Annotated in this window: 39 protein-coding genes and 3 pseudogenes; 24 read left to right on the plus strand and 18 right to left on the minus strand. The window is 50.1% G+C overall.

The genetic code is table 11. The features are described from left to right. Positions 1 to 219: pseudogene (locus tag NR177_RS22035) on the plus strand (hypothetical protein); the annotation flags it as partial. A 369-nt stretch (positions 220 to 588) separates the two neighbouring features. Here NR177_RS22035 and NR177_RS22040 read toward each other — a convergent pair. From NR177_RS22040 to NR177_RS22070, 6 genes are all read right to left on the minus strand, one after another. Beyond that, on the minus strand, positions 589 to 2,700 hold the full coding sequence (locus tag NR177_RS22040) for a hypothetical protein (protein WP_256853628.1): 2,112 nt from the start codon (positions 2,698 to 2,700) through the stop codon (positions 589 to 591). Positions 2,701 to 3,227: 527 nt separating this feature from the next. After that, positions 3,228 to 3,812, minus strand: a complete 585-nt coding sequence (locus NR177_RS22045; protein ID WP_256853629.1) for a hypothetical protein — start codon at positions 3,810 to 3,812, stop codon at positions 3,228 to 3,230. A 309-nt stretch (positions 3,813 to 4,121) separates the two neighbouring features. After that, positions 4,122 to 4,841 (minus strand): hypothetical protein, encoded by a 720-nt coding sequence (locus NR177_RS22050; protein WP_256853630.1) that lies wholly within the window; start codon positions 4,839 to 4,841, stop codon positions 4,122 to 4,124. Positions 4,842 to 5,375: 534 nt separating this feature from the next. Beyond that, the gene (locus NR177_RS22060) at positions 5,376 to 5,813 is read right to left on the minus strand and encodes a hypothetical protein (RefSeq protein WP_372340346.1); all 438 of its coding nucleotides are present in this window, start codon (positions 5,811 to 5,813) and stop codon (positions 5,376 to 5,378) included. A gap of 49 nt (positions 5,814 to 5,862) precedes the next feature. Continuing rightward, positions 5,863 to 7,251, minus strand: coding sequence for a HAMP domain-containing sensor histidine kinase (locus tag NR177_RS22065; protein ID WP_256853645.1), 1,389 nt, complete (start codon positions 7,249 to 7,251; stop codon positions 5,863 to 5,865). Then, positions 7,251 to 7,928 carry a response regulator transcription factor gene (locus tag NR177_RS22070; protein ID WP_063879438.1) on the minus strand — a complete coding sequence of 226 codons (678 nt, stop codon included), beginning with the start codon at positions 7,926 to 7,928 and terminating at the stop codon, positions 7,251 to 7,253. The genes NR177_RS22065 and NR177_RS22070 overlap by 1 nt, the downstream gene beginning before the upstream one ends. A 206-nt stretch (positions 7,929 to 8,134) precedes the next feature. Between NR177_RS22070 and NR177_RS22075 the strand changes: the two genes are divergently transcribed. Beyond that, the gene (locus tag NR177_RS22075; RefSeq protein ID WP_256853633.1) at positions 8,135 to 8,971 is read left to right on the plus strand and encodes a MipA/OmpV family protein; all 837 of its coding nucleotides are present in this window, start codon (positions 8,135 to 8,137) and stop codon (positions 8,969 to 8,971) included. Between the two features lie 144 nt (positions 8,972 to 9,115). On the opposite strand, the gene uraH is transcribed toward NR177_RS22075, so the two are convergent. Then, positions 9,116 to 9,535 carry a hydroxyisourate hydrolase gene (uraH, locus tag NR177_RS22080; RefSeq protein ID WP_096012633.1) on the minus strand — a complete coding sequence of 140 codons (420 nt, stop codon included), beginning with the start codon at positions 9,533 to 9,535 and terminating at the stop codon, positions 9,116 to 9,118. 229 nt (positions 9,536 to 9,764) lie between these two features. Between uraH and NR177_RS22085 the strand changes: the two genes are divergently transcribed. From NR177_RS22085 to ycgZ, 4 genes are all read left to right on the plus strand, one after another. Continuing rightward, positions 9,765 to 9,998, plus strand: coding sequence for a YgdI/YgdR family lipoprotein (locus NR177_RS22085; protein ID WP_063879435.1), 234 nt, complete (start codon positions 9,765 to 9,767; stop codon positions 9,996 to 9,998). A 31-nt stretch (positions 9,999 to 10,029) separates the two neighbouring features. After that, on the plus strand, positions 10,030 to 10,257 hold the full coding sequence (locus NR177_RS22090; RefSeq protein ID WP_063879434.1) for a YgdI/YgdR family lipoprotein: 228 nt from the start codon (positions 10,030 to 10,032) through the stop codon (positions 10,255 to 10,257). Between the two features lie 585 nt (positions 10,258 to 10,842). Then, a complete protein-coding gene (locus NR177_RS22095) occupies positions 10,843 to 11,112 on the plus strand; it encodes a hypothetical protein (RefSeq protein ID WP_063879433.1) in 270 nt (89 codons plus the stop codon). Between the two features lie 227 nt (positions 11,113 to 11,339). Beyond that, a complete protein-coding gene (ycgZ, locus tag NR177_RS22100; RefSeq protein ID WP_256853634.1) occupies positions 11,340 to 11,579 on the plus strand; it encodes a regulatory protein YcgZ in 240 nt (79 codons plus the stop codon). Positions 11,580 to 11,724: 145 nt separating this feature from the next. Here the strand turns inward: ycgZ and NR177_RS22105 are convergent, their stop codons facing one another. The 3 genes from NR177_RS22105 to hchA all read right to left on the minus strand — a co-directional run bounded on the left by NR177_RS22105 (position 11,725) and on the right by hchA (position 13,709). Beyond that, a complete protein-coding gene (locus NR177_RS22105) occupies positions 11,725 to 11,928 on the minus strand; it encodes a hypothetical protein (RefSeq protein WP_096012634.1) in 204 nt (67 codons plus the stop codon). 152 nt (positions 11,929 to 12,080) lie between these two features. Then, positions 12,081 to 12,722: a TetR/AcrR family transcriptional regulator gene (locus NR177_RS22110; protein ID WP_256853635.1), complete on the minus strand. Its 642-nt coding sequence runs from the start codon at positions 12,720 to 12,722 to the stop codon at positions 12,081 to 12,083. Positions 12,723 to 12,863: 141 nt separating this feature from the next. Then, positions 12,864 to 13,709 (minus strand): glyoxalase III HchA, encoded by an 846-nt coding sequence (gene hchA, locus NR177_RS22115; RefSeq protein WP_096012636.1) that lies wholly within the window; start codon positions 13,707 to 13,709, stop codon positions 12,864 to 12,866. Positions 13,710 to 14,123: 414 nt separating this feature from the next. Here hchA and NR177_RS22120 point away from each other — a divergent pair. From NR177_RS22120 to NR177_RS22130, 3 genes and pseudogenes are all read left to right on the plus strand, one after another. Beyond that, positions 14,124 to 14,357 (plus strand): annotated as a pseudogene (locus NR177_RS22120) (tyrosine-type recombinase/integrase); the annotation flags it as partial. 307 nt (positions 14,358 to 14,664) lie between these two features. Then, the gene (locus NR177_RS22125; RefSeq protein WP_256853636.1) at positions 14,665 to 15,594 is read left to right on the plus strand and encodes a cytochrome P450; all 930 of its coding nucleotides are present in this window, start codon (positions 14,665 to 14,667) and stop codon (positions 15,592 to 15,594) included. Continuing rightward, on the plus strand, positions 15,575 to 16,834 hold the full coding sequence (locus tag NR177_RS22130) for an MFS transporter (RefSeq protein ID WP_145393301.1): 1,260 nt from the start codon (positions 15,575 to 15,577) through the stop codon (positions 16,832 to 16,834). The genes NR177_RS22125 and NR177_RS22130 overlap by 20 nt, the downstream gene beginning before the upstream one ends. A gap of 176 nt (positions 16,835 to 17,010) precedes the next feature. Here NR177_RS22130 and umuC read toward each other — a convergent pair whose 3' ends face one another. Together umuC and umuD are read right to left on the minus strand one after the other, a co-directional pair. Then, on the minus strand, positions 17,011 to 18,276 hold the full coding sequence (umuC, locus tag NR177_RS22135; protein WP_256853637.1) for a translesion error-prone DNA polymerase V subunit UmuC: 1,266 nt from the start codon (positions 18,274 to 18,276) through the stop codon (positions 17,011 to 17,013). A gap of 2 nt (positions 18,277 to 18,278) precedes the next feature. After that, complete coding sequence (gene umuD, locus NR177_RS22140) at positions 18,279 to 18,698, minus strand: translesion error-prone DNA polymerase V autoproteolytic subunit (protein WP_063879427.1); 420 nt, start codon at positions 18,696 to 18,698, stop codon at positions 18,279 to 18,281. A 912-nt stretch (positions 18,699 to 19,610) separates the two neighbouring features. Here umuD and NR177_RS22145 point away from each other — a divergent pair. After that, a complete protein-coding gene (locus tag NR177_RS22145; RefSeq protein WP_256853638.1) occupies positions 19,611 to 19,889 on the plus strand; it encodes a hypothetical protein in 279 nt (92 codons plus the stop codon). Positions 19,890 to 20,021: 132 nt separating this feature from the next. Here the strand turns inward: NR177_RS22145 and NR177_RS22150 are convergent, their stop codons facing one another. Further along, a complete protein-coding gene (locus NR177_RS22150) occupies positions 20,022 to 20,930 on the minus strand; it encodes a LysR family transcriptional regulator (protein WP_256853646.1) in 909 nt (302 codons plus the stop codon). Between the two features lie 283 nt (positions 20,931 to 21,213). On the opposite strand from NR177_RS22150, the gene bla reads away from it, so the two are divergent. Together bla and NR177_RS22160 are read left to right on the plus strand one after the other, a co-directional pair. After that, on the plus strand, positions 21,214 to 22,095 hold the full coding sequence (gene bla, locus NR177_RS22155) for a class A beta-lactamase (protein ID WP_256853639.1): 882 nt from the start codon (positions 21,214 to 21,216) through the stop codon (positions 22,093 to 22,095). 244 nt (positions 22,096 to 22,339) lie between these two features. Further along, positions 22,340 to 23,125, plus strand: a complete 786-nt coding sequence (locus tag NR177_RS22160) for a BPL-N domain-containing protein (protein ID WP_256853640.1) — start codon at positions 22,340 to 22,342, stop codon at positions 23,123 to 23,125. Positions 23,126 to 23,339: 214 nt separating this feature from the next. Here the strand turns inward: NR177_RS22160 and NR177_RS22165 are convergent, their stop codons facing one another. Further along, positions 23,340 to 23,564, minus strand: a complete 225-nt coding sequence (locus NR177_RS22165) for a hypothetical protein (protein ID WP_063879422.1) — start codon at positions 23,562 to 23,564, stop codon at positions 23,340 to 23,342. A 680-nt stretch (positions 23,565 to 24,244) separates the two neighbouring features. On the opposite strand from NR177_RS22165, the gene NR177_RS22170 reads away from it, so the two are divergent. After that, entirely contained in the window at positions 24,245 to 24,502 is a 258-nt protein-coding gene (locus NR177_RS22170) for a biofilm development regulator YmgB/AriR family protein (RefSeq protein ID WP_063879421.1), read from the plus strand. Positions 24,503 to 24,597: 95 nt separating this feature from the next. Here the strand turns inward: NR177_RS22170 and NR177_RS22175 are convergent, their stop codons facing one another. Continuing rightward, a complete protein-coding gene (locus NR177_RS22175) occupies positions 24,598 to 25,566 on the minus strand; it encodes a UV damage endonuclease UvsE (protein ID WP_063879420.1) in 969 nt (322 codons plus the stop codon). A 329-nt stretch (positions 25,567 to 25,895) separates the two neighbouring features. On the opposite strand from NR177_RS22175, the gene NR177_RS22180 reads away from it, so the two are divergent. From NR177_RS22180 to NR177_RS22205, 6 genes are all read left to right on the plus strand, one after another. Further along, the gene (locus tag NR177_RS22180; RefSeq protein WP_074181015.1) at positions 25,896 to 26,072 is read left to right on the plus strand and encodes a general stress protein; all 177 of its coding nucleotides are present in this window, start codon (positions 25,896 to 25,898) and stop codon (positions 26,070 to 26,072) included. 526 nt (positions 26,073 to 26,598) lie between these two features. Continuing rightward, complete coding sequence (gene katE / locus NR177_RS22185) at positions 26,599 to 28,863, plus strand: catalase HPII (protein WP_145393307.1); 2,265 nt, start codon at positions 26,599 to 26,601, stop codon at positions 28,861 to 28,863. Positions 28,864 to 29,332: 469 nt separating this feature from the next. Further along, entirely contained in the window at positions 29,333 to 31,120 is a 1,788-nt protein-coding gene (gene treZ / locus NR177_RS22190) for a malto-oligosyltrehalose trehalohydrolase (protein WP_256853641.1), read from the plus strand. After that, positions 31,117 to 33,648, plus strand: coding sequence for a malto-oligosyltrehalose synthase (treY, locus tag NR177_RS22195; RefSeq protein ID WP_256853642.1), 2,532 nt, complete (start codon positions 31,117 to 31,119; stop codon positions 33,646 to 33,648). Before treZ ends, treY begins: the two co-directional genes overlap by 4 nt. A 59-nt stretch (positions 33,649 to 33,707) precedes the next feature. Further along, positions 33,708 to 35,780 carry a glycogen debranching protein GlgX gene (glgX, locus tag NR177_RS22200; RefSeq protein ID WP_256853643.1) on the plus strand — a complete coding sequence of 691 codons (2,073 nt, stop codon included), beginning with the start codon at positions 33,708 to 33,710 and terminating at the stop codon, positions 35,778 to 35,780. A 136-nt stretch (positions 35,781 to 35,916) separates the two neighbouring features. Further along, positions 35,917 to 36,681 carry an SDR family NAD(P)-dependent oxidoreductase gene (locus NR177_RS22205; protein ID WP_063879415.1) on the plus strand — a complete coding sequence of 255 codons (765 nt, stop codon included), beginning with the start codon at positions 35,917 to 35,919 and terminating at the stop codon, positions 36,679 to 36,681. A gap of 197 nt (positions 36,682 to 36,878) precedes the next feature. Here NR177_RS22205 and NR177_RS22210 read toward each other — a convergent pair whose 3' ends face one another. Continuing rightward, on the minus strand, positions 36,879 to 37,154 hold the full coding sequence (locus NR177_RS22210) for a hypothetical protein (RefSeq protein ID WP_063879414.1): 276 nt from the start codon (positions 37,152 to 37,154) through the stop codon (positions 36,879 to 36,881). Positions 37,155 to 37,874: 720 nt separating this feature from the next. On the opposite strand from NR177_RS22210, the gene NR177_RS22215 reads away from it, so the two are divergent. Together NR177_RS22215 and NR177_RS22220 are read left to right on the plus strand one after the other, a co-directional pair. After that, on the plus strand, positions 37,875 to 39,086 hold the full coding sequence (locus NR177_RS22215; protein WP_218994608.1) for a diguanylate phosphodiesterase: 1,212 nt from the start codon (positions 37,875 to 37,877) through the stop codon (positions 39,084 to 39,086). Between the two features lie 228 nt (positions 39,087 to 39,314). Continuing rightward, positions 39,315 to 39,548: a DUF4060 family protein gene (locus NR177_RS22220; RefSeq protein ID WP_063879412.1), complete on the plus strand. Its 234-nt coding sequence runs from the start codon at positions 39,315 to 39,317 to the stop codon at positions 39,546 to 39,548. A 48-nt stretch (positions 39,549 to 39,596) separates the two neighbouring features. Here the strand turns inward: NR177_RS22220 and anmK are convergent, their stop codons facing one another. Then, entirely contained in the window at positions 39,597 to 40,718 is a 1,122-nt protein-coding gene (gene anmK / locus NR177_RS22225; protein WP_256853644.1) for an anhydro-N-acetylmuramic acid kinase, read from the minus strand. A gap of 285 nt (positions 40,719 to 41,003) precedes the next feature. Here anmK and NR177_RS22230 point away from each other — a divergent pair, with 285 nt between their 5' ends. Then, positions 41,004 to 41,471, plus strand: a complete 468-nt coding sequence (locus NR177_RS22230; RefSeq protein ID WP_063879410.1) for a glycine zipper 2TM domain-containing protein — start codon at positions 41,004 to 41,006, stop codon at positions 41,469 to 41,471. Positions 41,472 to 41,516: 45 nt separating this feature from the next. Here the strand turns inward: NR177_RS22230 and slyA are convergent, their stop codons facing one another. After that, on the minus strand, positions 41,517 to 41,954 hold the full coding sequence (gene slyA / locus NR177_RS22235) for a transcriptional regulator SlyA (protein WP_063879409.1): 438 nt from the start codon (positions 41,952 to 41,954) through the stop codon (positions 41,517 to 41,519). Between the two features lie 142 nt (positions 41,955 to 42,096). Here slyA and NR177_RS22240 point away from each other — a divergent pair, with 142 nt between their 5' ends. Beyond that, the gene (locus NR177_RS22240) at positions 42,097 to 42,339 is read left to right on the plus strand and encodes a DUF1656 domain-containing protein (RefSeq protein ID WP_096012650.1); all 243 of its coding nucleotides are present in this window, start codon (positions 42,097 to 42,099) and stop codon (positions 42,337 to 42,339) included. 5 nt (positions 42,340 to 42,344) lie between these two features. After that, positions 42,345 to 42,626, plus strand: a pseudogene (locus NR177_RS22245) (HlyD family secretion protein); the annotation flags it as partial. Positions 42,627 to 42,705: the final 79 nt, after the last annotated feature.

A 42,705-nucleotide genomic window follows, 5' to 3' on the forward strand; every position in this document is an offset into this window, starting at 1 on the left:
CTTCATGGGAATGTCCTCATGTGGCTTATGAAGACATTACTAACATCGCGGTGTATTAATCAACGGGGAGCAGGTCATATGAATCACCCGCAGAGCGGTTTAGCCAGTGTGTTGCATCCATCGGTTGAACTCACAGCGAGAAGCGGACGTTTGCCATTTTATCGTATTAATTTGCCACTTAATCAGGATATTGCAATGCATCTCGCCTTCAGACTCTGATAGGAACAAAACATAACCAAACAGTCTATGGAATTATATGTAATTTACCATATTATGTTTTGATAGATACCACCCCAAAGCCCCCGTAAGATTTTCTACTCTACCACCAGATCACAAAAAAGCTTTGGCGTGGTAATCTCACGCTCACGAAGTACCTATTTGGTCGAAATTTTAAGTTACAGAAAACACTAAATATAAGAATGTATTTTAAATGCTCACTATCTCGTCATCGAAGGAAGTTATATAAACTTTCTTATTGAAAGTGATAAAGGCTTACACTTAAATCATAGGGATGTCTCTATAGGCATCCCTATGATTACTTAACCATCATTTACAACAGTGAATGGATTCATCTCACGTTCAACACTTTCATTCAGTTATGTTTCCTATTCTATCAATTTCATTAATAAATTGTTTTTTTGAATGAAACGACCTTGCATTTCCAAGAGCCAGGTACAGAACATTGTATGTGTAATTAGTAAATAAGGAAATAAGTTCGTTTTCACGATGACTTAGCTCTGTCTGCTGCGGTTGCTCAAGTAACCAGTGAATTTGCTGGGCTATTCTCTTAACTTCATTTGCATCATCAATTCCGTTCATTGAAATAATTACACTCATTCTTTTTGCTATACAATGAGCTCTTGGTTCCATATCGTGTCTTAATAAAATCATCTCCAGAGCAGATAAACAACTTCTCAGGCGCTCCTTTGATGCTAGTAAATTAGTACCTTTTGTGTAAGTTAAGATACTTCCTCGCACTGCAGCGGCGAACTCACTCAGTTCATCATCGATAATAAGAGAACCAGCAGTTTCAAATATATCTGTATTTAGAGCTTTAATCTGCTGAGCCGAAAGGCGCCAATATGCTATTTTTTTTGGCAAAATGCCTTCATAATGACCATATCCCCCTTCAAACAAAGTGATTAACTTAGATGACGGAATATATTCAGCGCCTGATAATGCAACTGGATTGAAAAGATAAGATGTAGGGGCCGATGGCGAAAAGAATGTTAGTAAGCCTACAGCGTCCCGGGCAATCTGAAAAGCTCGTTCACTAGCAAACTCAGGCTCAGCATTTATGGATACTATTACCGCAGCATAACCTTGGAAGTCATTCCTTAATTTTTCAAAATATTGGCTAACCTCTAGTTCTTGGTCAGTCGGTGCTTTTGGTGCTCTATTACATATATTATCGATAGCAGATGGGGTAATTGGTTCGATGCGAATCGTTCCAAAATCGAATCCCTGTTCAACCTCCAGATTAGCAACAGGTGCCCAAATCTCAACATTTTTGACCTTATCTCGAGCTATTTCGCAGAGTGTTAATGAAAATGGATTTTGTACTATAGGAAATTCTTGTCTTACCCAATCAAAGAAAACTGTTTCAACAAATTTGCGACTTAAACTCATAGGAGCCCAGACAGCTTTCATTACAGAATCAATCAAAACGTCAAGATGTTCATAATCATCCTCTGTAAAGCCATGAGGTTTTCCATCATATGTGAAGAAAGTTAGGGCTTGTTTACCATTCAAATCTTGCTGCCAAAAGGTAACGGGTCCAATCAGCTCTTTGTCAGTAATAGGTATTATTGGTCTATCAGTTGGGAAATCACTGATTGTTGTTTTGAAATGGATCGGCCTAACCTTCCCCATAATCTCAAGTGATATTCTATCAAGTTCAGCTACATGCTCAGAATTAAAGCTAAATGGTTCGGTATTTTTGGAGTCAAATATTTTTTCTAGAGTGACTTCTGCATTATTCTGGTTAATCATTTGAAATTGTGATTGAAGTAACTTTAGCTCATTGAGATCTGAAAGATGGTGAGTATAAAGAGTATTATCCAGCCATTCATGGAATTGATTTACTAGTGTAAGGTACTCAATTGCGAAATCATGAATATCAAGATATTCTCCCACATGCTCAAGATATGTTCGAGCTGGTGCTTTCCAATCTCTCCAATCCAAAAGCGAAGCAGTGTCATAGTGTACGCCTGTTTCCATAGTACCAGAACCATCTATTTCACCTGGATTCGATACAAATTTCATAAACATGCTTGAGGCCGGCAGACCTCTGTGCAGCATGTAATTACGAAGCCCCTGTACGAATTGTGCTACTGGTGATTTTGCAAAAGTCGCAACTACTTGCGTTTCATATGTTTGTAAAAGTTGAGTATCTGAGTAATTTTTTCTCATGAATACCCGCGTATGCTCTACTAAGGTAGACGAGGATGAAACAAAGTTATGAACATGTCGATTGAGTTCACGATGAGCCTGCAGACCTGCCTCGCGGTTATTTTCCATCATTAAGAGCAGACCTTGATCAGGATCCTTTACTTTTTGAACTGCCTCAATTAACTCCAATGCATTCATTTGGAAAACATTTAAGGAAAAACTGCGTTGATGAGCTAAATCGAGGTAAATAGAGCCTTTAGACTCTCTTATCTTCCTTAAAATTTCAGATCCATTTACATCTTTTTTCATCTTCAATCCTTGCTTCTAAAGGTTTTCGCTAAGCACTAAGTTTATGTGATATTTCTCACATTCCAGAAACAATCACTAGACTTTTATTACAAATAAGATTACCAATAATCATTAGCAGCTACTATCTAGCTCTCAAAATATTGAATATATGAAGTCTTATGCGTCCAATCAAGTATGTTGCAAAGGAAAATTTCTCATATCTATAGACTTTTCAAGTTGTCAATTAATACAAACAGTAACCAAAAAGAAGTCATAAATATTAAGTAAGTAGAATGAATCAACTGTAACTTAGAGAGGTACACTCAAGAATCTCCGATGGCACTGGTAGGGGCTACAACTTTTGACAACTCACTCCCGTCACCAACTAGCTGGCTGGCTTACGTCACATTGATTAGTACATGATGATGTCAGCTTTGTCCGCTTTTGGCTCAGAGCTACCCGTCAGATTAGATTTAGCTCAATGCCGTAACCGAGCCAAATCAAGTCTGAGCTAATACAACTAATAATAGCATTGACATTTATTTAATTCAGTTGTCAGCTTGTTTTTTATACCGCTCGTAAATCTCAGTATAGAAATGAGCTATCCATTCTTCGTAATCATTGATATGATCAACTAACCCACGAATATCAGCCACATCAAAAATAGTATAAGCAACAGTTTGTGGATCGATTTTTTTATTGAGAACCTTTTTATAATCTAGGGCATCCCCTGTAAAAAAAATAATTCCATCTTCATTAGGGATTTTTTTTGCAGCCCAATGTGCAAAAATATTTCTATAATCTCTACGATATTTTATTTCTTTCAGTTTAGCGATAATATCATCAACTCTAGAAGATTCAACAAAATTTGCTTTCACTAAATCTATTAATTTATCTAAAATATATGGAAGGCTCACTTTTTTATTTATTTTTATTGTAATAACCCCCTCTGATACAAGTTTATTAAACAATCTATGTATATTCAGCTCTATAAAACAATACATTTGTATATATTTACCCAGGAGCATAAAATCATCGTTTGTTAGATTCAAAAACTCATGTGCTTGATGTTTATTTGCTTCTTCCTCTAAATATTCTGATCTTTCATTCCTGAATTCAATCGGCAATGCCATTATAACCTCCCTGTTTTACCCTAGAATACTTAGGTATGAGTATCATTCATCAAAGAACCCACGCATTTATTTTTACTAAAATCCCTTGACAAAACTATATATGTCAATAAAAACTACAGATATTTATGATCAGCTTCGCAATAATTTCTTTCTAGGTCCGCTCCTGGCACAGAGCGGACTGATATCATGTAAATATCATCTATGAGCGAGAAGGGGACATTAGAACTTATCCCGTCGCAATGAAAATGACTACGGAAGTCTTGGAGATTCATATTTCAGGTATCTGAAGATGCATATTACTTACATTTCTCAATGGACACTCTCATCCTTAAATAATCCATTGATTATTATGAATTTCTTTTCATACTCTCTGATTGTTGATGTTGTGCAGTTTTGTTCCTTTACATGAAAATATATTGCAACATCAGCATTATTCTGATTAATAATCCTGGGTTTCGATACATCATATTCAAAAGGTATTTTTTTATTACTGACTTCATCACTGACAGATTTATCATCAGACACTGGCTCAGTCTTACCACACAGTCCGGAACTCGGATCTTCATACCAGTCAAATAACGCATAACGGGTGTAGGGTTTTTCACTGTTCCCCGCGACCAGAGTTAAAATCTCGTACTTCTGATACCAGTCACTGTATCTGAAATTGGTATTCGATGAATATATCAGCGCGTAGTGCTTGTGGTTTCCACCGGTAAACTCCTGTTTGATTTCCGTAAACATGCGCAGTCCTGGAATATCTTTATGATAGGCGCTTCTTTTAGCATCATAAAAATAAATCCCCTCAGTGTTCTCATTAACTAAAAACTGATAATTGTTTAGTCTGAAACAGGTATCGTTATTCTCTGGAAGAGGGGCTGTCGATCCGCTTCTGGATTCAACATATTTTTTCAGTAAGCTGAATTCTGGCTTATCCAACGCTTCAGCGCATGGCAGAAACCAGTTTTCCGCACATGAATATGAGCTGTAAAGACTACAAAGAGGAAATAAAAGACGTCCTGCAATATTCATAACAGCGTTCCTGTAAATGTTCACTCACTAGTGAGTTACCTGTATCTGATTTGCTAGTAGTAACCGGCAATATTGTTGCCACCGGGAGTAGCCAAGCCGGTTAAAAAACGTCTGACACGGACTGAACCGCTGAACCAGAATGAGTACAGCAGTGTCGCTAACCCGACGGAAATTCTTTGATGAAATCATAACTGATTCTTTCAGGATAAACACCAGTGTAAGGTGGCCTGTCACAGGCATCATTCAGCTCATCCTTGTGTGTTCTGTTGATGTTCACACTCAATGGTATTGATGCCAAAAATCTGGTTCTGGTAGGTGATTCAGCGGGTGGTGTGATTGTCGTTACAATGATGGGTAAGGCGTGTGACGCAGGTAATCCGCTTGATTAAGGATAGCGTTGCATCGACATTGAACTCACAGCAAGAAGCGGACGTTCGCAGTGGCTCTCACCTCTGATGAAGGTATTAGTTAACATTGCGGTGTGTTAATCAATATGGCGCAAGTCATATCACAGGGATGCTTCGCAGCGTCGCGCTAGCACGTTTTATCGCCGTCAGCCCAGCGCTTGATATCACTTATCTTTGGCGACCGGATACCCGTGCTCAAGAGGTTCTTGGTTGTATACAGGCTGACCTGCGCGTGGTCACCACCAGGGCTTTCGATCTCAATTAGCGTGTTGTTAATCAACAGTCCCTGTGAAAGGAACTTCTGATTAATCTCCCCTTTTTTGCGCTCACCATCAAACTCGCTTAATACGATTACCGGATTTCCTGAATATGCCTCATATTCGAGGCACTGCCTTGCCATGAGCCTTATGGTTCGATAAGTATCAGATGACCCTGCCTTGCTCACGAAACTGCCGTCAAAAGAGGATTGGCTGCTTTTTAGTTCGCTGACGGTAATAGCACACCCGCTGAGTGAGAGCGAAAATAACAGACTTGTCAGAGCAACGTATTTCACTTTTAACTCCATCATTCAGGTAAATGCCTTGTGCCGGCGCGGATCAAGATGCTGTTTGCTTTCAGGCGGATTTGTGATTTGGGAAATTAACCGAAACCATCAGCCCACCTTCTTCCGACGTACTGAGGCGTACGCTGCTGTTGTGTTGCTGCGCAACGGCTTTGACGATGGCAAGCCCCAGCCCACTTCCGCTTTGCATCTGATTGGGATCACGAAAAAATCTGTCGAATACGCGCTCCCTCAATTCAACGGGAATGCCAGGCCCTGCATCTGAAACACGTAACTGCGTGGATTGGTCTAAGGATCGTAACTCCACCTCAACCCTCCCGCCCCCAGGGCTGTACTTCACTGCATTTTCAACTATGTTATCGATAAGCGACATCAACCGCTCCCTGACGCCAGTCACCCAGATTTCCTCTTCGGCGTAGAATTCAAGTTCAATCCTGCGTTCCGCCGCGAGCGGTGCCAGCCCGGCCATGCGTTCTTGTATGAGCGTTGTCATCTGCAAAGGCTCCATAACCGTGTCAATGCGCGCTTCGCTGTGCATCATCAGCAGCAACTGATTGACCAGACGAGCCGCACGGCTGTTGCTGCGAATAATGCCTGCAAGCAACTCTTTTTGGCTGTCACTGCTCACATAAGACTGCAACGCCTCAACATTGATTCGCATCGCCGCCAGGGGGGTACGCAGCTCGTGAGCGGCATCGGCAATGAAAACGCGTTCCCGTTCAGTGCTTTCCCGCACTCTGTCAAGAAATCCATTAACAGCGTCAACCATCTGGCGAAGCTCCCTGTGCTTTGGCACTGCTTTTAAGGGCGAGAGATCGTCCGGCGTGCGTAAGGACACTTCATTTACCACCTTATTCCATGGGCGCATGGCAATGCGGATTGACAGCCACGCAGGAAACAAAAGAAACGGAATGCATACCAGCAGCGGCATCACGTAGTAGCCGCGCGAGTTCAGGTAGATAAAGAAATTCCAGCCTCCAGCAGGGGTGATAAGCGTGACCTCTGTGTCGGCGTTCCCGGACTTTAAGGTACGGCTGGTCCAGGCGCGACCAGCACTCTCAACACGCTCAATTTTTCCATAACGGCTGTTTATCACGCCGGCTGGCGCACCATCAGAGGCATAAACTATCTCTTTATTCTTGCGTACGATAAGGCTGATTGAGAGTTTTGGATCTTCACCGCCGCCATAATTTTCCCGCACTGCCTTACTTAATGCAGCCAGCACATTCGTTCGCGCCTGCGGGCGATCGTCCATATTCTTAACCACAGTAAAAATGGTTTCGTACGTCTTGCTGCCCGTTAATATTGGCGGGCTACGTAAGTCTTCCCACAAAACGTAAGTCAGAAAAAGACACCAGAGCAGGGTGAGCAATAGCATTTGCGCTACCATAATTCGCCGTACGAACGTTGGGGTTCTCAGAAGGCGCCAGACATTTCGCATCAACCTGCCCCCTTCTGAATGGGTACGGTATCAATGACATACCCAACGCCCCTCACTGTTCGCACATAGCCGTCGCCGATTTTGCGACGCAAATTCCCCATATGCACATCGAGCGCATTACTCATATTTTCTTTTGCGCCGAAGATCCTTTCTTCCAGAAAACTGCGAGTAAGCACGCGGTCAGTGCGCAACATCAACGTTTCAAGCAGCGCGTATTCACTTGCCGTCAACTCAATATGCTGTGCATTCACGGTCACGCGTCGTGTGGGCACATAAAGCGATAATCCGCGCAGTTCTATCGCCTCGTTCTGAAAACCATAACTGCGGCGCGCAAGCGCTCTCACCCTCGCCAACAACTCGGCGAGAACAAACGGTTTGACGAGATAGTCGTCTGCACCCGCGTCCAGCCCGCAGAGGCGATCGTGCAGTGTGCCTCGCGCCGTCAGGATGATGACGGGAATACCCTTGAGCTGCTGACGCAAGTACGCCATCAGGCTCATGCCATCGCCGTCGGGTAATCCGAGGTCGAGCAACACAAGTTCAGGCACGCAGACATCAAGCTGATGCAGTGCATCCTCTTTGCGGCGAACCCATATAACATCAAATCCTTGATCTGCAAGGGCAATACGTACGCCGTTGCCGAGATCCAGGTCGTCTTCGATTAGGAGTATTTTCACAATGGTTACGGTATCAACAGTGAATGAAGAACGTCTGAAGAAAAAAACGGTATCAGGAAATCTATCAGCTTTGCCGCCTCTGTGGTTGCTTCACCCTTTCTTCATTTTGGGCTCATGAGAACTTTAGCGGGCGCCTGCAAAATGCGCGTTCTGGCGTTTACAACCCGCTTGTATCGTAATCATTTGAATCCACGAGGACTTCTTTAATGAGAAATAACATACTGCGTCATAAGTTCCCCCTTTCACTCCCGGGGCGCAGCCTGAAAAAAATGTTGCCGGGCACAGTCCTGGCGTTACTGGCAACCCCGATACTGGCGGCAGCACAGAATCAGGACAACGCGTTGACTCTGGGAGGCGGCGCGAACGTGACGCCACGCTATTCTGGTTCGGATAAAAGCCGCGTCACGACCGCCATGGTGCTGGATTACACAATGGCAAATGGTTTCTTCGCCAGCTCCACGCGGGGCATCGGTTACGGCAATAACATCGGCAAATTCGATTACAACGCTGCGCTGAGCTATCGCGCAGGCCGGAAGGATCACGACGTGGACAGCGACTCGCTGAGCGACGGCAGCGACTACTTGCGTGGTATGGGCGACGTCAAAGGCTCGGCTCTCGGTATGTTTGGCCTGGGATACGGGGTGGCCGACTGGCTTAATTTGCAATTGCAGGCTGAAGTGCCATTTTCTGAACGAAACAATGGCGCGGCACTGCATTTTGGCATTAATAGCCCGCTTTATACCTCACCGAATAATACCGTAACGCTGGCGCTGACCGGCAGTTGGGGGACGGACAAATACATGCAGACTTACTACGGAGTCAGTGCATCCCAATCAGCCGCATCAAGGTTTACCCGATATGATGCCGGAGCGGGAGTTTATGCCTGGTCGATGAATCTTGACTGGACACATAAGTTCAATGAGGACTGGAGCGTGGTTGCCGCAGCAGGCGTTACGCAGTTGACGGGGGATGCGCGCAATAGCCCGATTGTGCAACGAAAAACATCGCCCACCGGAAGCCTGCTGGTGACATATCGCTTCTGATCGTTATTCAATGAGTCCGTCTAAACAGGCTTTATGACCATACACGCAGGGCTGCGGTTAAGCGGTCAGCCAGCGCGTGTTGCTGACGCGAGATGAGGTAAAACGTGCCGGCAGCGGAGGTTATCAGGGCGCTGCCGGGCGCTGTTAATTACCGCGATAGGTGGAATAGCCGTAAGGACTCAGCAGTAACGGAATATGGTAATGCGGCTCGCTACTGTCCATATGGAATATCACCGGAATTTCCGGAAAAAATGATTTGTGCTGCACTTTCTGATAATAATCGCCTGTTTTAAAGACGACTTTGTAATCTCCTGTTTCAAATTTCTTGTCATCTGGAAACAGTGCGCTAATTCTGCCGTTTTTATCGGTGACACCCGAGGCGAGTTTTACCCATTTGCCCTGCTCTTTATGTTCGAGGTCAACGGAAATACCCGGGGTTGGCGTGCCAGATTCCAGGTTTAATACATGAACACTCAGTGGATTTTTCATACTGGTTGATTCTGCTGCATACGCACTGACTGAGCCCATTAATAACGCTGCAACTGCACCCATTTGCCATTTCATTATCGATTCCTTTTTTTGAGTTAACCTGCAAACGAGGTTATAGGGCGTCAGGTAAAATACCTAACGACAGGGGATAAATGTGAATTTTCTGAGAAACATGGTTCGTTATTGAACTGATTTAGCGATTCGCGCTTTCCATCCGGTAATTTGCGCTGTTTCGCTTTTACGCCTGCAAAAATCTCAAAAGCGACTATGCTGTTTAATTCAAGGTCCACTTCAAGGAGATGAAATGCATACTAAATCCTTCTCAGCTGCCGTTTTGCTTGCCCTTTCACTGGCAACATTAGTGGGTTGCTCTTCAAATCAATCCATTAAGACTTCAGACGGCCGCACCATAGTGACCGATGGTAAGCCTCAAATTGACAGCGATACCGGACTGGTTTCCTATCGCGACGCACAGACAGGCAAAACCGAACAAATCAATCGCGATCAGATCAGCAATATGAGTGAACTTAATAACTAATTAATTCCATCATGGATATAAGGTGAATAATATGAAGAAGACTCTGATTTTACCGCTGGCAGTTTTGATCGGCATGGCCGCATTAACCGGTTGCACACGTACCAGTTATGCTATTCATACTAACGATGGTCGTACCATTATTAGTGATGGCAAACCGTCTGAATCGGATGCCGGTTTACTGGGTTACACCGATGCTAACGGTGTGAAACAGCAGATCAATAAAACAGACGTGAAAGCTGTCTCTGAAGTACCCCACTAATATGATTGCCGCCCACCCAGGGCGGCATTTTTATTTCCCATCTGCCCTGCCCCTTTCTTAAAGACCTTCTGTTTTAACCGTTAATCCACAGGCGACAATCGCAAATCCATTTATTGTTTGCAGGATTTTGCGCGGCACAGCAAAGGTAAGCTGTTGCACAGGCCTCCCTGCCGCTGTGTGAAGCCCGTTGCCCTGGCTCCCGTATCAGGCAGATCGCTTTTTTAATCACCCGCGTGATATTTCTTGATGTTATTGGCCCTTTTCTCGCCGCGGTATCGCTGTTATTCCGCTGAAAAAGTCATAATAATGGCGCGATATCAGTCCATTTTCGTCAAGTACCTATCTTAATTTCAGGCCAATAAATACATATCTAGTGGTTTAATCACTTCAATCTTTTACCGTAAAACCGCTTTATATGTGTTTTTCCCTTCCTTTTGAGGAGGTTAGCCTGCTTATCGCAAAGTTCACTTTTTATGCAGGTTTATTTGATAGGTAACGCCTAATGAAATAACACTTTCGTTATGCATTTCTTTTACTAAACTAATTACTGGGTCGACGACATTCTCACTCACTCAGGAGTTGCATATGTATTTTCACGATGAAGCTACCGGTCATAAGATTATTGGTGAAGCTGCGGTGAACCTGGCACTACAGGATGAGGAGATAACTGTGGTTTCGTTGATCCGTCAGCTAAGCATCATGGCGGACAATGAAATCGACGACGAGCGGGTGATTCAGATTGCAGATGCCCGTAAATGGCTGAAAAGCTTTATTAACGTCGCGACACGGGAACGGGCAGAACTCAGCTGGATGGTTGTTACCGGCCAGGTGCCCGCCAATTTGACCGAGCATTAACTCAACAGGTCAGTCGGTTATCCCTCTGCGCGGGCGCGCTCTGCGTCCGCGCAATCATCATCCGCTTCTGGCGCGTTTTGTTGCCGATCACCTGCTTTGACGTACTTCACTTGCATCCTGTTACCTCCCGCACAATTTTCCATCGAAATAGCTGTACAAGTTTTATTTTATTGTATAACTTTACGCAACTTTCAACTGACTATTTTTGGACCACTGCGAGAGCACCTATGCAACACAACCATCGCCTACCTCAGAGCGCCGACGATATCTCCCGTTATTTTGCTGCGGCCAGCCTGCCTTCACAGCAAGAAATGCTGGGGCAGATCGTGGTTGATATTTTACGTGCAGGCCAGAACGTGCATCGTAAAGCTATCTGCACTAAGCTGCTGCGCCGCCTTGAGCTGTCGGCAAGTGAGGAAGAAGAGCGTCTGTGTCGTGAACTGATTGGATTGCTCTTTGGGCGGTGATGCGGCAACGGTCTGCCGTTATTCAGGCGGGTTGGTCTTTGTCAGAGCAGTCGCGGCATAGCTGCTGTTAATGCTGTTACTGCTGTTACTGCTGTTACTGCTATTACTGCTATGCAGGAAACGTCCTGCCCGTCATTGCTATCCGCTAGTGAAGTTTATGCGCCAGGATGCGGATAGCCTGTTCACAGGTCAGCCTGGTTTTTTCGCACTCCGTTAGAACACTTTGCTGATGCAGGGCGCTAATAATTTCCTGTACTGTCACCGTTTCTCCGGGCTGGAGAATACCTGACACAATCCTGCCTAACAGCGCGTGTATCTCTTCACCGATCTCTGTCCTGTCTTGTTTCACGCCTTTTCCTCGAACATTACTTTTCATTTAATATCATCAATTTATCGCGACGGCGAGTGTTCGGCCGCCCAGTCAACGCGCCGCATGTTGTGCAGTCACGGTCAGCGTTGTGTCAAAATTTAGGAAACATTCGCTTCCTAAATAGACAAATGTTAATCCAGTATTTTCAGGGCCAGCGCAATAGTCGCTGTCTCATCGGTTACATCGGCGACCTTGCCCGTGACGCGCATACCAAATGCGATGCGCAAAATCAGCCCTGCCGCCGTCTCAACATCCAGACTGGCTGAGATCGAGCCATCGTGCTGCCCTTCCTGCAATAACGCCATCAAAAATTGCTTGTTACGGTTGATGACCTGCGCAACCAGCTGCGACAGCTCTGCGTCCAGCACCTGTAACTCAATGGCGCTGCCTACCACCAGACAACCTGTTCGCCCTTCTGTCGCCCGGGAGGAATCCAGATAAAACTGTAACAGCTCGGTTAACTTCGAGCGGCCGGTAGAAAATCGGGCCAGTCGCCCGCGCAAATCCTCATTGCGAACGGCGATATAGCGCTGAAAGACCAGTAGAAACAAGGAGCGCTTATCCTGGAAAGCTTTATAGATACTTCCCACAGAGAGGTTCATTGCTTTACCCAAATCGGCTAGCGATGCGGCATGATATCCCTTTTGCCGAAACACAATCATCGCCTGGTCCAGAGCCTGTTCCATATTGAACTCTCTGGGCCGACCTCGTTCTTTGTGTTGATACGCTGTAGAGATTTGGCTGTTCATGACGACCAATTTGAAAGGCGGCATCTTCGGCTCGGCCGAAAACGATATGCGCGGGTGATTGTATCTCAGTCGTGGATCACAAGTATACCCCGAATCCCGGCCCGAATGCAGAAGCCTGGCCTGGACCACGCCGGGCGCGGGACAGGGGTACGAACCTTTTAGCTTTTAGCGGTTAGCGTTTAACAATTCTTCTGCGGCCAGTTTACCTAAGGCATTCGCGGCAAACGGGCTGTCACCGGTCAGTACGCGGCGATCTTTATGCACGGTACCTTTGATATCACTGTTAACCAGCGTTAACCCCATCGCCTGGAGCTTCTCGCCAAAATACCAGGTCAGGTGCCCTGGCATATAACCCATATCGGGGGTTTGCTTATCGGCTGAGTCCGGGAACGCGCAGATTGCATAGCCGTTAAGGGGATTTTCACCTTTGTCCAGCGCCAGAAACGCCGCCGGGCCATGGCACAGCGAAATCAGATGGCGATCGTTTGCCAGCGTCCAGCGGATAACCTCTGCCACCGCTTCACTTTCAGGCAGTCCAATCAATGCACCGTGCCCGCCCGGAATAAACACACCGGCATAGTCGGAATGGGGCGTGAGTGAGGTTACAACGTCACTTAACGTCAAAGGCGAACGGAACAGCGACAGACAGTGGTTATAAAATCCCACAACCACTTCATCCTGTTGTGGCATTGCCCAGTGTTCAAACTTCACCATTTGTCCAGACAGCGTGGCAACGTCAAACTGAAAGCCGGCCTGATACAGGTGGTACATAGGCAGCAACGTTTCAATCGGGTGATTCCCGGTTGAAAACAGCGTGTCGTTATCCAACGGCAGATAGCGTTCGTCGGCACAGATGACCAGAATTTTTTTATTCCCGGTGTGCGGTTGCGCGTACCCGGCATCGCTCAGATCGGATTTAGGGCTGGTGAACTGGTCAAGAGAGTAGGCTGATGGGAAAAAGGCATTATGTTCAGCCTGATCTGCCACCGGAGATTTACTAAGTTCTGACATGACAATGTTCTCCTTAAGGGCGAATGAATACCTGTTTCATCCTAGACCAGAAAGTCAGGTTTAAGCAGCGCGCCAGCACAAAACGAACCCTTTATGAGAGCATTCCGTTGTCTGCCCTGCCCTCAACCTCGATCTCAACCTGGCAGGTTCCATCATTTCACCACGGGCAAATCGCTGATGCAGGTGGAGCGCAGACCTCCCCCGATTTGTCTGCAGTACTGATTTTCTTTATGCAGTTTTTCGGCGGCACGTTCGGCACAGGTACAGACCGGCTCACGTACCTGGGCATAGTTTGAGAGAAGCGGCTGACCACGATGTGGAACACCGGGCACGTATTAATGAAGCATTTGCCCTGATCCGTGCAGATTTCACCCTGACGCTATCCCATCCCTTTGTGCAGTAGCGGTCGCAACGGAAGGCGGTGTGATTTTCTCCGTTCCTGTGACGCCGCACACCTTCCGGCACAGCTACATGCACATGCTTTATGCGGGGATTCCGCTGAAGCCGCTACAGAGCCTGATGGGCCACAAAAGCCTGAAATTGACAGAGGGATATACGAAAGTTTTCGCACTTGACGTGACGGCGCATCACTGGGTGCAGTTTTCGACGCCGGGTAAGGAAGCTGTAGCCATGCTAAAAAAATTTTAATGCCAGCATCAAGACATCAGGGTGATATATGTTTAAGTAATTTCATCCTGTGATTAAATAACTATAAATATTATTATTTTTTTAGGCGAAATATTTCAGATATATTTTTCCAATCAAAACCAACGCATTAATAGATAATTTTCATTAAGTTTTTCGCGATCATTATCACAACAATGTAAATGCAAAGTTAACTTTTATTAATTTTTTATTATATATGAAATTGCTGACAGGTGATTAACACTGGGTTATTTATGATTATGCTGGCTGTTCAGAACTGCTGAACAGCCATTATGTTACCAAGAACAGAATGCTTGTTCCCCTCAGCATATTTCAGCAAGAAAAGGCGATCATTGAACGTTTTATGTTACTTATTAATCAGTCACTGATTTTTCGGGACGATTGTAAAAGTGATGTGGTCCGGCTTATTCATCAAAATTTCAAAAAATTGCCCTGCGACGAGATGATTGAAAGGTCACTTTTGCAGATCAGGGAAAAGAAATACCTTGATGAGCATGATCTTATCAACCTCAATAACACGCTTGCGGCCATGCTTGTCGGGTTAGAACCTGCCCGCCACTTGTCGGATCATGCGTATAATGTGGGTATGCTTTTCGACGGCAGAGTAAAGGGAAAGGAACATTTTGTTGACATTGCGCATTCCTTTATGGCCGTTTTTGAAGCCTGCAGAGACATGACTTCTGGCTGTGATCCCTGCACCGATGTTCAGGCGTCAGACAGAGCTATCGCCTATATTGCTGCGCATCAGACGACCATGCAGCTCATTGTGGCCACGCTCTGGGCCATATCTCACTTCAGTCTGAGAGTAAATGCAGATAATGTCCGCGACATAGTGGTTGAGGCCTCGCGTTTTTACAGCCCCGTTCTCTCCGTAGGAAGAGTGATGTCTCAGGATCTGAGCTTCAGAGGGCTGAATCTACGAAAGGGTGACAGGGTTATGTTCTATACCGCGCTGGCTAATTTCGATGCCGGGTTTTTTGATGAGCCTTTCCAGTTCATTCCGGGTCGAAAAGAGAAACCACTTTCTTTCGGAACCGGGATGCATATGTGTATCGGTATGGGGATCGCGCTCAACTTTGCTTCATCCTTTATCGCCCGTACCAGCTCAAATGGCGCACTCAGGAACGTCAGAATTACCGAACTGGCGGAGGGCGTTTCTGCGCTGGGCGCTTCGCGTTTCAGTATGGGAATGGACTGTCATGAACTGGCTGAAGATTAAGAATTTCCGAACCCTTCTCGCCTCGCTTTTTATGTCAAAGACAGGCGATTATGCATACGAAGTGGTTTTCGTATTTATCGTGCTGGAGAGCACACATCATGATTATCTGCTTACCGGTTTCGTTTACTTTTTCCGGTTTATTCCCTTTCTGTTCTTCGGCCCGGTTGGAGGCTGGATGGCAGATAATTATCGCCTTAAACATAACCTCTTACTCAGCGAATGGCTGCGTCTTATTGTGTCGCTTCTTCTTTTCATATGCAGCCTGAATGGTTCGGTCAGTATCACCGTCCTTATCGTGGCTTCTGTGCTGACAACCATTGGCCGCAGTATCTTCCAGCCAAGCTATCAGACCGCTGTGCCCAGAACCGTTGATGCATCAAGGCTTGCCGGTGCTAATGGTATATCGCAGGTAGCCGAAGAAACGGCTTCGGTGGCAGGCCCTCTTATTTGTTCCTTCATACTCACATTCTCGGATAAATCATGGGTCCTGCTCTTTAACACCTTGACCTATGCTGTATCGATTATTTTCCTCTTCACATTTTCTGAAACGGTAGCGGTAAAAATATCGGCTTTCAGGATCAAAAATGTTTATAAGGAAACCTGGTCCTGTATTCAGGGCCTTTATTATGACACCCGTGGGCTATTTATCACCATACTGTGCTCTTCCGTCTGCATCCTGTTCACCGGATCGGTTCTGCGTTTTATAATTCCTGCGATGACAGTCAGTCACGGACAGGGGGAACTGATAACCAGTTGGATCTTTTCTCTCATGGCCGCAGGCACGATCACTGGTGGACTTATCTATGGTCGGTTTTTAAAGCAGGCTTCACCCGAGAGAGTAATGCGGTACTGGTTCTTGTACGGTATGCTTTTATTTGTAATGTCACTTACCGCTCTGTATTCCTTTAATTTTCTTCTTCCTCTCGCATTTATACTTGGGATCAGCGGTGCCTTTGTAGATATTGCGCTTGTGACAGTTATACAGACGTTGTCCCCAGCGGAGAATACAGGTAAGACATTCGGCACGTTCTCTACACTGGCAAACACTGCTGAAGCCCTTTCTGGCCTTCTTTCCGGGCTGCTCGCAGCTGGGGGACTGATGGTTGCTTTTGCTGGGATGAGTTCGCTTATCGCGCTAACAGGCATTACCGGAACAGTCCTTCTTTCAGGTAAAACGCGGAACCTTCACCTAAAAAAAAATGAAGCCGGTGGCTCAGTTCAAAGAGAATCTTCGGATTGAGGTGTGCAAGATCCGGGTGAGCCGCGAGCATTGACGTCTGCGTACTGGTTTCATGCTACCCGCACTTTTTCAGATACAAGATTATGTTGAGGACAAACTGGATTTCAACAAATGACTGATCGGGCATCCGTGTGCACCTTGCGTCATGAAAAATCATAATATGATGATGTAAAAGGTTATTTTACGACAAGAAGGTCTGAATACCTTGTGGTGTAACAAGGCGACAACATCTCGCGCTTCATGGCCCAGCGTTTTTCCGTGCCCTGCCCGGCAAACCACATCTTTCCTTTGCCCTCTTTATGAATCCGATCGATCACCTGCATCAGATCGTTACGGCCTGGGTTAACCGAACGCTCATCGAACATATCCAACTGCGTCACGCCATGATCGAAGAAATCACTCAGGACTATGCCGGCCTTGATATAGCGGTGTCCTTCTATCCAGATATAGTCGAGCATCTCGGTCGCCACCCGAATAATATCGCGCGTATCGTGGGACGGCGTCAGGAGTTGCCCTGTCGCCTGATTACCGTAAAAATTTTCGCCGGGTGCATGCGGACTGGTGCGCAGAAATACCCCGATTTGTCTGCAGTACTGGTTTTCTTTACGCAGTTTTTCGGCGGCACGTTCGGCATAGGTACAGACCGCCTCACGCACCTGGGCATAGTCTGAGAGGCGGCTGCTGAAGGAACGTGAGCACATGATCTGTTGTTTGGTGGGTTCGAGCGCCTCTAAATCCTGGCAGGGTTCGCCACATAATTCTCTGACCGTGCGCTCCAGCACCACGCTGAAGTTCTTACGAATCAGGCTGGGGCGCTGACGCGCCAGGTCCGCGGCCGAGGTTATGCCCATTTCCTCAAGCCGCTGGCTGAGTCGTCGGCCTACGCCCCAGACATCCGCAACGGGCACCTTCACCAGCAGTTTTTGCCGACGTGCAGGATCGGACAGATCGACAACACCCTTGGTGTAGTTTGCCCATTTTTTAGCGGCAAAATTCGCCAGCTTCGCCAGCGTTTTGGTGGGGGCAATGCCGACACAGACGTTGAGATGAACTTCTTTTTTTATCCGGGTTTTGATCTCGTGGCCCAACGTGTCGAGCGACATGCAATGGCTGACGCCCGTTAAATCCAGAAAAGCCTCGTCAATCGAGTAGATTTCCACCGACGGGGCCATTTCCTCCAGCAACGTCATTACTCTGGTGCTCATATCCGCATAAAGCGCGTAGTTGGAGCTAAAGACCTGTACGTTGTGGCGGGCAATAATCTCTCTCATTTTGAAGAACGGCACAGCCATGGTAATGCCCAGCGCTTTTGCCTCTGCATTACGCGCAATCACACAGCCGTCGTTGTTAGACAGCACAATGATGGGCTTTCCTTTGAGATCGGGGCGAAACACCGTCTCACAGGAGGCATAAAAATTGTTCACATCCACCAGCGCAAACATGATTAATAAACCGACTTGATCACATAGGTCACCACGCCAAACACTTCCAGCGCATCTTCCGTGCTAATCGCAATCGGTTTAAACTGCCGGTTCATCGGCATCAGTTGCAGGCAGGGCTGAAGCTGAAGACGCTTAACGGTAAATTCTCCGTCCACGGACGCCACCACGATATCGCCATGCGAGGCTCTTAGCGCGCTGTCCACCACCAGCATATCGCCGTCGTTGATGCCTGCGCCGGTCATCGACTCTCCGCTTACCCGTACAAAGTAGGTCGAACTGGGGTGCTGAACGATGAGCTTGTTCAAATCAAGACGTTGCTCAACATAGTCCTGAGCCGGTGACGGAAAACCACATGGCACCCGCTCCATAAACAGTGGCAGCGGTAACAGCGCACTGACTTTTGCTGGCCTGATAAATTCCATACTCACCTCCCCTTCAAAATAACTGTATATATTTACAGTAATCGCGATCGATGGGTTTGATCAAGTGAAACGGCAGAGGTTTATATGAAGCGGTTGATGTGGATGAAGATTTTGTTACAGCGAAGCGGTGTCGGTTTTATGCAGCCGCTTAACGATTGTGCATTCAGGTTATGCTTTCACCTGTTGCCTTCTGCACGCCTGGCATTTTTTCATTGATGGCTCCCCTTTTTTGCCATCGTCCTGCAGAAGTACACAGCGGGTTTACACGTCTCTGGCTGACGTTCTGTACTGCGCAAAACAAGACATAAGGCGGTTCTGTTGACGACTCGCCCGGTTGTTTTCAGTTCTTTGTTACTGGCTGGATTTAAATTACCTGTCACGCCTGTATTCTGAAATATATATCCCTGAATCCCTGGCGATAACATAATGTAAACCCGATTGGGGATCGTTACGTTTTACCTCCCCTTTCCTTAGCCTTACCTATTTATTCAAATACAGAAGCCGCATAATACATAACGAGCCAAAGAGAAGTTTATTGCGCAAAATTCAAATGGTGTTATCTGTCCAACAGGATTAACACCAGAAGCGCAGGTGTTTATTGCCGTAAGGCTCAGCCGCGCATTCGATCCAACGCGATAAAAAGCAATCGCAGAGTAGTCTGTATATCACACGGACTCAACAAGCCCCACGATATTTGATGCACTGGCGCGCAGCGGCGATATGATGCGTTATATGTTCTTCGCTTAACCTGACCTTTCTCAGGCAGATCAGATCGGAAAACAAGAATAATCAATTGATTTAAATGAAGATTAAAGACTTAAGATAAGCAAAGAATACGTGAAATGCCATTACTTCATCCCAGCATTATGATGAGCCCTGATCAGACAGATGTATGTTGAAAAGGAGCACAGCATGGAAATAAAAAATAACGACGGACAACAGGTTTATTTAACGGTCGATGAGATTTCATTAACGTGGTTTTTTATGACGGGAATGGATATGAAACAGATAGCAAGCTGGATGGCACTCCCTGTACACGCTGCATATTATATTAAACAACGCGTAATGAAAAAGCTTGGCGTGAAAAATAACAGTGAGTTTATTATCTGGTTTCTTAATAACAGAAGGCGTGACGAAACTGAAAAAACTGAACACCGCAGGCTTCCACACAGCGATAGCCTGATGAAATGAATCATCCCGAACAGGCTATTTTTTACATCCGTCATAGCGGGTAGCCGTTAGCGCTTTTTCTCTGCACGATGAGTGAATACAGAGCCGCCTTGCCGCCTGAGCACGATGCTGCTGCTCAGATGGCGTTTAGCATTAAGGCGCGCCGCCTGCATCGGGCTGCTCCGGCTCTTCATGACCGCCTTTTGCCTGCTGCACTATCCATTCACGGAATATTTCCATCGAGGGCGTCATCTTCTTTGAGCGGAGCCAGGTTAACCAGTAGCCACCGACATCGATCTCAAGCGTAAAAGGACGGGCCAGCGTGCCGGCATCCAGCTCACGCTGAAACATGCACGCCGGCACCAGAGCAACAGCGCCGGCCTGGATCGCGGCTTCAACCATTAAACGTGACGAGTCAAATACCGGGCCGGTGATCCTGGGCGGTGTCATTCCCGCCGCCGTAAACCAGCTGTCCCACTCATCAGCCCGATAGGAACGTAACAGGTTTTCCCGCAACAAACAGGCCGGCTGCTGCAGACGGCTGGCGATGTCCGGCCGACAGAGCACCGTCAGCGGTGCCGTAAACAGCCGCTCATTGTGTGTGGCGGGCCAGGCACCCGCGCCAAACCGAATCGCATAGTCCACGCCTTCACCCGCCAGGCTGACCACGTTATTGTTAGTGCGCACATTCAGCTCCAGCGCCGGGTGTTGCTGACGAAACACCTCAAGCCGGGGTAACAGCCAGCCCAGCGCAAAGGTACCCACACAGGCGATCGTCATCACCTCGCGGTATTCTCCGCCTTCAAAGCGACGCCAGGCGCTTTCGAGCTGCGTGAAGGCCGCTGACACCTCCGCAAACAGCAGTCGCGACTCATCCGTCATCTCCAGACCACGCGGCAATCGACGGAATAATACGACGCCCAGTCGTTCTTCCAGCAGCCTGACCTGCTGGCTGACGGCGGCCTGAGAGACAAACAGCTCCAGCCCCGCGTGGGTAAAATTCAGGTGGCGGGCGGAGGCTTCGAAAGCCCGAAGCGCGTTAAGCGGCACATCATTTTTCACGTTTACCCCCAGAAATTCTTTAGTCTCCACTCAAATTATCTCGCTTGTCGACATTTTGAAATCCCCTACCATCTCCCTCGTGATTTAACAAAATAGAGGAATAGCGTGCTGCAGGGCTGAATGGCCTGACGCGTCACGCCGTTTAAAGCGACATAAGTTTATTGAGGGGCAGCCAGTCTGTTTCTTATTGCATCCTGCCGCGCAATGATGCGGTAAACCGCCATGCACTTCCCGGCCGCAGACGGCACTCAGCGATGCGGACGTTTATCAGATGAGGTTTTATATGATTGATCTATTCACACAACGCGCACGCCCTGCCGTTATCCTGCTGGCGCTCGCGACCCCGCTTGCCGCACAGGCCAGCTTTGATGACGCCGCGTTGCAACGCGACATCCAACAGTTGGAACAGACCGCAGGCGGAAGGCTGGGAGTGGCAGTGACGGACACCGCCGATGGTGCCGTTTTTACCTATCGTGGCAACACGCGTTTTCCGCTCTGCAGCACCAGCAAAGTTTTCGCCGTTGCGGCCATCCTGAAAAAGAGTGAAACCGCAAGCGGATTGCTTAATGAAAACGTCGCGATCCACAAAACCGATCTGGTTAATTACAACCCGATAACTGAAAAACACGTCGGTGCCACAATGACGGTGGCTGAACTCAGCGCGGCTGCGCTGCAATACAGTGACAATGCGGCGATGAACAAACTGCTGACGCGGCTGGGCGGTCCGCAGAAGGTGACCCGTTTTGCGCGCAGCATTGGCGATACCACCTTTCGGCTCGATCGCAAAGAACCGGATCTGAATACCGCCATCCCGGGTGATAAACGCGATACGACATCGCCTGCTGCCATGATGCAAAGCCTGCAAAAGCTGGTGCTGGGCAGTGCGCTGGCACCGGCGCAACGTCAGCAACTGAGCGACTGGATGAAAGGCAACACCACAGGGGCGAACAGCCTACGTGCCGGCCTGCCCGCTGACTGGACAGTTGCGGATAAAACCGGCAGCGGCGATTACGGCACCACCAACGATATCGCCGTTATCTGGCCACCGCACCATGCACCGCTGGTATTGGTCACCTATTACACCCAGCCCGACCCACATGCCGCTTCGCGCAAAGCGGTTCTGGCGGGCGCAGCGAAAATCATCGCTTCGGGTTATAGCCAATAACGGCCAGTAAGCGGGCAGTCCAGGAGACAACGACACCGATGGCGGCGGTCTGCTGGACGCCCGCTGCGAATAAAGGGTTGGCAAGGAATGATCGTCACCCAAAATTGAGCAGTTGCTCAAGGACACTGAAATGCGCTATTTTTATCGCGTCCAGCCAGTCTGCCTGCGCTGACCTTCTCTTCTCATGCCGCGCCGTGGGTGCCGCAACGGAAGCGTTCTTTCTCGCTATGACAGGAAATGCATCATGCGCCCGGCTTTTAATGCATTACAACGTGTCCGCTATCCTCGTGGGATGTTAACCGCGATGCTACTTGCCTTGAGCCTCGCGTCCGGCTTTAGCCTGGCGGACAATCATCCACTGAGAATCGCCATTTATCGTGGTGCGGCTGGCTGTGAAGGTTGTTCAGAAATGGTGATGAAAGCGCTACACGGCGTCGCGATGCCGCTCAGCATTTCTTATATTGGCGAAAACGAAAAACAAACACTGAATGCTCAGAACCTGCGTCAGGTTGATCTTTATATCCAGCCCGGCGGAGGTCAGGATATTCCAGCGGCCTATGAAGCCCTGGGGGATGAGGGGGCAAAAGCCCTACGCGATTTTGTCCGCGATGGTAAAGGTTACCTCGGTCTGTGCATGGGTGCTTATCTGGCGGACAGTAACTGGCTGGGGCTGATCGCCTCGCCGCTTGATTCCGAAGCAGGACGTCCGGGATCGCAGATCGCCGATGAGGGTGATTACACGATTCCTGTTAAGTGGAATGGCAGACAAGAGACATTCTATTATCAGGATGGCCCTTATCTTGTCGGCCATAAACCGCAGGACGGTTTTACCCCTGTGGCCTTTTATCGTAATGGTGATGTGGCGATGGCGCGTTATGCCTACGGAAAAGGAACGGTGGTGTTAACCGGACCTCACCCTGAAGCAGATGATCGCTGGACAGGCAAAGTCACTGACGAGACTTACACCTCACCCCAGCAAAAGATGACCCGTCTGCTGGCTTATTTCTCTCAGCAGCGCCCTGAGCGATAACGCTATCGGTGCCGTCAAAGCCTGATGGCTGCGTAGAACCGGCAAGCGGTGTTGGTGACGTTACCGGGATGACAGGCTGTATAGCGCTGCGTAGTGGGATATGGTGGGAAAGCGGGCTGCGCAGGAGGCGGAGGATGAAACAGACAGCCTTGTTATTGAGCGTGAGCGTGCTTTTTACCGTCGCGCTGCCCGATCAGACAGCGCAATCTCACCGTTATACGTCGCTGTCAGACTCCAGCGCATCCTGAATCGCATCGGCCAGATTGGCAATTTCGTTTGCCACCGCTTGCAGATCCCAGGCCGCTTTCGAGCCATTTGCTGACGTTGAGGCGCTGACTGACTCTTTTGCCACTGCCAGTGCCGCCGCAACCGCGACCGTACGTTTATGCTGTTCCTGCGTCATACCCGCAGGCGGCAGCGAGAAATAGTCGTTAACCATTATCATTTCCTTCTGATCCAAGAGGCGTAAACCTTAACGCCCTGCGGGTACAGAAGGAAGTGAATTATTGCACCGCCGCCCACAAAGCCTGCTTTATGACCACAGGACGCAAAAATGCGGGCCTGACCGGTCGAGCGTTCATGCGCCGCTGACCATCGGTTGCTATTCTCTGCCGGGGCATCGTTATCCGGAAAATGGTCATACGCTGCCCGCGGGCCGTCATGCGGTGATGTCGACGTTGCGGTCGCCCACAGGACAGTCGCAGCCGGCTTAAAGGCTCCCAACCCGATGCGTGCCCTGCCCAGTCCGGGACTTTTTCGTGCGTTCCTGACCAGAATTATACAGCTTATGCTGTACAAGTTTGCGCAGCCTTGTACAACCGCACAAAAAAAACAGGCTCATACAAAACCAGAAAAAACCCTTATAAATCATAATTAAATATCAAAAACAGTAGCAGAAAGCAGCGCACCCTCGGCCAGTAACTCATCCGACCAGGGGTTTTTCTTCGCAAAAAATTGTACAAAGTTAGTTTTTTTGTATAACTTTACGCCGTGATGTTAAATCACTTGTAACGAAAGGTGCCTTGCACCGCATCTGAAGGTGAGTGGATTTCCACCTTCAAATGCAAAATTTTCTTCGCCACGGGCAGGAAAACGTCTTCTTCCGATTTTGAGGCTACCATGCAAACGACAACGAATACTGAGTCTCAGATTTCTGAATATTTCATGAATGCGGGTGACACTTTCACCAGCGAAAAAGATGTAATTGCAGAGACCTGGTCAGAACTCGCTTCTTTTAAAGCGCACGTTTCTGAAAAAGATATGTTACTGGGTTTGATCCATAAACTGGAAAGTGAAACCGACGCGACCAAACAGGATATCTATCGTCAGGCTCTGGAGAGCGTTCTTCAACGTAAGCCGGGCGACGTCCGTTTTTAATTTTGTTGTGATGATGACACGCTACTTAGCAAGGATGCTTTACCTTCCCTAAAAATTTGCCCCTGATTCAGGGGCTTTTTTTTTGCCTGCGCGCCTCAGGCGATCAGGTTTTGACGCCTTCCCCAATCGTACAGCTGCTCACGCGCCAGGTTTTTCATTTTCACCTCACACATGATGTCGAAATCGCTGAATGACAATGCCCAGGCGTTGAGCGTGGGATTGAAATAGTAATCGGAATGGGCACGAAGCTTTGTTTTCGGCACGGTCAGGGCGTGCTGATCCGGAAAGCCCTCGGTGGGGATAATCCCCTCTTGCGAAATGGAGTAATGCAGCACCGGGCGGACGCCGCGCCAGGAATCAACAATCCGTGCAATACGTGCATCGTCCGCCCGGATAAACTGGTTCTCTTTGACCCAGTGATGATGGATATCCAGCACCACCGGACACAGCGCCCCGGCCTGCAACACATCGTCCAGTGAACACGAAATTTCGTCGTTTTCTACCGTCAGCATTAAGCGCGCTTCAGGACTGAGGCGCTGAAACGCCTGTTTAAACCCGTCAAACCCGAGTTTGCCATTCATATGAATGTTGATTTTAAAGTCCTGGAAGGTTTTGCCGTACCCCATCAAACAGGCGCACAACGCATGGTATTCCACATCCTCTAAGGCGCGTGAAACGACATCAGGATTGTCCGACGCCAGCACGCTGTACTGTCCCGGATGGAATGACAGCCGGATATGATGCGCCCGCGCCAGCTCACCGCAGCGGGCAAACAACGGATACAGCTCAGGCAGAAACGCCGCAAATAACGGCTTTGCTTCAGGTACGGTATACAACGGCAGTAAATCGCTGCCAATCCGCATCATTCTTAACGCGTCCGGGAGCACCGCAATGGCTTCCAGCGTTAAATACAGGTTCTGCAAATTGGTCTTCGAAATCTCATAAATGAGCGCCGTGCGTTGCGCCTCATCCAGGCTGAGAAAACGGGTTCGCGTGGTCGCGCGAAAGGGGAAATACTGCTTGCCCTCTTCGTTTAAATACTTACATGCAAAGCCTAATTTCATAAACACTCCTGAACAGTATCCAGAAAGTGTAACAGCTAATTTTAAAATCGCCATTAAGGCCAGCACTATCAATAGGTTAAGCGCTAACTTTATGAATAATCCCTGATTAATACCTTTGTTGTAACGGGTCGCGTATAACGGCAACGCGCGCTACCTGTCCCGCTTCCCCGGCGCGCACAGCTTATCCCCTGATTTTACAAGTAATAACCGCAACATCTCGTCACCGAATAATGGGTTTCAGGGTGGCATAATTTCGTATCAGAACTAAACTTAGCGCTGTGACTAGCTAGTCCTTCTTATCTAAGGAACCCTGATATGAGGTCTTGTCTATGACACAACAGAAATACAGAGGTGGTGCCGGTAATTTTGCCAACGATCCAGACCGAGCCAGTGAAGCTGGCAGTGCAGGAGGCAAAGCCAGCGGAGGTAATTTCAAAAACGATCCTGAAAGAGCCAGGGAGGCCGGTCGGAAAGGAGGCAAAAAAAGCCGTCGCACTTCTAAGTAGTTCTGAGTAAGGCGCCTTAAGGAGGTAGTACGCCATGGACTGGCGATTTTTATCCCCCTCTCACCCCTGCATTTTTATTCCCGTTCACCCTTTCCAGTAATGCTTTTTACGCCTTATCCATCGCCGCTTATTTCCGCTTCGCTTTGAGGATAATAAGCGTAGCGTGAGAGGAAAAAACGTCGCTTATTTTTAGCAAAACGTAATAAACCTGAGCGGAACGATTTTCAGAAAATACCTGGCTTATAAAAAACAACTGGCTGTAATCACCCAGGCGACAGCAAAGGGAAATAAAAAATAACCCATTGAATAAGATAGAGATACCACATTGCCGTCGCGCTTAAAATAAGCATTTAGTTTCGCTATTAAATTATTTTTTCGCTGATTGAAAATCACTAAAAACAGGAGAAATATCGTCTGTTCTTTATTTAACCGCAACGATTAAGCGCAATATTTATAAGCTTATTAATTAAGTTGTTCTATATTTACTGGCACCTCAAGTAGTAAAAAAAAGCTGGAGCAATGTGTTATGTCGAATGAAAAAAAGAATAATCCCCTGAGTCATCGGGCCCCCACGACCGGCCCGGAATCATCACAGCCTGGACTGGGCTCACTGGCTCCTAAAGATGGTTCACATCAGCCACCAGCCGAACCGACACCGCCGGGTAAGAAACCCACGGCACCAGGCAGTCTTAAAGCCCCCGATACTCACAGCAGCAAACTCGATCAGCTAGCAGCGAACCGTAAAGATGGAACGGGCAGCCCGCTTACCACCAATCAGGGCACCCGTATTGCAGACGACCAGAACTCGTTACGCGCCGGTGCGCGTGGGCCGACGCTGCTTGAAGATTTCATCATGCGGGAGAAAATCACCCATTTTGACCATGAGCGAATTCCGGAACGTATCGTTCATGCGCGAGGCTCGGCGGCACACGGCTATTTCCAACCTTACTGCTCAATGAAGGACGTGACCAAAGCTCATTTCCTGAGCGAGCCAGAGCAGATTACGCCGGTGTTTGTGCGCTTCTCCACGGTTCAGGGCGGCGCGGGTTCAGCGGATACGGTGCGTGATATCCGTGGCTTTGCCACCAAGTTCTACACCGATGAAGGCGTTTTCGACTTAGTGGGTAATAACACGCCGGTGTTTTTTATTCAGGACGCCCACAAATTCCCCGACTTTGTGCATGCGGTGAAACCCGAGCCACACAATGAAATTCCACAGGGCCAAAGCGCTCATGACACCTTTTGGGATTATGTGTCGCTACAACCTGAAACCCTGCACAACGTAATCTGGGCAATGTCTGACCGCGGTATTCCGCGCAGCTATCGCACAATGGAAGGCTTTGGTATTCACACCTTCCGCCTGATTAACGATGAAGGCAAAGCCACGTTTGTTCGCTTCCACTGGAAACCACTGGCAGGTAAAGCGTCGCTGCTGTGGGACGAATCGCAGAAGCTGACCGGGCGCGATCCTGACTTCCACCGTCGCGATCTGTGGGAAGCGATTGAAGCGGGTGACTTTCCGGAATTCGAGCTTGGCCTGCAGCTGATCCCGGAAGAGGATGAGTTCAAGTTCGACTTCGATATTCTGGATGCCACCAAGCTGATTCCTGAAGCGCTGGTCCCTGTCGTGCGGGTCGGTAAAATGGTGCTGAATCGCAATCCGGATAACTTCTTTGCAGAAACAGAGCAGGTTGCGTTCCACCCGGGCCATATCGTACCTGGGCTCGACTTTTCCAACGATCCTCTGCTTCAGGGCCGACTGTTCTCCTACACCGATACGCAAATCAGTCGCCTCGGTGGTCCTAACTTCCATGAGATCCCGATTAACCGCCCGGTTTGTCCATATCACAACTTCCAGCGCCAGGGCATGCACCGGATGGATATTGACACCAATCCGGCCAACTATGAGCCCAACTCAATTAACGATAACTGGCCTCGCGAAACACCGCCTGCGGCAAAAGGTGGCGGTTTTGAGAGCTATCAGGAACGTGTTGAGGGGCATAAAGTCCGTGAACGCAGTCCATCCTTTGGCGAATATTATTCTCAACCTCGCCTGTTCTGGAACAGTCAGACCGAGATTGAACAGCAGCACATCATTGGCGCGTACTCTTTCGAGCTGAGTAAAGTCGCCCGTCCTTATATTCGCGAGCGCGTGCTTGACCATCTGCTGCGCATTGATGTCAAACTGGCGCAAGGTGTGGCAGCCAATCTGGGTATTGGCCTTAGCGACGAACAGCTCAATACCGCTGCGCCAAAAGACGTAAATGGTCTGCAGAAAGATGACAGCCTGAGCCTGTATGCGATTCCGGATGGTGACATCAAAGGTCGTCAGGTGGCGCTGCTGTTGAGCGAAGGCGTGAAGGCTGAGGACGTGTTGCACATCCTGCAGCATCTGAAAGCCGCAGGCGTGCATACTAAACTGCTGGCAGCGCATATGGGCCAGGTCAGCGCCGACGACGGTTCTCTGTTACCCATCGATGCGACGTTCAACGGTCTCCCTTCACTGACCTTCGATGCCGTAATGGTACCCGATGGTAACGTTGACGCGCTGCTGAAAAGCGGTGACGCGCGCTACTTCCTGCTGGAAGCCTACAAGCATCTGAAAGTCATCGGCCTGAGTGGCGACGCACGTCGCTTTAAAGCGCAGTTTGATCTGGATGAAAACCAGCAAGAAGAAGGCATTGTGGAAGCCGATAATGCTGAAATTGCGCTGATGAATGATTTTACCGCCGCCATGGCAGAACATCGCGTCTGGTCGCGCAGCCAAAAAGCACAGACCATTCCGGCCTGATCCTGGTTCCAGCCATTCCGATTGGGGTGGCTGGAGCACGGGGCGCGCGAGTGTCACACCTGCCCTTTCTGTTTTCCCTGCAAAACCGCTGCTTTCAGCGGTTTTTTACTGCAAAAGCCCTGGTGTTTATCTGATTTACCGCAGACAGCAGCAGAAGGATGTCGGGGTGATCGGACAACTCTGTCATGTAGAAGGGAAAAAAGGTGCGGTGTTCATTGTGTACCGCGACCGTAAATGCCGCAGCGTAGTCTATGATTACTTGTTGAGAGTCGTGTGAAGCAGGCGCTGCCGGGTGCCTGAAGCGGTATTACACATAACATTTTCTGAATAATGGCGCTGGTTAAGGCTGTTAAGGCGTACCGACCTCCTGGGCGCTGAATCTCGCTGACATACCTTTGAACTCGCCTCATCGGCTTAACGATAGCGCGAGGATGTTTATTGCGTACTTTCTGGTTAACGAGGCAACGGAATGGGATCTACATCTTTTTTTAAGAGTTGGGGAAGTGAATTTCTGGCTGATGGTACCGTGCGTTTCCGCGTGTGGGCAACGGGTCAACAGCAGGTCACATTAAGACTTTCCGGTAATGATATCGCGATGACGCCAGCCGAAGACGGCTGGTTTGAGCAGCAGGTCAGCGGTGTACAGGCGGGAGCAGCCTATAATTTCGTGCTGAACGATGGCACGGTGATTCCCGATCCGGCTTCACGCGCGCAGCAAGACGACGTCAACGGCCCTTCTCTGGTCATCGATCCTGGTCACTATCATTGGCAGAACACCAACTGGCAAGGTCGTCCGTGGCAGGAAAGCGTGGTCTATGAAATGCATATGGGCACCTTCACCGAAGAAGGAACCTTCCAGGCCGCGATAAAGAAACTGCCTTACCTGGCTGAAACCGGCATCACCATGATTGAAGTGCTGCCCGTCTCTCAGTTCGGCGGTCAACGCGGTTGGGGTTACGATGGCGTGCTGCTTTACGCACCTCACGCCGCGTACGGTACGCCTGACGATTTTAAGGCGTTTATTGATGCAGCCCACGGTTATGGCATTGCGGTGGTACTGGATATTGTGCTTAACCACTTTGGCCCGGATGGTAACTATCTGCCGTTGCTGTCGCCTGACTTCTTTCATAAAGACCGGATGACGCCGTGGGGCGCAGGCATTGCTTATGATGTGGATGCGGTGCGGCGTTATATCGCCGAAGCCCCGCTCTACTGGCTGCAGGAGTACCATCTTGACGGCTTGCGCTTTGACGCCATCGACCAGATTGAAGACATTTCAGACAAGCATGTTTTGACTGACATTGCCGAACGCATTCGTGCCGATATTCCCGATCGCCAGATTCACCTCACCACCGAAGACTGTCGCAACGTTATCTTTCTGCATCCCAGAGCAGAAGATGGCTCCGCCCCGCTGTTTACCGGGGAATGGAATGATGATTTTCACAATGCCGTTCATGTGTTTGCCACGGGCGAAACGCATGCTTATTACCAGGATTTTGCCGGGCAGCCAGAGAAACGCGTGGCGCGCGCGCTGGCTGAGGGCTTTGTCTATCAGGGCGAGGTCTCCGTGCAGTCCGGCGAAAAGCGCGGCGTTGACAGCACCGGTCAACCCCCGGTGGCCTTTGTGGACTTTATCCAGAATCACGATCAGGTCGGCAATCGCGCGCAGGGAGAACGGCTGATTTCGCTGGCCGGGGCCGAACGTACCCAGGTGCTGCTGGCCACGCTCCTGCTGTCGCCTCACATCCCTTTGCTGTTTATGGGGGAAGAGTACGGCGAAACCCATCCTTTCCTGTTCTTTACCGATTTCCATGGCGATCTGGCCAAAGCGGTGCGAGAAGGCCGGGCGAGAGAGTTTGAAGGACACGCGGGCCATGAAGGTGAAAGCGTTCCCGATCCCAATGACGAAGCGACCTTTACCCGATCAAAACTGGACTGGCGCAAGCTGGAAAGTGAAGAAGGAAAACGTTGGCTGAAGCTGACCCGTTCGCTTCTGGCCATCCGGCAGCAGTACATTGTGCCGCTGCTGGCAACGGCGGGCGGGCATAGCGGGAAGGTGCTGGAAACCGCAGAGGGATTCGTTGCCGTAAGCTGGACGTTCCCAGCCGGAACCCTTTCTATGGCATTGAATATCGGTGAACAGGATCGTCCTCTGCCAGAGATGCCGGGGGAAACCCTTTTTGCCTGGCCGCAACCGGCAGACAATCTGCCGCCAAACGCAATGATTGTTCGTCTGGCTGCCGGAGAGCATAAATGAGTATTCCAACCGCGACCTACCGTATTCAGTTCCGAAATGGCATGACCTTTGACCGCGCAGCGGCGCTGATTCCTTATCTGAAACACATCGGCATCAGTCATCTCTATGCCTCGCCGGTCTTTACCGCGACCCGTGAATCTACCCACGGGTATGACGTGACCGACGTGAATCAAATCGATCCGGCCATTGGTGGCCGCGCGGGGTTTGATCGTCTGGCGCAGGCGTTGAAACAGGCCGGTATGGGATTCATTATTGATATCGTTCCCAACCACATGGCGGCATCGCTGGAAAACGGCTGGTGGTACGACGTGCTGGAGCACGGCCAAAACAGTCGCTATGCCCACTATTTTGATATCGACTGGTCACGCCGTTTGACGCTGCCGTTTCTGGGCGATGATCTCGACACCGTGCTGGAAAACGGAGACCTCGCCGTCAAACGCGATCCGCAAACCGGCAAACCGGCACTGGCCTATTTTGAGAGCTACTATCCCCTGACCCCGGAAAGCTGGCAGGGACGTGAAGAGGCGGTTCTCCAGCTTCGCAGCAAAGCCGAGCTGGCGGCCCTGCACCAACAGCAACCCTGGCGACTGATGTCGTGGCGCGATGCCGCCCAGGATCTCTCCTACCGCCGTTTCTTTGAGGTTACTGGCCTGGTCGGTGTGCGGGTGGAAGATCCGGCAGTGTTCAGGGATGCGCACCGGCTTATTCTGGAACTGGTGCACAGCGGCGCGGTTGACGGCCTGCGTGTCGATCACGTTGACGGGCTGGCCGATCCAAAAGGATACCTTGAACAGCTGCGCCACGAGGCCGGTGCGGCATGTTATATCACCGTCGAGAAAATTCTGGGTGAGGGAGAACAGATCCCCGCCGACTGGCCGATTTCGGGCACCACCGGCTACGAGTTTATCGCCGCGCTGTCCCATGTCCTGGTTGATAACCATCATCTCGACGCGCTCCGCCAGGCCTATGAGAGCGTCAGTGGCAACGCTGTCCAGATGGCAGACGAACTCCGCAAAGCGAAATGCCTGATGGCAGACCGCAACTTTGCGGGTGAATTTTCGCGCCTGATGGATCTGGCTACCGCTATTGCCGCAGGTGAACAGATGACGGTTAACCCGGATCAGCTGCGCGCCGCACTGCGTGAGCTGCTGGTGGCCTTTCCGGTTTACCGCACCTACGGTAATGCGCACGGCCTGCCCGCAGATGACCTGCAACGGCTACAGGATATCGCCAGCAACGTGAAGGCGTCAGCACAGGCACCGGACAGTCGCACGATCGATTTCCTGCTACAGATTATGCAGGGCAACGTTGACGCTAAGGTCACCGGGCTGGCGGACAGCTTCCGTACCCGTTTCCAGCAGCTCACCGGCCCACTGATGGCGAAATCCATCGAGGACACGCTGTTCTACCGACAGAACCGGGCCTTGGCGCTTAATGAAGTCGGCGCAGAACCCTTGCAGCAGCAGTTTGACCCGCAACAGTTTCACCATGAGATGCAAACGCGTCTTGCGCGCCAGCCGGATGCCCTTACCGCCAGCTCGACGCATGACACCAAGCGAGGCGAGGACGCACGTGCCCGCCTTTATACCCTGACAGAAGCCCCTCAGCGCTGGGCGACGTGCGTGGAACGCTGGCGCGGGCTTAATCGTCAGGCGGTACGTCCCCTTGAGGATGGCCCTGCACCGGAGGCGTCCGTGGAGTGGATGCTGTATCAGGCGCTGGCTGGCGTCTGGCCACCGACCCTGGACCCTCAGGATAGCGCGGGACTGGACGCCTTAGCTGAACGCTTTGCGGGCTATGTGGAAAAAGCGCTGCGTGAAGCCAAGCTGCGTACTGACTGGACAGAGAACAATGCGGCCTATGAGCAGGCGGTGCTGGACTACGCGCGTCATCTGCTTTCACCGACTAATCAGGCTTTCCTGCAGGATTTCGTCGAGGCGCTGCAGCCCTTTATCCAGACCGGGCTGATAAACAGCCTGAGCCAGAGAGTCATCAAGCTGACCGCACCTGGCGTGCCGGATATTTATCAGGGAAGCGAAGCACTGGACTTCAGCCTGGTCGATCCTGACAACCGTCGTGAGCCTGATTATGCCGCCCTCCAACAGATGTTAGCGGCTGCGACGACCGCCCTGCCCGCTACGCTTGATGGCTGGCTTCAGGGACAGGTTAACCAGCAAGCGACGGTTGCGCTACTGAATGCCCGTCGGGATCGGCCTGAACTGTTCGCCCGAGGCGCTTACCTGCCGCTGACGGCACAGGGCGCGCATTCGGACAGGCTACTGGCCTTTGCCCGTACGCGTGGCAATGACGCTGTTATCGTGATCACCTCCCGGCTGATGTTTAACCCACAGCAAAACCTGGAAACGCCGCCGTCGGCGCGCTGGGCCGCCACAGAGATTGTGTTGCCTGACGAACTGGCACATCGCCGTTACCGTGATGTGTTAAGTGGCCAGGAAATCACCCTGACCGATCGCATTACGCTTGAAACGTTAAATAACTACTGGGCACTGGCATTATTCGCTTGCTGAAAGCAGGTCAGTACATGGACTGAAACGCCGTAACTGGGTTCGTTAATTGAGAGGGATAGATGTCAAATCATCGTTTTGAAATCACGTCGGGATCGAGTCTACAGCTTGGGGCAAACTTCGATGGTAAAGGGGTAAATTTCGCGCTGTTTTCTGCCCACGCAGAACGCGTAGAACTGTGTCTTTACGATCCAGGCGGAAAAAATGAGATAGCCAGACTGGATTTGCCTGAGTTTACCCATGAGGTTTGGCATGGTTACGTGCCCGGTTTACCGCCAGGCACCCTGTATGGCTACCGCGTTTATGGCCCTTACGATCCGGAAAACGGTCATCGTTTTAACCCGAATAAATTACTGGTCGATCCCTATGCGCGCGAGCTGGCCGGGGATATTGCGTGGAACGAGGCGCACTTCGCTTATGATCTGTACCACGAAGACAAAGACCTGACGTTTGACGATCGCGACAGCGCGCCCTTCACGCCGAAATGCCGCGTGATTGACCCGAATGAATTTGACTGGCAGGACCAAAACCGCCCTCAGGTTCCCTGGTCCGAAACGATCGTTTATGAAACCCATGTGAAGGGCTTCACCCAAATGAACATGGCGCTGCCGCCGGAGATGCGTGGCACTTACGATGGGATGAGCCATTCATCGACGGTGGGCTATATCAAGAGCCTGGGCATTACCTCGGTTGAACTGTTGCCAGTGCACTGGTTTCCAGACGACCAACACTTGCTGGATAAAGGGCTGAAAAACTTCTGGGGCTATAATTCGCTGAACTTTTTTGCCCCGGCGACGCGCTATTTCGGTCCGCGCGGCATTCAGGGTTTCCGGGATATGGTGCGCGCCTTTCATGATGCGGGCATCGAAGTGATCCTTGACGTGGTTTACAACCACACCGCCGAGGGCAACGAGCTTGGCCCAACCCTGTCCTTTAAAGGCATCGACAACTTCTCTTACTACCGCACCTTGCCGGACCAGCATCGTTACTACATCAACGATACCGGCACAGGAAACACCGTGAATACCTCTCATCCGCGCGTGTTGCAGATGGTCACGGATTCCCTGCGTTACTGGGCCGACTCCATGCATATCGACGGTTTTCGTTTCGACCTTGGCACCATTCTGGGCCGCGAACCGCAAGGCTTCGACCCACGTGGCGGCTTCTTCGACGCCATCACCCAGGACCCGTTGCTCTCCCGGTTAAAACTTATTGGTGAGCCCTGGGACATCGGCCCTGGCGGTTATCAGGTCGGCGGCTTCCCACCGGGCTGGGCAGAATGGAACGATCAGTATCGCGATACCGTGCGCGATTACTGGAAAGGGAACAATGTCTCAACCGACTTTGCTGCCCGCCTGCTTGGCTCCGGCGATCTCTATGACCAGCGCGGACGCCGTCCCTGGGCCAGCGTCAACTTTATCACCGCGCATGATGGCTTCACGCTGAACGACCTGGTGTCCTACAACGAGAAGCACAATGCCGATAACGGTGAGGACAACAACGACGGCCACAATGATAACCGCTCGTATAACTATGGTGCCGAAGGCCCCACGGACGACGAGGGCATCAATGCAGTTCGTGAGCGTCAGAAGCGTAACTTTCTTGCCACGTTATTTTTCTCGCACGGTACACCGATGCTGCTGGCGGGCGATGAGTTTGGTCGCAGCCAGATGGGAAACAACAACGGTTACTGTCAGGACAGTGAAATTTCATGGGTTCACTGGGACAACCTGCCCGCCTCCGCTGAAGCCTTGCGTGAGTTCACGCGCCACGTCATCTCGCTGCGTAAAACCCAGCCGCTGTTACGGCGTGAAAGCTGGCGCGATGGAATGGAAATTAAGTGGTTCAATGCCGGTGGTGGATTGCAGCAGGCGGAACAGTGGGACGAAGGCTCAACGCTCGGCGTCTATATCGGCCGCCCGGACCTGCAACATCAGGACGGTGTCTGGTATGACGTGCTCATGCTGATCAACCCGTTTGAAGGCAACGTCCCCTTCCGTATTCCTCAGTTTGGGGAAGGCGGATGGGTACTGGAGCTGGCCACCAGCGATGTGAGCAAACACGGAATGGTGATCACCAAAGAGAAGGACTTTGAGCTGGAAGGCCGGAGCATGGCCCTGTTCAGAAGGCCGTAACGGCGTCCTGCGCAACGCGATCCGGGTGCTTAGCGGTTAAACAATACGCATCCGGTCCCGTTGCGCTTGACCTGGGCCACAGGGCTGCCAGGCTGAACAGGGTTATAACAGCAAGCGACGCCATTAAGGAGGCAAAATGTCCAGATTTACAGGTAAAATCGTTGTAGTGACAGGAGCCGGTTCAGGAATTGGTGAAGCGAGTGCCAGGCGTTTTGCACAGGAAGGCGCCTCTGTCGTACTGGTTGGACGTCATCAGGATAAGCTGCAAAAAGTGTTAGCACAGTTGCCTGGCGACAGTCATCTGGCTACCGCCTGCGATGTCGCCGAGGCCGATCAGGTAAAAGCCCTGGCAGCCCGCGTCGAAGAGAAATATGGCCGGGTTGACGTGCTGGTCAATAATGCCGGAATTATCGTGCAGGGGCGCATCCATGAGATCGAACCTGCCGACTGGAAGAAGCTGATGAGTGTCGATCTCGACGGCGTATTCCACTGCGTTCACTTCTTCATGCCCGCCCTGCTCAAATCCAAAGGCAACGTGGTGAATATCTCATCGGTATCCGGTTTGGGTGGCGACTGGGGAATGAGCGTGTACAACGCCGCCAAAGGCGCAGTCACCAACTTTACCCGGTCACTGGCAATGGATTACGGCGCTGACGGCGTGCGGGTAAATGCAATTTGTCCCGGCTTCACTTTCACCGATCTGACCGAAGGCGTGAAAAACGATCAGGCGCTGCTTGAGCGCTTCTACGATCGCATTCCGTTAAGGCGTGCGGGTGAGCCTGAAGATATTGCTGATGCAATAGCCTTTATTGCCAGTGAGGACGCGCGTTATATTACAGGCGCTAATCTCCCGGTTGATGGTGGCCTGACCGCTTCTAACGGACAGCCTAAACAGGCTTAATATGAATAAAGCAGCTGTTCGCAGCTGCTTTATTACACTGCGTGCCCTGCACTATTAATACGATGCGTGTTTAGCGGTTATTCGCTCTTAACGCGGCAGTGAACGCCCCGCCTTCATGACCCGATTTTTCACGCCCTTCCGACACCTTGTGCCGACAAGATGAAACGCACGCTCAGCGCTGGCGCAGCATACTCCGTTCAGGACGACTTTGGCGTATGACGCATGGGCATGGCCCGACTGCGTGCTGCCAGGCTTCTGCCAGCACTGGGGCACACGTACGGGCTCAGGCAGGCGGTACACAGGATGACGTCGGGATGATGAATTTTGGCCACCGTTAAGGCTTGCTGACGGGTATACAGCGAACCAATAAATTCACGTCCACGGCCGTTATCCAGATGAATACAACCTTCTTTATGAATTATCCATCCGCCTCGGGTGTAAGGACAGACATAATAGTAGCTTGATTTAAGCATAAGATTGCCCCTGGTGGTCGCTGTGCCAATGAGGTAGAAAAAGAGTTAATTACGATTTAATTTAATAATGTAGCGTTGTTGACCTTAGCTGAGAATTATCCCTAAAACTACAGAGATAATTATAAAACCGTGGTTTTGAGATTTATTCGCAGTGGGCGGTTTCGCATAGGTTAACTTCTTATGAGCATCGGGTTTCAGGAAATGGCATTGTTCGCCAAATCAGGTCTGATCCTTTAATCATTGCGTTTAAACCCGTCACTGTGCATACCGCTTAAAAAAACATATCAAATCAACACGCTGCTATTTTCTGCCCGGCTATGGACGTAAGGCCAAAGGGATAATTTGATTACGCCAGATAACCTGATCGCAGACTGCGCCAGCCGGATTTATTAGTGGGCGATAAAATGCAAAAAAGATACTACTATTCAATACCTAACGGCTGAACTACTGATATAATAGAAACTATGCGTAACACGCTGGTAAAGAACAGAATAATAAAAAATCTGTTTACCGCCGACCCGGTCTGTTATCCACCCCATGGATCGATCGCGTTAACTCTTCTGTGACAACGGAACATCACAGGTAAGCGCCCCCTGGTGCAGTGCTGGTGAAGAGCATGGCACAGACACATTTTGCGATGGTATGACAGCAGGATCAGGCATTGCCTGATAAACGCTCTGGCAATGTGTGCGGTAAAAAAACAAGAATCTGGAAGACTTTATGCTGTCTACAATTATCTATCGCAGTCACATCGCTGACCACGTTCCGCTTAAGATGCTGGAAGGATTAGTCACTAAAGCTAACAAAATAAATGAGTCATCCAGTGTGACCGGCATTTTATTATTTAACGGTACCCATTTTTTTCAGGTGCTTGAAGGACCTGAAGCGGATGTCCTGGCAGTTTATGAGCGTATTTGCCGCGATTCCAGCCATCATAATATTGTGGAATTAATGCGTGATTACGCCCCTTCTCGTCGTTTTGGTAACGTGGGCATGGAGCTGTTTGACCTGCGGGAATACGATAAAACCACAGTGCTCAATGCCGTGCTGGAAAAAGGCACGACTAAATATCAACTGACGTACGACGATCGGGCGCTTAAGTTCTTACGCACGTTTGTTGAAGCGCGAGAGAAAGAAAATTATTTTGAAATCCCCTCTGCGGACAGCTGGGATTTTATTCAGGATGATGCGGAAACACGCGAAGGTGATGCGGCAATGATCGATCAGGAGGGCGTAAATTTTGCCTTTCAGGCGATCATTGATCCCTTTGCCCGTAAAATCGTTTCCCTTGAAGCCCTGCTGCGCGGCCGTCAGGGGGAAACACAACAGCATTATTTTTCGCGCCTTGCACCCGAGGATATTTACCGCAACGATTTGCACTCTAAGCGCACCGCCTTTGCCCAGGCAAAAGCACTGGGCGTCGACGGTATCATGCTGTCAGTTAACCTGCTGCCGATGTCGTTGGTCGTGGTACCCGACGCGGTCGCTTTTTTGCTGGCGGAAATTCATGCCCAGGATCTGGTGCCCGAACAAATTGTGGTTGAGTTCACCGAAAATGAAATCATCTCACGCCTTGATGAATTTGCCGCCGCGCTAAAACAGCTTAAAGCCGCCGGTATTAGCGTTGCGCTGGATGATTTTGGCGCGGGCTATGCCGGGTTGTCATTACTGACGCAGATTCAACCCGATAAAATAAAAATCGACCGCAGCATTATCAGTAACGTGCACAAGAGCGGGCCGAAGCAGGCGATTGTGCACGCTATTTTAGCCTGTTGTTCGTCTCTGGAAATTAGCGTCATTGCAGAAGGGATTGAACAACCTGAAGAGTGGATGTGGCTGGAAGCGGCCGGCATTTCACAGTTCCAGGGGTTTCTTTTTTCCTGGCCTAAGTTAAACGGTGTCTCTGCCGTCGCCTGGCCCGAGCTTAAATAAGGCTTAGCACGAAAACGTAATAAATTTTGCGTTTCCCTTGCCCGAAATAAAACGTGCTGCTAAATATGAGTAGCACGTTTCAGATTGTGTCATTGCTCTGCAATATTTAACGTGCACGCTGTTTTTTAAATTAACGATGATGTTAAGCAGTCAGATGTTCAGTGTTAAAGACCGATGCAACGCGCAGTGTTCAGGCGCGCCCCACAGGTACAGCATTTGAGGGACTGAATGAAGCAAATCATCCGCGGTGATAAAGAACCCGTCCATATCGTAGCCGCCTCGCGCGCGCTTGAAGCCCATATGTCTCGCTATGGTGAGGGCAATAAATACCATCCGGTTATCTATTCAATTGCCTATCGCAGCAAATACTACCAGGTCGAAGTCATTACACGTCGGGAAACCATCGTGGCAACCGTCATCACGGGCGTGCGTAATCTGACGCATCTTCCCGGGGTGGCCTGAGCCGCTACGTCCACGTCTCTCAAGGGGACAGCTTCTGTCCCCTTTCTTTTAGCGCGTATATAACGGATTGGCGGGATAGATTGCACCGATAACGCTTTTGGCACGCGCCCCGGTGACCGCCGGCAAATTCCCAGGCAGGTCCGACAGGGTGCGAAATGCCAGCCAGGCAAAAGCCAGGGCTTCCATATCATCACCGTTAATGCCAGCCGAATCGGTCGTGGTCACCTCGGTACCGGCAAGATGCGCCGCCAGACGTGACATCAGTAATGGATTGCGGCTGCCGCCCCCACAGACCAGTAAACGATCGCACCCGTCATTGAGCTGCACCTGTTGCGCAATGCTGATGGCAGTAAACTCGTTGAGCGTGGCCTGGACGTCCTGTGCGGCGATGCCGGGGAAATGGCGCAGGTGTTGCTCCAGCCACCCCAGATTAAACAGCTCCCGCCCGGTACTTTTTGGCGGCGGCAAGGCTAACCAGGGTTCACGCAGTAAAGCCTCTAACAGAGCATGACTGACGTGGCCACTGCGTGCCCACTGGGCATCTTTATCATAGGCTTTACCCTGATTGCGCCAGATCCAGGCATCAAGCAGCATATTGCCCGGCCCGGTATCAAACCCCCGAACAGGCTGTCCCGGGATCAGCAAAGAGAGATTGGCGATACCGCCTATATTCAGCACCATGCGACGTTCAGTGGCATCCATCAGCAAGGCCTGATGGAAAGCCGGCACCAGCGGGGCACCCTGTCCACCCAGCGCCATGTCTCGCCGCCTGAAGTCCCCCACCACCGTGATACCGGTCGCGGCAACAATCTGATTGTGGTCACCGATCTGGAGCGTATTCGGTGCCGCGCTCTGCGGCTCATGCCACACCGTCTGACCGTGGCAGCCAATGGCCACGATATCGCCCACCTCAAGAGATTCTCGCTGCATCAGGGTCAGTACCGCTTCAGCAAACAACTGCCCCAGTCGCGTATCAAGTTGCCCTAATTGTGACAACGTCAGGGTTTGCCCCTGACATATCGCCAGAATCGCCTGACGCAAATCAGGCGGCATGGGATGGCAGTAGCTTGCCTGCTGCGCCACTATATTTTCGTCGATAGCTGCCAGCACCACATCCACACCATCAAGGCTGGTACCCGACATCACGCCGATGTAGCGTCCTGATTTCATAGCCTTTCCTTTCGTTGTGGTGAAAATGTTATTACGCTGGTATAAGCGTGACAAACTCTCCCCGCTAAATCCATGATTAATTTGTTTTTAATCAATTAATTGCCTGCCAGTTAACGCCTTTGAACTTTTTCTGTTATCGATTGAATCATTGTTAAATTTTAACGGTCTATGCTGGCGTCAGCCATGTTTTGTTCCGACAAAGGTCAACTATCCAGCTTTATGTCTTATACTGTTTACAGGATTTCGCGAGAGATATGGCGCATTCTTGAATAAAGGAGTTTTCAAATGATTAAGCGTGTAATTGTGGTCGCTTTGACTGGTGTAATGCTTGCAGGTTGTAGCAATACCGATACGTTGTCGGGCGATACCTACAGCGCCAGTGAAGCCAAACAGGTTCAGAGTGTTTCATACGGTACGTTGGTGTCCGTGCGTCCGGTTAAAATTCAGGGCGGCGATGACAGTAACATCATCGGCGCAATCGGCGGTGCGGTGCTGGGTGGCTTCTTAGGCAACACCATCGGCGGTGGCGCAGGACGCAGTCTGGCAACGGCCGGCGGTGCGGTGCTGGGTGGCGTTGCAGGTCAGGGCGTACAAGGTGCGATGAATAAATCTGATGGTGTCGAGCTGGAAATCCGCAAGGATGACGGCAATACCATCATGGTGGTGCAGAAACAGGCGGCCAGTCGTTACTCCGTCGGACAACGTGTGGCAATGGCGACTGACGGCAGCCAGGTTACCGTTTCTCCACGCTAACGCAGTAACCTACCGACGCCAGTGCTGCCGCACTGCGCGTCGGTGTTATTTCTCTTTGTTCTGTAGCTCGAGGATATTCTTCTCAAGGCGTGCAATCAGCGACACCATCTGATTGATTTCATCGCGGCTGATACCGGAGAGGATGTCATCCCGGGTAATATCAATCACGTGTTCAACCTGCTGAATAACCGGCTCTGCCTGCTGCGTCAGTTTGATGCGTTTGGCACGGCGATCGTGCGCACAGGTGGTGCGGGTAATTAACCCCTTTTCTTCCAGTTGATCTAAGGTTCTGACCAGCGAAGGTTGCTCGATGCCAATGGCTTTGGCTAACTGAATTTGTGACTGCTCAGGGGGAAGCTGATGGATATTGTGCAGTGTGACCCAGTGCGTTTGAGTCAGGTCGAGCGGTTTCAGGCGCTGATCTATCAGTGCGCGCCAGATGCGTACCAGTCTGGACAGGTCCGTTCCGAGAGGGGTATCCATGTTATCTCCTTATAATTAGTATGCTAGCTATCAAGCGGCATTGTATAGTATTTTGCAAGCTTGAAGGTTAAATTACAAATAACTAAGTGAACAGTTTCGGCTGAAAATATTTCACCATCCGGTTCCAGGATGCACCACCATAATGGATATCATCAACCACGGATTTCTTACTGTTCACCCGCTCACGGAACTGATTTTCGGGGCGTCACTTTACTTCCCTCCCCTGTTTAAAGCGGTGCTGGCCGGTTTTTTTCTCTGGTTGCTGATTCACCCACTGCTGCGCGGCTGGCTCGCCTCCGGCGAAGTCTGGCATCCCACACTGTTTGATCTCTCCCTGTTCGTGCTGTGCGTAACTGGCTCACTCTGGCTGATGGATCACGGATGAAAAAGATGACATTTTCCGGATTAAAATACTTCTCTACGCTGATTGTTTTCACCATTGCGTTGCTCAGCGCCTGGTGGGCCTGGAATTACTACATGCAGTCACCCTGGACACGGGATGGAAAAGTCCGTGCCGAGTTGGTGGATATCACACCACAGATATCAGGGCGCATCGTTGCGCTAAAAGTGACGGATAACCAGTTTGTCCATCAGGGAGACACCTTATTCACACTGGACCCGGTGCCGTGGCAGATCGAACTGAACAAAGCCGATGCGCAACTCAGCCAGGCAAATGAATCGCCACGAATAATCTAGACACTTCCGAGCCGTTGATAATACTGGTTTTCATATTCTGCCGGTGACATCTGAT

Source organism: Pantoea sp. Fr+CA_20 (assembly GCF_024520835.1).
In the GTDB taxonomy this organism is placed as follows: domain Bacteria; phylum Pseudomonadota; class Gammaproteobacteria; order Enterobacterales; family Enterobacteriaceae; genus Pantoea; species Pantoea allii.

Bases quoted from the DNA above. Each gene is read 5' to 3' on its own strand.
- NR177_RS22205 (WP_063879415.1), top strand. From the start codon at position 35,917: ATGTCCAGATTTACAGGTAAAATCGTTGTAGTGACAGGAGCCGGTTCA.
- NR177_RS22210 (WP_063879414.1), bottom strand. From the start codon at position 37,154: ATGCTTAAATCAAGCTACTATTATGTCTGTCCTTACACCCGAGGCGGA.
- NR177_RS22075 (WP_256853633.1), top strand. From the start codon at position 8,135: ATGAGAAATAACATACTGCGTCATAAGTTCCCCCTTTCACTCCCGGGG.
- NR177_RS22065 (WP_256853645.1), bottom strand. From the start codon at position 7,251: ATGCGAAATGTCTGGCGCCTTCTGAGAACCCCAACGTTCGTACGGCGA.
- NR177_RS22160 (WP_256853640.1), top strand. From the start codon at position 22,340: ATGCGCCCGGCTTTTAATGCATTACAACGTGTCCGCTATCCTCGTGGG.
- NR177_RS22220 (WP_063879412.1), top strand. From the start codon at position 39,315: ATGAAGCAAATCATCCGCGGTGATAAAGAACCCGTCCATATCGTAGCC.
- treZ (WP_256853641.1), top strand. From the start codon at position 29,333: ATGGGATCTACATCTTTTTTTAAGAGTTGGGGAAGTGAATTTCTGGCT.
- NR177_RS22110 (WP_256853635.1), bottom strand. From the start codon at position 12,722: ATGCCGCCTTTCAAATTGGTCGTCATGAACAGCCAAATCTCTACAGCG.
- NR177_RS22045 (WP_256853629.1), bottom strand. From the start codon at position 3,812: ATGGCATTGCCGATTGAATTCAGGAATGAAAGATCAGAATATTTAGAG.
- NR177_RS22170 (WP_063879421.1), top strand. From the start codon at position 24,245: ATGCAAACGACAACGAATACTGAGTCTCAGATTTCTGAATATTTCATG.
- uraH (WP_096012633.1), bottom strand. From the start codon at position 9,535: ATGAAATGGCAAATGGGTGCAGTTGCAGCGTTATTAATGGGCTCAGTC.
- NR177_RS22165 (WP_063879422.1), bottom strand. From the start codon at position 23,564: ATGGTTAACGACTATTTCTCGCTGCCGCCTGCGGGTATGACGCAGGAA.
- NR177_RS22040 (WP_256853628.1), bottom strand. From the start codon at position 2,700: ATGAAAAAAGATGTAAATGGATCTGAAATTTTAAGGAAGATAAGAGAG.
- slyA (WP_063879409.1), bottom strand. From the start codon at position 41,954: ATGGATACCCCTCTCGGAACGGACCTGTCCAGACTGGTACGCATCTGG.
- NR177_RS22175 (WP_063879420.1), bottom strand. From the start codon at position 25,566: ATGAAATTAGGCTTTGCATGTAAGTATTTAAACGAAGAGGGCAAGCAG.
- NR177_RS22145 (WP_256853638.1), top strand. From the start codon at position 19,611: ATGGAAATAAAAAATAACGACGGACAACAGGTTTATTTAACGGTCGAT.
- NR177_RS22050 (WP_256853630.1), bottom strand. From the start codon at position 4,841: ATGAATATTGCAGGACGTCTTTTATTTCCTCTTTGTAGTCTTTACAGC.
- NR177_RS22230 (WP_063879410.1), top strand. From the start codon at position 41,004: ATGATTAAGCGTGTAATTGTGGTCGCTTTGACTGGTGTAATGCTTGCA.
- treY (WP_256853642.1), top strand. From the start codon at position 31,117: ATGAGTATTCCAACCGCGACCTACCGTATTCAGTTCCGAAATGGCATG.
- ycgZ (WP_256853634.1), top strand. From the start codon at position 11,340: ATGCAACACAACCATCGCCTACCTCAGAGCGCCGACGATATCTCCCGT.
- NR177_RS22085 (WP_063879435.1), top strand. From the start codon at position 9,765: ATGCATACTAAATCCTTCTCAGCTGCCGTTTTGCTTGCCCTTTCACTG.
- NR177_RS22090 (WP_063879434.1), top strand. From the start codon at position 10,030: ATGAAGAAGACTCTGATTTTACCGCTGGCAGTTTTGATCGGCATGGCC.
- katE (WP_145393307.1), top strand. From the start codon at position 26,599: ATGTCGAATGAAAAAAAGAATAATCCCCTGAGTCATCGGGCCCCCACG.
- bla (WP_256853639.1), top strand. From the start codon at position 21,214: ATGATTGATCTATTCACACAACGCGCACGCCCTGCCGTTATCCTGCTG.
- umuC (WP_256853637.1), bottom strand. From the start codon at position 18,276: ATGTTTGCGCTGGTGGATGTGAACAATTTTTATGCCTCCTGTGAGACG.
- anmK (WP_256853644.1), bottom strand. From the start codon at position 40,718: ATGAAATCAGGACGCTACATCGGCGTGATGTCGGGTACCAGCCTTGAT.
- NR177_RS22180 (WP_074181015.1), top strand. From the start codon at position 25,896: ATGACACAACAGAAATACAGAGGTGGTGCCGGTAATTTTGCCAACGAT.
- NR177_RS22125 (WP_256853636.1), top strand. From the start codon at position 14,665: ATGCTTGTTCCCCTCAGCATATTTCAGCAAGAAAAGGCGATCATTGAA.
- NR177_RS22215 (WP_218994608.1), top strand. From the start codon at position 37,875: ATGCTGTCTACAATTATCTATCGCAGTCACATCGCTGACCACGTTCCG.
- NR177_RS22060 (WP_372340346.1), bottom strand. From the start codon at position 5,813: ATGGAGTTAAAAGTGAAATACGTTGCTCTGACAAGTCTGTTATTTTCG.
- umuD (WP_063879427.1), bottom strand. From the start codon at position 18,698: ATGGAATTTATCAGGCCAGCAAAAGTCAGTGCGCTGTTACCGCTGCCA.
- hchA (WP_096012636.1), bottom strand. From the start codon at position 13,709: ATGTCAGAACTTAGTAAATCTCCGGTGGCAGATCAGGCTGAACATAAT.
- glgX (WP_256853643.1), top strand. From the start codon at position 33,708: ATGTCAAATCATCGTTTTGAAATCACGTCGGGATCGAGTCTACAGCTT.
- NR177_RS22095 (WP_063879433.1), top strand. From the start codon at position 10,843: ATGTATTTTCACGATGAAGCTACCGGTCATAAGATTATTGGTGAAGCT.
- NR177_RS22130 (WP_145393301.1), top strand. From the start codon at position 15,575: ATGAACTGGCTGAAGATTAAGAATTTCCGAACCCTTCTCGCCTCGCTT.
- NR177_RS22240 (WP_096012650.1), top strand. From the start codon at position 42,097: ATGGATATCATCAACCACGGATTTCTTACTGTTCACCCGCTCACGGAA.